Genomic DNA, 57,247 nt, shown 5'->3' on the forward strand with positions numbered 1-57,247 from the left:
GCATCCCGTTGTATTCGTCAAGTGTTTGTTTGAACTTAATTTCTGTTCTCTCAAATCCTTGTGACCGTGAGCGCTTGCCCGGTGTCAGTGGATGCGCATTATAGGGAGCGACAGATTTAGCGCAAGCGCTTTTATGATTTAAATCACCTTTTTAGCACTGACCGCTTAAATACTCAGCAAGCCCACATGATACCCACAAAGTTATACACAAATATTATTTACTTTGCGCTAAGTGCTGCCAAACAAATAATAAGAGCCATGCAGGATGGCTTAAATAAAGCGTTATTTAGGAGCTTCTTAGTCGCTAAATAGCTTTTTAGATCACAAATATAGCGCTTAACGCGAACAAGCATTACTCCCTAGCTCATTTGAAGCTATGCTGTTATCGGTAGCTAATATTAAGCTACCATTTTTGTGCGCTTATACATTCATCCACTTTGAGATTGGACTGCTGATGAAGTTATCCCATTATCCTGTTTATATTCAGTCTGCCCTTTACGCAATTATTTTAGCCATTATCGGCTATTTAGTTGTGGACTGGGCTGCGCCTGCGCTTTCTTCTGCTGCCTGTTTAGCTATTGGCCTGCTGATAGGAGGTTTTTTTGTTCCGTTATTAACCCGCTCTCCCGTACCGGCGGCGATTCCTACTACTACTCTATATGTCGGTAACCTGCCCTATCGGGCAAATGAAGCTTCTGTTCGCGCCTTGTTTGAAGAGTTTGGCCAAGTGCTATCGGTACGTTTAATGAAAGATAAACATACTGGTAAACGTCGTGGCTTTGGTTTTGTAGAAATGCCCAGCGATGCAGCACTGGCTGCTCAGCAAGGGTTAAACGATTCTGAGTTTCAACAACGTACTTTAAAAGTACGTGAAGCAAATGAGCGCAAAGATGAGGACGATAACGCCGAGCAAACGGCTTAGCTTATTGCTCCTTTAATAACTTATTTAGATTAGGCTCAAAACAGTTAAGCTCACTAAAGCCTTCTTTCTTAAAAGCCCTCGCTTGTTGCAGGGCTTTTTTTGTAAGTTCAGTACAAAATAATAAGCCCGCTTTACCTTCCGGAGCTAACTCTTGACTAAGTGTGCATGCCGGCTGCAACAATAAATAACTCACTCGTCGAGCGATGGCGGCTCCAGAATCTATAAGCTTAACTTGCGGCAAGCATTGATTGATCTCAGTTGCCAATAGTGGGAAATGGGTACAGCCCAAGACTAGGGTATCTGGACCCCGATTTCCCGACCAAGGCGCTAGTATCTGTTTCAGTCGCTTTATATCTACGGGTAGCCCCGCTAATTTGTCTTCCGCCATCTTCACTAACTCAGTCGTACCCAACATAGAAACTTGGATATCGGGGGCAAAGCTTTGCACGAGCTCAGCGGTATAGCGGCGAGATATTGTGCCCGGTGTCGCTAATAATCCAATATGAGCGGGCTTAGCTAACGTTTGATGTTGGCGACTGTATTCGGCGGCGGGTTTAATGGCCGGTACTACGCCGACGATAGGAATAGATAACTGCGCTCGCAGCGCCGGCAGCACATAAGTACTAGCGGTATTGCAAGCAATAACCGCAATATCTACCGAGTGCTGTTTAACAAAGGTGCTAAACAGCTCGACTACTCGTGCCACTAAACGTGGCTCACTTAATTCTCCATAGGGGAAGTAAGCATTATCAAATAAATAGAGATATTGCTGAGCTGGGATCCTTTTGCTGAGCTCGCGATAGACAGACAAGCCGCCCATACCAGAGTCGAAAATTAAAATGTTTGCCACCGGTTTTCCTTTCTCTGGTAAAGCCCTCATTGCGATATTGATATCATAACGCTAAAGCTGAGAATGAAAAAGCCGGCACTAGGCCGGCTTAGAGTCGATTTTTAATACTTAACTGTGTTTAAAAACGGTAATCGGCACCGACGTAGAACTCCATGTCGGGAGCGTCGTAGCCACTAACTACCTGATAGTCTTTATCGAACAGATTATTAATCTTGCCGTTTAGAGTTAGCTGCTGCGTTAACGGATACCGCGCCCCTATGTTCCATATGGTGTAGGAAGGAGAGTAGGTGCTTGCAAAGGAAATTGCATCAGGGGTTTCTCTATCACCTACATACAAAACCTGCGCAAAAAAATTGATATTCGCAACATCCATATCACCGGTCCAACTTGCTTTTCGCTTAGCGCGATTAGATAGCTGCTTAGCCGTTTTAACATCTTCGGCATCTGTGTATTCGTAGCTAGCAATATGGTGAATAGGCCCAGTACTCACCTTAACTACCAATTCAACACCTTTAATAATCACATCGGTATTATCTTTTTTAGTCGGTGTTTGGTTAAACAGTAATCCTTTAATATCATTACGATATAAGTTCAACTGCCAATCGAGTAATGGATAATTACCTAATAGCGATAACTCTAAACTTTCAGACTTTTCAGGCTCGGGGTTACCTGTCAAGTAGTGTAAATCAGTAAAGCTAGGAGCTTTAAACGCGGTTCCATAGCTTAACGTAGTCCTATGCTGCTCTGATAGCTCTAACGATAGCGCACTTTGCCAAATACCATGCGAGCCAAACTGCTCATTATCATCGACGCGCCCAGTCAACTCGAAAGATATAGGCTCCCAAGTATGAAAAATAGAAGTAAATATACCAGTGTTATCTCGATCTGGTAAGTCATATCCAACTAACTGGCCTGACATCCAATCTACAGTTTTAGACTTAGAAAGAAGCCTATCTTGCTGCCAATCTACACCAAATATCACATAGTTTTGCTTGGTGTAATTGTACTGTACTAAACCATCAAAACGAGTGGTTGCAGTACTAGTATTAGTTGCACTATTACGACTATTTTCTTTTTTCCAGCTTTCCAGTTCATGCTCACCATAGCTAGCATTTAACTGGCCAGTTAATTGCTGACCTTGATATCGTAATCCAGTATCGAATTGATAGGTTTCAGAATTACTAGTGTCGGGGAAACCGTCATAATCAACGTTATTTTCCCAACTATTAAAATTAGCATCCCAAGTCCAAGCCTGATTGAGCTTATGTTCAACACCAAAAGTAAGGTTTTTACTATCGAATCCATCACGATCGTTTTCAGTATTAGTAGAGGTCACGTCATAACCACGAGTTTCTCGGTATCCTGTAGCTAATTGTAAACGTGTGTCGTCCGTCACCCACTGATTGATGGAGATATCGGCGGCATAGTAGTCATTACTACCAGTGGTCACGCTGAGCTGACGGTCGTTAACTTCAGACGTAGTAATGATATTCACCACTCCGCCAATAGCTCCCGAACCATAGATAGCGGCGCGGGGGCCACGAATATATTCGATGCGCTCCACGTTATTGACGGGTAACTGACTGAAATCGACATTGGCTCCCACCATTTGCGCCATGGGGCGGCCATTCATCAGCACTAATATATGGTTAGAGTTGGTGCCACGAACAAACAAACTTGTTTGTTGGCCAATGCCGCCATTCTGACCTCCGAACTGTAAGCCAGGCAAGGTTTCGAGCAGATCCACTAACGAGCGCGGTTGGCGGCGTTCAATATCAGCTTTAGTAATGACTTCTACGGGAGTCAGTGCACTGGTCGCCGATTGCTTTACTTTGCTATAAATAGTGATTTCGGTGGCATCATCGTTTTGCGAGAGAGTAGAGCTTTGAGCAAGTGTCGCCCACGGCAACAGGGCCGCTGCTGCTAGCCATTGTTTAGACATATTATTATTCCTAGTACGCGTAGTGAACAGTAACGGGCCAATCCCGTTGCCTCTTTGGCAGGTTTTCGGACTTAAAGGCTCAAGCTAGTGCTTACCTAAACGACGGCTTCCCAACCTCATGGCAGTGCCTAATAGTGTCGTCTCGTTCCTTATTACCGCTGCGCGCCAGTTCCGGATTTACACCAGATTCCCGTTTATGCCATTTGGCACCAAAGCGCGGGCATTATAAGGAAAGGGCTGATCGCTGTATATGCATAAATAGTTAGTAAATATTCATATGCCTTCGGAGTGGTGAATATGAGCCAGCTCGCATCTTTAATTAATTTACATTTCTGCAACATTAGCTCTTCTGCTAGGCTATTTTAACTAAGCTTAAGTAGCAGCAAATTCGCTAAAGGAGCACAGCAATGGCACGACATCCAAAAAACGAGTCTAAAGTACAGACTAAAGGCTTGCATGAACTTTATGCAGAAGATCCTATCAAGGCGGATAAGTTAGTATGGGGTCGAGAAACCGACGCACACAGCCGACGGGGATTTCTTAGACGCGGGGGTTTATTTGCTATGGCTACGGCCATTGGTGCCAGTATCCCTTTTTCTAAACATATGCCTGCAGGGCTTATTCCTGCCGCCTTTGCCCAAACTGATGAGTCATTTTCTATCTCTGGTAAAGAAGGGCTCACCATTCTTAATGATCGACCATTAAATGCAGAAACACCTCCCCATTTGTTGGACGATAAAATTACGCCCGCTAAGCATATGTTTGTGCGCAATAACGGCCTACCCCCAGAGGCTAGCGCCTTAGACCCTGCAACTTGGACGTTAGAAATCGCCGGTGAGTCTTGTGAAAAGCCGACCACTTTCACACTGGATGAGCTTAAATCTCGTTTTAAGCATTACAGCTATCAACTAACTATAGAGTGTGGGGGAAATGGTCGCAGTGAATTTGCGCCTGCTGCCAGTGGTAACCAATGGTCTACGGGCGCCGTAGCTTGCCCTAAATTTACTGGCGCAAGGCTACGGGACGTATTAGAAGCGTGTGGCATAAAAGAAGATGCGGTTTACATCGGCTATTATGGCGCTGACCTTCACCCTAGTGGCGATGCCAGTAAAGAGGCTATTTCTCGAGGCGTGCCTATGTCTAAAGCGCTAGAAGATGAAACTCTCATTGCGTGGGCTATGAATGATGAAGACATACCGCTTCTTAACGGCCACCCTTTACGGTTAGTGTGTGGTGGCTGGCCTGCCTCCACTTCTGGAAAATGGCTTAAGAAAATAGTTATACGCGATAAAATTCACGATGGTAATAAGATGGCCGCACCGGCTTATCATGTACCGAAATATCCCGTCGCACCGGGTACCCAAGTACCTAATGAAGACATGGAAATTATTACTTCTATGCCCATAAAATCGCTGATCACTTTTCCTAAAAGCGGGATTAATCATACTTTAGGAGAGACGCTCGCGGTACGCGGTCATGCTTGGGCGGGTGATTTAGAAGTAAAAGAGTTTTATGTTTCTAGCGATTTTGGTGTGACCTGGCAGCAAGCGCAACTGGAACCCCCTGCCAATCGCTTAGCGTGGCAACATTGGCACAGTGAATTAACTTTTCCGGAAAAAGGTTATTACGAAATATGGGCGCGCGCCGTAGATAATGAAGGTAAATCGCAACCCATGGTGGTAGCCGGTTGGAATCCTAAAGGTTATTTAAATAATGCTTGCCATCGCATTGCAGTCCAAGTGGTGTAGGAGGCTTAATGACACAATCAATTATGGTGAGTTTAGTATTATTGAGCTTATCAGCCGCTCCTGCTTTAGCGGCTGAACAGGATCCTCAAACCGGTTTTATAATAGCGCCTGGCTGGGATACGGTGCGCAATAATTGCATTGCCTGCCACTCAGCCAATTTAGTCACACAAAATAGCGGCAGCCGTGAACATTGGCTTTCTCTGATCCGCTGGATGCAAGACACTCAAGGGCTGTGGTCATTTGATGATAAGACAGAAAATACTATTTTAAGCTACCTAAGCACACACTACGGCCCTAAAGAAGACGCTCGCCGCCCAGCCTTAAGAGCCGATCAACTACCCGAAAACCCCTATCGTAAGAAACAAACCTAGTGTTATCGTTATAAGTCACAAAGAGTGATTAACTGGCGTAGCGTTAATAACGCTGCGCTCTTTTTTCACTGGTTACAACTCGCACTAATGCTCTTTACCCATCTTTCAGAGGTCCGTGCTAGAATTTGCGCTTCGTTTTTAAGAGAGGCACATCATGAGCACAGTGGTTAATCCGAGCACCTATCAAGCCCAGTTGGACGCTAAAGTCGTGCAGCTGCAGCAGGCGTTTGCGCCTTTTAATCCACCAAGCTTGGATGTGTTTGCATCAGAACCGGAACATTACCGGATGCGCGCCGAGTTTCGGGTATGGCATGAAGATGAAGACTTGTATTACATCATGTTTGATCAAGAGACTAAACAGCGCTATCGAGTTGAACAATTTCCTGCCGCCTCACTATTAATTAACCAAGCAATGCCGCTATTACTTGCCGCTCTTAAACCAGATGCCGTGTTACGGCGCAGTTTATTTCAGGTGGATTTTTTATCCTCTTTAAGTGGCGAGCTAGTTATTAGCTTACTTTATCACCGCCAATTAGATGATGAGTGGCAGCAAGCGATGCAAAAAGTACGCGACCAACTGCAAGCTCAAAGGATAAATGCCAGTATTATTGGTCGGGCTCGCAAGCAAAAATTAGTACTGGGCCAAGATTATGTAGTGGAAAAATTACAGGTGGCCGGTAAAGAATTAATTTATCAGCAAGTAGAAAACAGCTTTACTCAACCTAATGGCCGCATGAATGAGCAGATGCTGAGCTGGGCAGTCGCTGCCACCCAAGGTGCGAGTGGCGATTTATTAGAGTTATATTGTGGTAATGGTAACTTTTCTCTGGCGTTAGCCGCTAATTTTAAGCGCGTATTAGCCACCGAAATTGCCAGCTCTTCAGTAAAATCAGCACAATTTAATATTGCCGCCAATAATATCGACAATGTCACTATATTACGGATGTCGGCAGAAGAATTTACTCAGGCGATGCGGGGAGTGCGCGAGTTTCGCCGGCTGCGCGGCATCGATTTAAGTGATTATGACTGCAATACGATTTTAGTGGATCCGCCCCGTGCTGGGCTAGATCAAGAAACGGTTAAACTGGTGCAAGAGTATGACAATATTCTCTATATCTCATGTAACCCAGAGACTTTGCAGCATAACTTAGTTAGTTTGAGCAACAGTCATACCATTGAGCACTTTGCACTCTTTGATCAGTTTCCTTATACCCATCACGTAGAAGCGGGGGTCTATCTAAAAAGACGGTGAGGAGTGAGGGGTAAAGGGTAAAAAACAAGATAAAACCGATTTTTCCACGAAACGCGATCAAAAAAGGGAGCTGACGCTCCCTTTTTTCTAGCATGCGAGAAGATTAATCCAGCATGTAATTTTCTGGTAATTCAGCACGCGCTACGCCAGACTCAACAGCAGCAATGGCTACGGCACGAGCAACACGTGGTAACAAACGTGGGTCCATTGGCTTAGGAATTACGTAGTCTGGACCAAACTCCAGTTTCTCGTAACCAGACGCGTCCAACACCTCTTGTGGCACAGCTTCTTTAGCCAAACCACGAATCGCTTCTACGGCGGCAACTTTCATTTCATCGTTAATCTGTGAAGCGCGAACATCTAATGCGCCACGGAAGATGAAAGGGAAGCACAGTACGTTATTAACTTGGTTAGGATAGTCAGAACGACCGGTACCCATAACTAAGTCTTGACGAGTCGCGTGCGCTAACTCAGGCTTGATTTCTGGATCTGGGTTAGAGCAGGCAAAGATAACTGGCTTATCGGCCATCATTGAAACAGCAGAAGCTGGCAATACGTCTGGGCCTGAAACGCCAACGAATACGTCTGCATCTTGCATCACGTCTTCTAGAGTGCGCTTGTCGGTGTTGTTAGCAAACAAAGACTTATACTCGTTCAAGTCTTCACGACGAGAATGAATCACACCGTTACGGTCTAACATATAGATGTTTTCGCGCAGTGCGCCACACTTGATCAGCAGTTGCATACAAGCAACGGCTGCCGCACCGGCACCCATACAGACGATTTGAGCGTCTTCGATGCTCTTGCCCTGCACTTCAAGGGAATTGATTAAACCCGCAGCAGTAACAATAGCAGTACCGTGTTGGTCATCATGGAACACAGGTACATTACAACGCTCAATCAGCGCTTTTTCGATCTCAAAGCACTCAGGTGCCTTGATATCTTCTAAGTTAATGCCACCAAAGGTGTCGGCAATAGCCGCGACTACTTGGATAAACTCTTCAGTAGTACGGTGCGTTACTTCGATATCCACAGAATCGATATTAGCGAAGCGCTTAAACAATAACGCTTTACCTTCCATAACGGGCTTAGAAGCCAATGGGCCTAAGTTACCCAGACCTAAGATAGCGGTACCGTTAGTAATAACGGCAACTAAGTTACCTTTACCGGTATATTTGTAAGCGTTCTCTGGATCAGCTGCAATTTCGCGCACTGGCTCAGCCACACCTGGGCTGTAAGCTAAGGCGAGATCCTGAGCGGTTTCTGCCGGCTTACTAATTTCAACAGAGATCTTTCCAGGAGTTGGGAAAGCATGATAATCGAGCGCTTTTTGACGGAAGTCGGACATTCTACGAGTACCCTGATGCGATTGAAGACAATTAAACGATTGATGTGTGAACAAGTTTATCACAATGTTTGTACAATGTGATAGTCATCACCTTATTGCACATCACTAAATAAAACTCATTATTTCATTAATACATACTGCCAGAGATGAAGTATCTAGAACAGAGAGCGCTTTTAGTGATTAACCTTATTTAACTTAACGCTTACGGATAAGCTGTCTATTTAAGGGCATCTTTATCGAAGGCGATTAATCTCTCTCTAAGCGTCAATATAATTATTACTATCCGCTATTAAAGCTCTACCCACGCTTATCTACGTCCGTTTTATTAGGACAGCTATAAGCGCGCTCCGACGAGCTTATCATTGTCCCTTTAACGATGAAAAACCAGTTTCGAATGAAACTCAGACATGTTTTTATGTTGTAGTCGCCGCTAATAAATAGTGGACTCAGTGCGACAATATTGAGCTAAACCTAAGTAAATAAAGGGCTGACTCAGAAAAACATAAGCAGTGATAAGGGGTGTTACCAGATATTAATCTTTATAACAAAACATTATGAGTTATAAGCTCTAATACTTAAGACTCGCAATAGCGTCTGAAATTTATTTAAATAAGGCAATAAAAAAGGCGCCCTTAGGCGCCCTCTTGTAGCAAGCCAATTGCTTACTTCTTGCTAGCCAACGCACCAAAGCGCTTGGTGAAACGATCCACACGACCGCCACTATCAACCATTTTCTGCTTACCAGTGTAGAATGGGTGGCAAGCACCGCAAACGTCCAAGTTCAGGCTTTTGCCTAGGGTCGAGCCTACTTTGATCTCGTTACCACAAGAACATTTAGCGACAATTTCTTTGTACTCTGGGTGAATACCTTGTTTCATGGAAAACCTCTGTTTTTTGAAGGCCGTGTCGCTATCTGATCCAATGCCAGACACCACACGAATGATTCACGTATTGTGAAGTGCGCGAATAATATAGTATCGCTTTTTTACAGGCAAGGATAAACGGAGGTTATTTCATCAATGTCGTTATTGAACGCACAAGCACTAGTGAGGGTTGCGCTACCCGTACCGCTGCGTCGCGAGTTTGATTATCTCTGCCCTTTGCCCTTACCTGCACCTGGTTGTCGGGTGGCTGTACCCTTTGGCAATCGCGCCATGACTGCCTTAGTCTTGTCTCATCCGACAGACTCCAGCATAGATACCGCTAAGCTTAAAGCCGTAAATAGCATCTTAGACTCGGTGCCGTTATTGGCAGCCGCTGAATTAAAATTTTTAGCGTGGGCGGCACAATATTATTTATATGCAACCGGTGAAGTTTATTTTCAAGCATTGCCGGCGTTATTACGAAAAGGCGAAGCAGCCACTTATCGACCCGCTACTGTTTGGCATATAGTAGACCAGAGCGCTGAGCTGCCTAAACATGCAATTAAGCAACAACAAGCTTTAACAGCGTTACACCAAGGTCCTTTGAGTCAAAGTGAGCTGCAAGTTCGAGGCGTTAGTTCAACCACCTTAAACGCACTTGCTAAAAAAAATCTAATAGAAAAACGCGAGCAAGTGCCTCACCTCAGTGATTGGCGCAATACACCATGGCAAGTAACTGAGCAAGACAAACATAGATTAACCACAGAGCAAGCGCTCGCGGTTAGCTTGATTCAAGGTACTCACGGCTTTAGTCCTTTTTTATTAGAAGGCATTACGGGCTCAGGTAAAACGGAAGTGTACTTGCAAGTAATGGAAGCGGTGTTAGCCGCCGGCCAGCAAGTATTAGTATTAGTGCCAGAAATTGGCTTAACACCGCAAACGATTACACGCTTTCAACAACGATTTAGCCTACCTATTTGCACGCTGCATTCGGGAATGAATGAACGAGAGCGATTAGATGCGTGGTTATCTTGTCGCGATGGCAGTAGTGCTATCGTTATTGGCACTCGCTCTGCCCTACTCACGCCTTTTGCCCGCTTAGGATTAATCATTATTGATGAAGAGCATGATACGTCTTTTAAACAACAAGAGGGCTTTCGCTATCATGCTCGCGATTTAGCACTGCTGCGCGCTCATCAGCTTGATATTCCCATTGTACTAGGCTCAGCTACGCCCTGTTTTGAAAGCTTACATAACGCAGCTCAAGGTAAATATCAGCACTTAACGCTAAGTCAGCGCCCAGGCAGCGCTACTGTCGCTGAACATTTATTGCTAGATAGTAAAAACGTACAAATGCACGCCGGTTTATCACCGCAACTAATTGAGCTAATGACCCATGAGCTCAGCCAAGGCAATCAAGTCATGTTATTTCTAAATCGCCGCGGCTATGCACCGGCGCTATTATGCCATGGCTGTGGCTGGCTGGCAGATTGCGAGCGCTGTGATGCGCACTTTACTTGGCATCAACACCCTTCACGGCTGCATTGTCATCATTGTGATCATCAAAGACCCTTGCCACCCGCTTGTCCTAATTGTGGCAGTACTCAGCTGATTGGCACCGGGCTTGGTACTGAACAAGTAGAACAAGCTATTAGCGGCTTGTTTCCCCAATACGCCACTATTCGCATCGATCGCGATAACACACGGCGCAAAGGCAGTTTTGAAAAACACCTTGAAGGTATACGCAATGGCCAATATCAAATTTTAATTGGCACCCAGATGCTGGCGAAAGGTCATCATTTTCCTGATGTGACTTTAGTCGCCATCTTAGACGCTGACGGCGCTCTATTCGCTAGCGACTTTCGCGCTACCGAACGCTTTGCTCAACTTTATATTCAAGTAGCAGGTCGCGCTGGGCGCGCCAGTAAGCCAGGCCGAGTAGTATTACAAACTCATCAACCTGATCATGCGCTATTACAAGATCTCACTCATCAGGGCTATCAACACTTTGCGCATAGCGCCTTAAAAGAGCGTCATTTTGCGCAGCTGCCGCCCTATAGCTTTCAAGCATTATTTCGCGCTCGCGCTAATAATGCATCTCTGGTGCAGCATTTTTTACAGCAATTAGCCACTCAGCTGCAGCCCCATTTATCTCCTCACGTCTTGTGTTTAGGCCCAATTAGCGCGCAAATGGAGCGCAGAGCGGGCGAATACCGTTATCAGTTATTATTACAATCAAGCCAGCGACGCGAGCTCGCTAGCGCCTGTCGATTAGCGCTAGCCATTATTGACACCCAAGCAGAGGCGCGCAAAGTACGCTGGTCGCTAGATATTGATCCCGTAGAGCTTTTTTAAGCCGCCCTCGCTTGCTAGCGCTCATATTGCAGGCCTCACTTGGCTGTGACGGTGGTTTTCTGTGTACGATGTGAGTAGAATTTCCCACCCAGGTTATCTGTGACCTTGTCTTTAAATTTGGTGAGTTGACGATGAAAGAACATATTCAAGCTTTACTTGAACAGACGGTATTAACGCTACAACAGCAAGGCAAACTGCCTAGTGAGCTAGCTCCGCGCATTCAAGTGGACAGAACTAAAGACAAGAGTCACGGAGATTTAGCCACTAACCTCGCCTTATTGCTCGCTAAACCCGCCGGTCAAAACCCTCGGGTATTAGCCCAGTTACTACAAGAAAACTTACCGGCGTCTGAGCTAGTGGCTAAAACCGAGCTGGCCGGACCTGGCTTTATTAACTTCTTTCTCGATAGCCAGTGGCTAGGCCGACAAATTGACGCCATGGTAGCGGACGATCGCGCGAACATCCCGGTAGCCGAGCACGCACAAACCATAGTGGTGGATTACTCAGCGCCCAATGTCGCGAAAGAAATGCATGTGGGCCATTTACGCTCCAGTGTGATTGGTGACGCTGTGGTGCGCACTTTAGAGTTTTTAGGGCATAAAGTGATCCGTGCCAATCACATTGGTGACTGGGGCACACAATTTGGCATGCTGATTGCGCATCTTGAGGAATTAGAAAAAGAAAATCCTGAAGTAGCCGACTCAGGTTTAGCTGACTTAGAGCAGTTTTACAGAGAGTCTAAGCAAAAATACGATGCTGACCCCGTATTTGCCGAGCGCGCCCGCCAGTATGTGGTTAAGTTACAAGGCGGCGATGATTACTGTCTGACGATGTGGCAGAAACTGGTCAACATCACCCTTAAACATAACCAAGAAATTTATGACAGATTAAATGTGTCGCTCACGCCTGAGCACGTTATGGGTGAAAGCATGTATAACCCCATACTGGCGGACATAGTGGCGGACTTACAAGCCAAAGGGCTAGCCGTGGAAGACCAAGGCGCCATTGTGGTGTACTTAGATGAGTACAAAAACAAAGATGGCGATCCTATGGGTGTAATCGTGCGCAAAAAAGATGGCGGTTTTCTTTATACCACTACCGACATTGCCTGCGCTAAGTACCGTTATGAGCAACTACACGCCGATCGAGTACTGTACTTTATTGACTCTCGCCAGCATCAGCATCTAATGCAAGCCTGGAGCATAGTGCACAAGGCCGGTTATGTGCCCGAAACAGTTAGCCTAGAGCATCACGCTTTTGGCATGATGCTCGGCAAAGACGGACGCCCCTTTAAAACTCGCTCTGGCGGCACCGTACGCTTAGTGGATTTGCTTGATGAAGCTCAAGAGAGAGCAGCGGCTTTATTAGCGACTAAAGATACGGACTTCAGTGAAGACGAAAAGACAGATATTGCTCGGCGCGTGGCGATGGCGGCAGTGAAATATGCCGACTTATCAAAAAGTCGCACCACAGATTACATCTTCGATTGGGACAATATGTTGTCTTTCGAAGGCAATACCGCACCGTATTTACAATATGCTTATACGCGTGTGCAGTCGATCTTTCGCCGCTCGGGTATTGTCAGTGATGCAAACCTGCAAGGTCAGGTGATATTAACCGCGCCTGCCGAAGAAGCGTTAGCGCAAAAACTAGTGCAATTTAATGACACTATTAAATCGGTAGCCGATAAAGGCTTACCGCATTTAATGTGTTTGTATCTTTATGAATTATCAGGAGCTTTTATGAGCTTCTACGAAGCCTGCCCCATCAATAAAGAAGGGGTTAGCGTGGCCGAGCGTGATAGCCGCCTACGTCTGTGTGCTGCCACTGCTAAGGTGCTTAACTTAGGTCTGTCCTTGTTAGGCATTGAAACTTTGGAGCGTATGTAGTCCATGGCTAAGGATTACGTAAGACGGGGCAAGCCTAAAACCAAAGCCAAGCCTAAAAAAGCGAGCAGCACGCGTGGGCGCGCAGCGCCCCCTCGACGCTTGCCTATTTTACCCGTGCTATTACTCATTATGGTGGCCGGTGCCTTAGGCTATTTGATCCATATAATTAAAGGGGCGGCAGAGCAAAAAACGCAAACGCCGGCCAGTGTCGTCACCACGCCCAATAAGGCGCCGGCGAAAGCGCCGGTAGTGGCGAATCCTATCGATCAAAAACCGGTAGAAAAATGGACGTATATTCAACAATTAGAAAATAAAGAAGTTGAAGTGCGCTTGCCCGAAGCACAACAGTCCGATCAGCGCTATTTAATGCAGTGTGGCTCCTTCCAATCCTCGGCACAGGCAGAGCAACTAAAAGCAAAAATTGCTTTTCAAGGGTTAAGCTCTCAGGTACGCCATGCCAGTGGCAGTGCTTGGTATCGCGTGGTGCTGGGGCCGTATGATAGCAAGCGGGTCGCTGAGCAAGACAAGCACAAGCTGATTAAGAATAAAGCCGTGAGTGATTGTGCTATCTGGTTCTGGGAGGGTTGATCTTAGCACTGTGCGTCCCCATTTCTGTGTAGATGACATTTTTGCCGTATTAAACGGCTACACAGTCAAGTGAGGTTCATAGTGACAACGATCGTTTCAGTTCGCCGCAATGGCAAAGTGGTTATAGGTGGCGATGGCCAAGTTTCTCTTGGTAATACCGTAATGAAAGGTAATGCCCGCAAAGTACACCGCCTACATAACGGCAAGGTATTAGCGGGTTTTGCCGGGGGCACCGCCGATGCCTTTACCCTACTGGAACGCTTTGAAGCCAAGTTACAGGCTCACCAAGGTAATCTTGAGCGGGCAGCAGTTGAGCTAGCTAAAGACTGGCGAACCGATCGTGCCCTGCGAAAACTCGAAGCCCTGTTGGCGGTCGCCGACGAAAAAAATTCCTTTATTATTACCGGTAACGGTGACGTGGTGCAGCCCGAGAACGACTTGATCGCTATCGGCTCCGGCGGCGCCTTTGCTCAGTCTGCAGCTCGCGCTTTATTAGATAATACGGAGCTAGAAGCGAAAGACATAGTTGAAAAAGCCTTAACTATCGCCGGCAGTATTTGCGTCTTTACCAATGGTAACCAAACCATAGAAGAGCTGGATTATACAACTAAATAAGGCTACTCATTTATTTAAGGGCTGCCACTGCCGTGCCCTAATTAAGGACTTAAATATGTCGAATATGACACCCAGAGAAATTGTACACGAGCTAGACCAACATATTGTGGGTCAAAGCGATGCTAAACGTGCGGTAGCGATTGCCCTGCGTAACCGCTGGCGGCGCATGCAACTGCCATTAGAATTACGCCAAGAAGTTACGCCCAAAAATATTTTAATGATAGGCCCAACTGGCGTGGGTAAAACGGAAATTGCACGCCGTCTCGCGAAACTGGCTAACGCCCCTTTTATTAAAGTAGAAGCCACTAAGTTTACCGAGGTGGGCTATGTGGGTAAGGAAGTAGATAGCATTATCCGCGATCTTACTGATATTGCGGTGAAAATGACTCGCGAACAACAAATGAAAAAATATCAGTATAAAGCAGAAGAAGCGGCGGAAGAGCGCGTACTAGATGCGTTATTACCTAACCCTCGCAATAATTTTGGCGAGCCAGAAAAAGCCGATAATAGTAACAGCCGACAAATTTTTCGTAAAAAACTGCGTGAAGGTCAGTTAGACGATAAAGAAATTGAGATAGATGTGGCCGCTCCACAAATGGGTGTGGAGATCATGGCGCCTCCTGGCATGGAAGAAATGACTAACCAGCTGCAAGGTATGTTTCAAAATCTAGCCGCCGGTCACACCAGCAAGCCGCGTAAGATGAAAATCAAAGAAGCGCTAAAGCTGTTAATAGAAGAAGAAGCTTCAAAACAGCTCAACCCAGAAGAGCTGAAAGAGCAAGCGATTCATGCGGTGGAAAACCATGGCATCGTCTTTATCGACGAGTTTGATAAAATCTGTAAGCGAGGCGAAAGCTCAGGTCCTGATGTGTCTCGTGAGGGGGTACAACGCGACCTGCTGCCCTTAATTGAAGGTTCTTCAATCAACACCAAGCATGGCATGGTGCGTACCGATCACATGCTGTTTATTGCTTCCGGCGCTTTCCAAGTGGCTAAACCCTCGGATCTCATTCCTGAGTTACAAGGCCGACTGCCTATTCGAGTTGAGCTTAGCTCGCTAAACACCGACGATTTTGAACGTATCCTCACTGAGCCTAACGCCTCGTTAACCGAGCAATATAAGGCGTTGTTGGCTACCGAAAACGTAACCGTAGACTTTACTAAAGCTGGTATTCGCCGCTTAGCAGAAGCTGCGTGGCGCGTAAATGAGCGCACCGAGAACATAGGCGCACGTCGCTTACATACCATTATGGAGCGCTTACTGGATGAGCTTTCCTTTGAGGCGTCAGATAAGTCAGGTGAAAGTATTGTTATCGATGAACACTATGTGGATCACTACTTAGAAGACTTAGTCGAAGATGAAGATCTAAGCCGTTATATTCTCTAATCTTCTGCCCTCGGTTTGCGACAATTTCCAAGCAGTAAGTCGCAATTGTCCTCGGCATTAAGCAAGGTGCGCGCGTACTAACACGATTATGATTGAAAAGTGCTCCCGCCCCTTTATACTTGATGCTATCTGGTTTCAAAATGTGGCTGACTTCATGGAATATAATACTTCAGAACTTTGTGATACCTATATCGATATGGTGGATGTGGTTGAACCCATGTTCTCCAGTTTTGGTGGGCGCAACTCTTTTGGCGGCTCTATCACTACCATCAAGTGCTTTGAGGCTAATGGCTTGATTAGCGATACCGTGAAAGAAGATGGCCAAGGCCGCGTCTTACTGATCGATGGTGGGGGTTCTTTACGTCGTGCCTTGATTGATGCCGACATTGCTGAAACCGCAACTGATAATGGTTGGGAAGGTATTATTTGCTACGGCTGTGTGCGTGAAGTCGATGCCCTTGAGGAGCTAGATATTGGCATTCAAGCGCTGGCTTCTATTCCTGTTGGCGCCGAGGAAAACGACATTGGTGAGCTACAGGTGCCGGTTAACTTCGGTGGCGTTACTTTCTTACCCGCAGATTATGTCTATGCCGACACCACAGGCGTTATCTTATCGCCAGAGCCGCTCGATATTGAAGATGAAGGCGACTACGACGGTGATTTTACTGAAGACGAGGCTAGCGATCAGTGATAGTGTCACTGAGCAAAATAGAAAAAGGCCAACCTCAGGGTTGGCCTTTTTGTATGTCATTATAAGGAAGTTGAGAGATAAGGATCTGCTAGGTGATAACGCCACTCACTTTACCCTTTACGCCTCATGACACAATTAAGCGTTTTCTTCAACTTGATCAATCTTACCCAGTAATACGCGTAATCTATCTTGCCACGCTTCATGCTGCTGCTTAAGCTGCTGATTGTCTTGCTCAAACTGAGCCTGATTTTGTTTTAATTGCTGGTTTTCTTCACCCAATTTTGTGTTGAGCTCTTTTAGCTCTTCCACTTCCATTTGCAACAAATCAATCGTGTCTACGGCCGACAGTATTTTGGCTTCCAGTTTCTCTAATACATCAAAAGACATGCATTCACCCCTAAAAATCACAGTTATCAGGCCAAGCGGCCGCTACTAGCAAAGAGGATACAGCGCCCCTTGCTTGACAACAAGTAGGCAGCACCTTTGCAACGCAGATAAGGTAAATTTAACCCCCATTGCGTCAATAAAAGTCTAAATATTTTGGTTCATATCAAAAGAGGGCATAGCTGAACACGGGCGTCCTACAACGCGTGCCGGTACGCCTGCCACTGTGGTATGAGGCGGTACCGACTCTAGCACCACACTGCCCGAGCCCACTTTAGCGCCGCACCCTACTTCAATATTACCTAAAATTTTCGCCCCCGCGCCTATCATAACGCCTTGGCGGATTTTAGGGTGGCGATCGCCACCCGTCTTACCGGTGCCACCTAAGGTGACACTTTGTAAAATAGAGACATCATCTTCAATCACCGCAGTTTCGCCCACTACGATGCCAGTGGCATGATCAAACATAATGCCCTTACCAATGCGCGCCGCTGGATGCACATCCACGCCAAACACTACCGAGATTTGGTTTTGCAAATAGGTAGCCAGCGCACGGCGGCCGTGGCGCCATAGCCAGTTAGCAATACGATACCCTTGCAGCGCATGAAAACCTTTCAGATAAAGTAGTGGCGTAGAAAATAAGTCTACGGCGGGGTCTCGCTCTTGTACTGCACAGATATCGGTGGCAACAATATCGAGAATGCAAGGTTCAGAGTCCACTACTGACTCTATCACTTCGCGCAGGCTAATAGCCGGCATCACTGAACTCTCAAGTTTATTGGCTAAAATGAAGCTTAGCGAGCACTTGAGTGTGTCGTGGTTAAGAATGGTCGAATAGTAAAAGCTACCTAACATGGGCTCTTCTGCAATCATCCAGCGAGCTTCTTCGCGGATGCGCAACCAAGTACTAGCTTGAATGCCGTCTTCCATGGGTTAAACCTTGTCTACTGTAAAAAAAGAAGTATTCATTACTCTGGAACCGAGGGCAGGACCGATAATGGGTCCATATGAATAATGATATCGGTATAAGCAAACAGCTGTTCCAGCTGCTCTTCTACCTGTAATGCAATGTGATGTGCCTGCACTAAGGGTAAATGATCATCTAGTTCAAGATGCAGTTGAATAAATCGCGTCGCGCCCGATTGCCGAGTGCGTAAATTATGTAAGCCCTGCACGCCAGCAACGCCTAGGCAAACTTCGATAATGCGCCTTTGTTCAGCATCGGGCAACTGATGATCTAACAACATCTGAATAGCATCATACCCAATTTTAAGTGCGCCTTTAAGGATATAGCCGCCAATTAATAGCGCAAATAACCCATCGGCCCAATGAAAGCCCTGCCAAGCTAACCCAATAGCCACTAAGACGCCGATATTTAATAAAATATCCGATCTGTAATGCAGTTGATCGGCGCGGATCGCCACTGAGTTGGTTTGTTTTATGACATAGCTTTGGTATAGCACCAATAACAAGGTGACCAATATCGAAAATAAGACCACCCCTATGCCCATGCCCGCATGGCTGACGGTTTGGGTATTAACCAGGCGAGAAATACCCGTGATCATTAAAAAAATGGCCGAGGCACTAATAAAGGCAGACTGAGCTAACCCCGCTAATGATTCGGCCTTACCGTGACCAAAGCTATGCTCTTTATCGGCGGGGACCAGCGCATAGCGAATCGCTATCAAGTTAATAAAAGAAGCGCTAATATCGAGTAAAGAGTCAGTTAACGAAGCCAGCATACTGGCGGAGTCGGTATAAAACCACGCTAGCAACTTAGTGAGGATCATCAAGCCCGCAGCCAGCATGGCGGCCTTGGCTGCACGGGTGACTAGTCGTTCATAGCGGGTTTGCTCGGTGCTTGACACCGTTATCTTGTTCACCGTCCACCTCTTATCTCGCACTATCGCTTAATAGCTATTGTCCGCCAGCAAAGTCCAATTGGCGCCACGCTTCGTAGCTGATAATGGCCACCGCATTCGATAAATTCAAGCTGCGGCTATCGGCTTGCATAGGAATGCGAATTCTAAACTCAGGCGCAATACCATTAAGTACGGTATCAGGCAAACCGCGAGTTTCAGGACCAAACAACAACACATCTTGTGCTTGAAAGTGTGCTTTATGATGGGCTTGGCTGCCTTTAGTAGTACAGGCAAAAAGACGCTTGCCCTTCACTGCCACTAAGAAGTCGTCATAGTTTTTATGAATGGAGATACGGCCAAAATCTGCATAGTCCAAGCCCGCACGGCGCAGGCGTTTTTCTTCTAACTGAAACCCCATGGGCTCAATTAAATGCAAATGACAGCCATTGTTGCGCGCTAAACGCATAATATTACCGGTATTGGGTGCAATTTCAGGTTCATAGAGCGCAATCTCGAACATGGTTTTCTCTTATTAAATAAGGCCGTAATGGCATAAATGGGGCAACAGCGCCAAGCAGAGACAGATTTTACGCCTCACCTTAACTAATTTATACCTTGCTTTGACAAGGAATAAACTGAGCGCTGCGCTCAAGATGCCACCACATACCGCCCAGCGTGATGCCGCGAGCCAACATAAAGCATACCATCGCCAGCCATAAACCATGATTACCAAGTGCTTGGCTTACATACCACACGGGGAAAAACACACCCGCAGTAGACACTAGCATCATGTCGCGCATTTGAGTGCCTCTAGTGGTGCCAATAAAAATACCATCTAAAATAAAGCACCAGCATGCAGCAATCGGCATTAGAACTAACCAAGGCAAATAACGCACCGCTTGCTCACGTACCGCTTCAATAGTGGTAATTAAACCAATGAGTGAGGTGCCAGCCAGCGCAAAAATTAGCATAAAAAGGAGTCCCACTAGGGCCCCCCAAAAGAGATTTAAGGCGCAGGCTAAGCGAAACTCTTGGCGGTTTCTCGCGCCTACCGCTTTGCCTACCATGGCCTCTACTGCATAGGCAAAGCCATCTAGGCCAAAGGAGATAAACATTAAAAAGTTCATTAATACCGCATTGGCTGCTAGTACGTCATCCCCTAATCGAGCGCCTTGAAACGTCATAAATGCGAAAGTCAGCTGCAAGCATAACGCGCGTAAAAAAATATCGCGATTAAGACCAATTAATTGCTTAAAAGCACCGCGCTTAAAACAGCTCGCCCAAAAGCCTATTGCTGGCCAAATATTGCGTTTTTTTAAAGTATGCCACACTAAGTAAGCGCCCAAGACTGTGGCCATATAATCCGCTAACACCGAGGCCGCTGCTGCGCCTTTTACTTGCCAACCCAGCCCCAATACAAACCAAATATCGAGCACTATATTAAGCGCATTCCCCAAGATCAGGAGCAGCATAGGCGCGCGTGCATTTTGATTACCCAACAACCAGCCTAATAACACTAAGTTAGTGAGCGCCGCCGGCGCACTCCAAATGCGCACTAAGACATAATCTCGAGCATAATGCTGCACTAAATCACTGCCCCCCATCAGCCAAAGCGCCAGCTCTGTGAGAGGATATTGTAACGCTAGGATCAGTAGCGCTAAACCCCAAGCAAGCGCGAGCGCGCGTGCTAACACCTGCAATAAAGCAAGGTTGTCTCCTGCACCATAAGCTTGTGCGGTAAGACCGGTGGTCGACATTCGCAAAAAGCCTAATAACCAAAAAATGAGGCTAATAATAGTGGCGCCCACCGCCACCCCACCTAAGTAATAGGCTTTATCTAAATGGCCAATTACCACTGTGTCTACCAAGCCTAATAATGGCACCGTAATATTGGACACTACCATGGGCAAGGCGAGCGCAAACACCTGACGGTGGCGAGCGAGATTAAAAAAAGAGGCAGGCATCATAAATTCTTAATCAAAGACATTGAGATAAAAAGAAAACGCAGCCCATCCAGTATTAAGATGAGCTGCGCTTGCTTGAGCTTTAAAAGAGGGAAGCCGGATTATGCTTAAGGCTTAACCGCGCCAGCGCGCTAAAATACTGGAGAAGTTTTTAACGAGCTCAGGCCCATTAACTAACGGCATTTCTGTTTTCTCATCAAAGTCGGGTCTAAAAGCGGCATGTAGCTCCCCTTTCGGGTTAACCAATGCGATCGAGGCAGAATGATCCACTAAGTAATTTTCTTCTTCTTTATCGAAAATGCCATAAATTAAGCCTAACTGCTGCACAACAGGCATTAGTTGCTCATGTTCGGCAGTCACCGCAATAAAGTTAGGATTAAAGTATTCGGTATAGACTTTTAAGCGCTCAGGCGTATCGCGCGCCGGATCTGCCGATACAAAAATCACTTGTACTTTATCGCTTAATTTAGCCAACTCGGGATAAACACGCGATAAGTCCGATAAGGTAGTAGGGCAAATATCGGGACAATAGGTGTAACCAACAAAGACTAAGCTCCAGTGATCACTAAAATTTTGCTCGGTGAAAGGCTCACCTTCACCATCGATTAAGTCTACTTGCGTTAAGGGCTCTCGCTCGGGGTAAACCACGACCGCATCGGTTAAGCTATTTTTTTTATCGGCATACCAAGCACCGCCCGCTAAGGTGCCTACCAGCAATAGCAACATTGCTAACAGCCATATCCATCGATTAGTTTTAGCCATAATTTATCCAATGATCCGCTAATTTCAGCACCCTGAGGTGGCTAATTGAAAAAGTTGCAACAGTGTAGTGCGCTTTATCTAGAAGGTCTAAACTTCAGCTGCCAGCCTAATGCAAAAGCTAACTAAGGTCGAGCGAGCATAGCAAGATAAACAAGTGGAAAAACAAGTCACTAGCAGAGATTAACAGTGCGCAAGCAAAATAGCCGGGCTGCAGATAACGGACATAAAAAAGCGCAAGCCAAGCTCACGCTAATTTATCTAACATCCGTTCTTTAAAAGTCTGAGTTGCGTATTACACCTACCGCTAGGCCTTCAATAATTAACTCTTGAGTACGCAGATCCACTTCAATAGGACTAAGCTCTTCGTTTTCAGGCAATAAGCTAACTTGAGTCCCTTTGCGCTGGAAGCGTTTTACCGTCACTTCATCACCTAGGCGCGCTACCACCACTTGACCATTACGCGCTTCTTGGGTTTTATGCACTGCTAATAAGTCGCCGTCCATAATACCGATGTTTTTCATACTCATGCCTTGCACGCGTAGTAAAAAATCAGCAGCGGGATGAAATAGCGACGGATCTAATTGGTAATGACTTTCAATATGTTGTTGCGCCAAGATGGGTTCACCGGCCGCTACTTGGCCAATTAAGGGTAAGCCCGTCTCTTCTGGCTCTTCTTCTACTAAGCGTATGCCACGAGAGGTGCCAGGCATCATAGTAATGGCGCCCTTTTTGGCCAGTGCTTTAAGGTGTTCTTCGGCGGCATTGGCCGATTTAAAGCCTAAAATAGTGGCGATTTCGGCACGCGTGGGCGGCATGCCGGTTTGTTGAATATTGTCTTTAATAATCTCCAGTACCTGAGACTGGCGAAGCGTGAGCGCTTTCATAAGGCACCTGTTTTTATATACAGTTAACTGTCAGTATATCCAGTAAATATAACAGCGCAAGCATAAAATCCGGTGACCACTTAAAGCAAGGTCAGCACGATGCCGACAAAAATCACCATGCCGACTGAATTATTATTTAAAAAGGCGCTAAAGCATAAATCTCGCTCACGATCTGCTATCTGTTTTTGCTGAAAGACAAATAAGGCCGCCGCGCCTAACAGACTCCAATAAAACCACGCGCCCAGCGCAAAGCTCTGCCCCGCTGCGACTAAAAGTACTAAGGTTAATAACTGTAAAACGCCCACAATAAGCTTGTCGTGTTTACCAAACAAAATGGCCGTGGACTTCACTCCTATCTTGAGGTCGTCATCTCTATCAACCATGGCATACATAGTGTCATAGGCGATAGTCCAGGTGAGATTAGCAGCAAATAATAACCAAAGGCCCAGTGGCAAACTGTTGCTTTGCGCCGCAAACGCCATGGGAATCGCCCAGGAAAAGGCAATCCCTAAAAATAACTGTGGCAAATGAGTATAGCGCTTCATAAAAGGATAAAGTGCAGCCCAACCAAGCCCCGCCACAGATAATAAAATAGTGAGCTTATTGGTGGTAAGCACTAATAGGAAAGACACCACCACTAGCAAGGCAAAACAGCCAAGCGCTTGGCGTTCACTAAGCTCACCGGTGACTAAGGGACGGCCCACGGTGCGTTTAACATGGCCATCAATATGACGATCCGCATAGTCGTTGATCACACAGCCTGCGGAGCGCATTGAAAACACGCCAATTACAAACACACACACTAACCACCATGAAGGGCGACCAGCGCCAGCAATCCACAGTGCCCATAAAGTAGGCCATAGCAGCAACAAGGTGCCAATAGGCTTATCAAGCCGAGCCAGTGCCATATAAGCACGCCATTGAGGACGATTAGTAGTTGTAGTCATTATTATTACTCTTGGTAAGCACACACAACAGGTAAAAAAAGTTCAGTCACTAGTACTTGTGCCTTAGGGATAGCAAGCACCGAGCGCCGAGCCCACAACAAGTCCTCTGGCATAGGCTGGGTTAAAGGAATGATGTGGCTATGGGATTGGATAAGGCTCTGGTATTCAGCCCTCGCAAGTGCTGCGTATTCAAAGGGGCTGCGCGTGAGTGTGGGATCATCAAACATAAGCTCGCCTAAGGCTTTATTACCTAAGCCACCGAGTGCTGGCACCGCATTAAGAGCGGCGGCTGAATATAAAGAACTGGCATAAATCCACGGTTTATTATCACACCATAATAGCACTTCTCGACAATAGCCGGCGGGGCTTCCTAGCCACTTTGCTTGGCTGCGAGTCAAAGTGATAGCGCGCGTCTTGAGCAGTTGTACTTTAAATTCATGGCAATGGGCTCGTAAACGCACCGTTAGCGAGCCGGCATCTTGTAACCAATCGATAAGAGCTGCGTTATCTACAGTGGCGTGAGCTTGCCAGTGCCAATGCGCATCATTACTGTGCTTCACGCGTTTTTCCTAGCTGTGATGTAGCAAGATGTCATGCTAAATGGCAGTTTTAGTTCTAAAAAACACGTATTCACTTGACCGACCCACACTTTGTTTAAACAATAGTCATCTTATTTTATAAAAAAGGCTCACGATGTTTCGCATACTAGCCCTGTGTCTCTTGTTCAGCGCAGCTTCGCTGCAGGCTCAAGAAGCCGTTCCAGAAGGCCCTTTATACTACACCATAGAGCCTGACATTATTACTAACTACCATAACTCGGGACAAACCTTAGGTTATATTCGGGTAACGGTAGATTTAATGTTAGAAAGTGCCGATAAAATGCCGTTAGTAGAGCAGCATATTCCTTTGCTACGAGATGCATTAAACAGTTTATTAGCAGAGCAAGATCAACAAGAAATTCGCTCCCTAGCCCTGCGCGAGCAACTCGCTGCTAAAGGCTTACAGCGACTTAATGACCTACTGCTTGCAGAAACTGGCGAAACGCCAATTCGTCGACTGTTATTTACCAAATTTTTATATCAATAGCGGTGTCGGAGCTGGCGATCTACTACGGCCTGCAATAAGCCAATCAGGCCGCCGCCTAAATGCGCAAGGTTGGCCACATTACCCAACACGCCAGCAAAGCCAAGGATGAGCCACACTAACATTAAAACGGCCATGCCATCGGGTAAGCTCATCCGCCCGCCAGGATTTAGACGCCCAGATAACCACACATAAGCCAGCAGCGCATAAACCACGCCCGATAAGCCGCCAAAGTAGGGACCACTGGCAAAAAATTGCATAAAATTAGGCAAGATGCCAGCCACTAGCAAGATTAAAATTAAGCGACCCGCGCCCCACTCGCGCTCTACCATGCTGGCTAAATACCACCACCAAAACAGATTAAATACTAAGTGCATCAAGCTAAAGTGCAATAATGCCGGTGTAAAAGCGCGCCAAAAATTCACTCCCACTAACTGACTTAACTGTGCAGGAAAAGACAACCAGGCCAACACCGGGGCGCCCAGCTGTGCCAAACCATAGATCAATACACAACTCAGCAGCACGATAAGATTAACGGGGCCCGTACGCTTGGCGAGTTGAGCCAAGTTTTGTTTACTCGCCGCTTGGCTAGCAAATTTAATATGAGTATCACCGTGTAACCAAGCAGCTTCTTGATAGCGAGGGTGAAACGGCTCTTTAAGAAAACGAGCCACTTCGGGTTCTGCATCTGCAAACCGATGTTCATCTATTAGCCAAATACTCACTCGATGAGCATCGTCTAGGGTTTGTTCGCAGGCTAAACCTTGCGCGGTTAAATAGTCCACAAACGCTTGTGCGCGCCGCGCATCCTCAACTACCAATAGCAATTTCATTAGGCGGCAACCACAGGCTGAGTACGGCGCCACGCCTCAAAGCCGCCATCTAAGCTATAAACTTGGTCAAAGCCTTGTTCAATTAAATATTGCGCTGCACCTTGGCTACTGACGCCGTGATAACACATCACAATAATCGGCGTTTCATAATCTACTTCATTCGTGAACGCCACTAAGGTGTCGTTTGTTAAATGGTAAGACTCAGGTACATGGGCTTGGGCAAAAGATTGGGGATCCCGCGTATCCACTAAGCGTGCTTCGCCTTGGGCAAGTAATTGCTGCGCCTGTTCTACCGATATATGAGCAAATTGCTCCATGACTAACTCCTCTTAATAAATTTCTTCCAGTTTACCCAATCTCCTCTTTCTTAGCATTAGTCACAGTACTCTTGCAGTCTTAGCCGCCTAGATATGCTTGGCGTACTTGCTCATTCACTAATAAAGCGCGCCCAGAGTCAGCTAAAATAATGCGGCCGTTTTCTAATACATAGCCACGATCTGCTAGTTGCAGCGCTTGATTGGCGTTTTGTTCTACTAAGAAAATGGTCATACCTTTTTCTGCACGCAGCTGCGCTATGGTGGCAAATATTTGATTAATAATTATCGGCGCTAAGCCCAGTGAAGGTTCATCTAACAATAATAAGCGCGGTTTACTCATGAGTGCGCGGCTAATAGCGAGCATTTGTTGCTCGCCGCCAGACAAGGTGCCGGCTCTTTGTTGCATGCGCTCTTTAAGGCGTGGGAATAAATCATAGACTTCTTTTAACAGGGCACTATGTTCATGTTTATCCACAAAAAAAGCGCCCATATAAAGATTTTCCTCTACCGTTAAGCGGGCAAATATACGCCGCCCTTCTGGCACAATCGCAATATCTTTGCGCATAATACTGGCGGTGTCTAAGTCAGTTAAGTCTTGGCCCTCAAATACCACGCGCCCTTGACTGGGTTTAGGATCACCGCAAATGGTCATCATTAAGCTGGTTTTACCAGCGCCATTGGCACCAATTAAGGTCACTATTTCGCCCTGATCTATATGCACAGTCACATCGTGTAGCGCCTGGATTTTGCCATAGCCCGCATTTATATTATCCACATGCAGCATACTGCGCCCTCTCCCTAACAGCGTTATTCTGACCTAAAGTTAGTGGTGCTCAACATCGCCAAGATAGGCATTAATGACGTCTTTATTACTGCGCACTTGCTCAGACGTGCCTTGGGCTAAAGGGCGGCCCTGATTCACCACATAAATATAATCAGAAATGCCCATCACTAGTTTCATATCATGCTCAATCAATAAAATGCTCACCCCTTCGTTATCCCGTAGGTCACAAATTAAATGATTAAGCTCATGGGTTTCATTAGGATTCAAACCCGCCGCTGGCTCATCGAGCATAAGTAATTGTGGGCGCGTCGCCATACAGCGAGCAATTTCTAAGCGGCGCTGTTGGCCATAGGATAAATTATCTGCGCTGCGATTCGCTACGCAGGTAAGCTGTACTTTTTCTAACCAATAATGAGCCAGCTCTAGGCCTTGGCGCTCGGCGCGACGAAAAGCAGGAGTTTTAAATAGCCCTGCGAGAAAGTGAGTATTTAAATGGCGATGCTGGGCGACTAAGAGATTTTCTAGCACCGTCATTTCTTTAAATAACCGCACATGCTGAAAAGTGCGCACCATCCCTAAGCGAGCAATTTTAAAGCCCGGCATGCCAGAAATAAGCTGCTCTTTAAACCTCACTTGTCCGCCACTGGCTCGATAAAAACCAGACAAACAATTAAAAATAGTGGTTTTCCCAGCTCCATTGGGCCCAATAATAGACACCACCTGCTGTGGTTTAACCGTCAATGCAACGTTATCTACGGCCACTAAACCACCAAAGCGCATGCTTAAATCAGATACCTGCAATAAGGCGCTCATGATTTTAGCTCCAGATGAGGGCGGTGCATCGGCAATAAGCCTTGGGGGCGCCAAATCATCATTAACACCATCAGCAAGCCAAATAATAACATTCGGTATTCATTAAACTCTCGGGTGAGCTCCGGCAATATGGTCATCACAATAGCGGCTAATACCACGCCCACTTGGGAGCCCATGCCACCTAATACCACAATGGCTAAAATAATCGCCGACTCAATGAACACAAACGACTCGGGGCTAATAAAACCTTGGCGCGCGGCAAAAAAACTGCCAGCAAAACCGGCAAAGGCCGCGCCTATGGTAAAAGCACTCAGTTTAATTAAAGTGGGATTTAAGCCTAATGAACGACAGGCAATTTCATCTTCACGCAGGGCTTCCCACGCCCGACCAATTGGCATACGCAATAGGCGATTAATAACAAATAAGGTCAGGAGCACTAATAACAGCGCCAGCAAATATAAGAAAATTACTTTATGGTTAGAGTTATAGGCAATATTAAAAAACTCATGAAAAGTATTATCGCCTCGGCGATCAAACTGTAAACCAAATAAAGTCGGTTTAGGAATGCCTGCAATACCGTTTGGCCCACCGGTAATTTCCGTCATATTATTCAGTAAAATTCGAATAATCTCGCCAAAGCCTAAGGTAACAATGGCCAAATAATCGCCCCGTAGGCGCAGCACGGGAAAGCCTAATAAAAAGCCAAACAAGGCGGCCATCGCGCCTGAGATAAATAAACAGCTCCAAAAATCTAAGCCAAAATAAGCATTTAATAAGGCGTAGCTGTAGGCACCTACCGCATAAAAGGCCACATAACCTAAGTCCAATAAGCCCGCCAGCCCTACTACCACGTTTAAACCAAGACCTAACATCACATAAATAAGGGTTAAGGTGGCTAAATCTACGGCACCGCGTGAGCCCATAAATGGCCAAATTAATAACGTCGCTAACACTAAGGCACTCAGCAGCCGATAGGCGCCAGGTTTCTCTTCGGGTGCCGGCAGCGCAAACTGACCTTTTCGATCTAATAACAGGCGTAGCCAATGGCGTAACTTAGTGTGAAATAACTGCGCGACAAACACTAAGGCCATGCCCAGCGCCAGCCATTGCCAAGTGGCATCTAGACGGTTCGTGACCACCAACTGGGTACCGGCCGTTTCAAGACGAAAGCCCAGTAGCCAGCCGGCTAATAATAAAAATAAGCCACTGGCTAGCACCGCAGATTTAAGGCTATTCATACTTTTTCTACCTCCGGCTTACCCAAAATACCGGTCGGCATAAATAATAGCACCGCAATCAATAAGCCAAATGACACCACGTCTTTATATTCGGTACTAAAATACGCGCCTGTCATGGCTTCTGTTACGCCTAATAACACGCCACCTAATACAGCACCCGGAATGCTACCAATGCCGCCTAATACTGCAGCGGTAAAGGCTTTTAAGCCGGCCATAAAGCCAATATAAGGATTAATCACCCCGTAATAAGAGCTAAGTAAGACGCCCGCAATTGCGGCTAAGGCGGCGCCGATCACAAAGGTGAGGGAAATAACCGTATTGCTATTAATGCCCAGTAGGTTGGCCATCTGTAAGTCTTCAGCACAGGCACGACAGGCGCGCCCCATACGAGAGCGAGAAATAAACCACGATAACAACACCATAGTGACTAAGGTGACCGCAAAGATAATCAACTGCATATAAGATAAGGAGGCTTGAAAATTACCTTGGCCAAAATTCCAACCGCCCGTAATTAAGCGCGGCATGGCAATATCGCGAGAGCCTTGAAAGAGGCGCATCATATTTTGTAAAAAAATCGACATGCCAATAGCAGAAATTAAGGCAATTAAGCGTTTACTGTCGCGTAGCGGGCGATAAGCCACCCGTTCAATGGAATAGCCATAAACACTGGTTAATATAATACTGGCTAAGAAGGCGCTGGTTAAGAGCAAAAAGGTGCTATCTATGCCAAACATCAGTAAGGCGGTCATTACCATAAATGAGGCGTAGCCGCCTATCATATAGACCTCGCCATGAGCGAAGTTAATCATGCCAATAATGCCATAGACCATGGTGTAGCCAATGGCGATCAACGCATAGGTGCTGCCGATGGTGAGGCCATTAAGCAGTTGTTGTATAAAATACAGCACAGGCTCAGACATATCTGGTTTCCTTACCTTAGGAACGAGCCGTCATAGCAAAGAGCTCATTGCTAAACCAACACAGCGCGTTCGCCTTAAGCAATAAAGCCCGCCTAAGCGAGCTTTATGTTTTACATCTGAGTAGAAGTGCCGTCTTTATGCCACTCAAAAACGCCAAACTCAAAGCCAACTAAGTCACCTTTATCATCCCACGATAAAGGCCCCATCACGGTATTAACCGGCTTAGTACGCAGAGCTTGTGCCACCGCATCTGGGTCTGGACCGGCACGTTTTATGCCCTCAGCAATCACTTGTACTGCCGCGTAGGTAGTCCACACAAAAGGCCCGCTGGCATCTAAGCCTTTAGCTTCAATGGCGCTGACAATCTCGGCGTTTTCTGGCTCGAGATCGTATTTTTTAGGTAAGGTAACTAATAAGCCTTCTGAAGCATCCCCAGCAATAGAGGTAATATCTTTATGACCCACACCCTCTGGCCCCATAAAGCGCGCCTTAAAACCACGTTCTGCCGATTGGCGTAAAATTAGCCCCAACTCCGGGTGATAACCGCCGTAATAGACAAAATCCACCTTATCTCTTTGTAACTTAGCCACTAACGTGGAGAAGTCTTTATCTCCTGCAGTCACGCCTTCATAAGCCACCACATTGGCGCCCGCTTCTTTTAGTGCATCGCGCACGCTAGAAGCTAAGCCTTCGCCATATTGTTTTTTATCGTGAATAATACCGATCCGCTCTGGCTTAGCTTGCTCCACAATATATTTAGCGGCCGTGGGTCCTTGATCACTATCTAGGCCAATGGTGCGCATGACCAGTGGCTGGCCTCGTTCGGTGATCACCGGGTTTGTGGCAGCCGGGGTGATCATCAAGATACCTTCATCGTCATAAACATCTGAAGCAGGCAAGGTACTATCCGAGCACAAATGTCCTACTACAAACTGAATACCGTCATTTACCACTTTATTCGCTACCGCTACGGCCTGCTTTGGGTCACAGGCATCGTCGTACTCCGCGGCTTCAAGTTGATAATCCCCTAAAGTGCCAGACTTGTTTAATAGCTCTACAGCCATGCGCCCACCGGTAAACTCCATATCACCGTATTGCGCCACCGGTCCGGTAACGGGTCCTGCAATGGCAATTTTCACTGTCTCTGCAACCGCTGACCAAGCGGGGGTTAAAGTTAATGCCGCCGTTAATGCCGTAGTAACGGCCATTGATACGCCAGACATTTTTTTATTCCTTGTACTCATCTCGCTTTCCTCTATCCATTGAGTGATTGCGCCGGAATGAGTCCGGACTGTTCTTTTTCTAACCCGAGGCTGGAGGTTTAACAAGCGAAATGTGTAAAGCGAGACTGCGCTTTGCTGACAAATGCAAAAATTGTGAAGCTAGGCGCTTTTTAGCAGACAAATTAAAGCAAGCAGCTAAACAAGCGGGCGCATAACCGCCAGGCATAAAAAAACCAAGACCGATATTTTTAGCCTTGGTTTAAACAAACAGATAAAGGAAGGAATTAGCTTACGTCCAATCGAGGATAACTTTACCTGACTGGCCAGAGCGCATGGCATCAAAGCCTTGTTGAAAATCATCCACTTTAAAGTGATGGGTGATCATGGGGCTTAAATCTAAGCCAGACTGAATAAGGCTGGCCATCTTATACCAAGTCTCAAACATCTCTCGGCCATACACGCCCTTTAGCACTAAGCCCTTAAAAATCACCTTGGTCCAATCGATAGCCATTTCGTTAGGAGGGATCCCTAGCATGGCAACTTTGCCACCATGATTCATCTTATCGAGCATATCGCAAAAGGCGGCTGGCACGCCGGACATTTCTAAACCCACATCAAAACCTTCAGTCATACCCAGTTCAGCCATTACCTCAGCTAACTGTTCATTGGCTACATTTACGGCGCGGGATACGCCCATTTGGCGCGCCAAATTAAGACGATAATCATTGATATCGGTAATAACGACATGTCGTGCACCGGCGTGGCGAGCAACTGCCGCCGCCATAATGCCAATGGGACCCGCGCCCGTAATCAACACATCCTCGCCTACTAAATCAAAGGATAAAGCGGTATGCACTGCATTACCAAAGGGATCAAAAATGGCCGCTAAATCATCCGTTACTTCATCGGGTAATTTAAAGGCATTAAAAGCAGGAATGACTAAATACTCGGCGAATGCCCCTTGGCGATTAACCCCCACCCCTACTGTATTTCGGCATAAATGAGTGCGACCTGCACGACAATTTCGACAATGCCCGCACGTTATATGCCCTTCACCGGAGACGCGATCACCGACGCTAAAGCCGCGCACTTCTTGGCCCATGCCGACCACTTCGCCTACATATTCATGGCCCACCACCATGGGCACGGGTATAGTATTTTGTGACCACGTATCCCAATTATAAATATGAATATCGGTACCACAAATGGCGGTTTTGCGGATTTTTATTAGTAAGTCGTTATGACCTACCTCGGGCATCGGTACCTCTGTCATCCACATGCCGGGCTCAGTTTTCAACTTGGCTAAGGCTTTCATGCTGACTCCTTAAATGACGTTTAACTCGCGACCCACTTTAATAAAAGCAGCAATGGCTTTATCCAGCTGTTCACGGCTATGTGCCGCCGACATTTGGGTACGAATACGCGCTTGGCCTTTAGGTACCACTGGGAAAGAAAAACCAATCACATAAATACCCAACGCCAAGAGCTTTTCAGACATCTTAGCTGCTAAAGCCGCATCACCTAGCATCACCGGAATAATGGCATGATCTTGGCCCGTCAAGGTAAATCCCGCCGCCGTCATCTGCTCCCGAAAATAAGCACTGTTTTCTCGAACCTTAGTGCGCAGCGCATCGCCGTCTTTCAGCATCTCCAACACCCTAATAGAAGCCGCAACGATGGCAGGAGCCACTGAATTGGAAAAGAGATAGGGCCTTGAGCGTTGGCGTAACCAGTCAATCACTTCTTTTTTACCTGAGGTATAACCCCCGAGGCCCCACCCAATGCCTTGCCTAGGGTGCCGGTAACTAAATGCACGCGATCCGCTACCCCGCAATATTCAGGGGTGCCCCGGCCATGCTCGCCAACAAAGCCCACCGCATGGGAGTCATCCACCATGACTATGGCGTTATATTGTTCTGCTAAATCACAAATGGCAGAAAGGTTGGCAATCACGCCATCCATGGAGAAAACGCCATCGGTGGCAATTAGGATAAAACGAGCGCCGGCGGCTTTCGCTTGCTTAAGCTGTGTTTCTAGCTCTGCCATATCGTTATTGGCATACCGATAGCGCTTAGCTTTGCACAACCGCACGCCATCAATAATAGAGGCGTGATTAAGCGCATCGGAAATAATGGCATCTTCAGGACCGAGTAAAGTTTCAAATAAGCCGGTATTAGCGTCAAAGCAGGAGGTATAAAGAATGGTGTCTTCCATGCCAAGGAAGTCGGAGAGACTGGCTTCTAATTGTTTATGTAAGTCTTGAGTGCCACAGATAAAGCGTACCGATGCCATCCCAAAGCCGTGGCTGTCTAGCCCATGTTTGGCAGCACTAATTAGCTCTGGGTGATTAGCTAGCCCCAAATAGTTGTTAGCGCAAAAGTTAATCACCTCTTGCTCCGCCACTTCAATGGCCGCACTTTGCGGTGAGCTTATTACCCGCTCTTCTTTAAATAATCCCTCAGCATGGCTTTGGGCAAGCTGGGTAGATAAGTGAGCATAAAACTCTGCTGGCATCACGAACTCCTACTATTAATCTGAGTGATTAGCGTTAGTCGCTTTACTTTACTCCTTAGCTTGGCATTTTCCACAGCATATCCCACCAATCTGCCTTACTTGTGAAAGGGATCACTGGGATCAGCGGACAGTGCCTGATAATGTGCCATTAAATTAGCTAGCTCTAGGCCAAACTGTGGGTGAAAATAGGGTTTTAATAGCAACAATACTCGGGATACGCCTTCATAAAGCACTGCTTGGCTAATATTAGGCACCAACGATTGCGCCGCTTGATAACTCACCCAAAAAGAAGCTAATAATTTTAACACGTCAGTTAAAGGAGCAATTTCAGCTTCGGGAATCATTAACACTTGTTGGCGATTAAGCGCGCTTAACAACGCTTGCAAATTAATGGTCAGTTCTTGTTGTGCCAATAAGTATTGCTTATGTAACTCAGGGTCACGCTGCAAAATATCATTCAAATTGGCATAGAAAAAACGAAACTCCCACATACCGTAGAAGGTGGCGTCTAAGTAGTGAAACCACATGGCGGGACTGGTAGGTTCGCTAACAGGAGCGAAGCTTTGGCGTAAATGGCCGCTATATTGCTGGAAAATAGCGGAAATTATGTGGTTTTTATTACGAAAGTGATAATAGAGATTGCCAGGGCTCATCCCTAAATGTGCCGCTATGTGATTGGTGGTCACGTTTGCCTCTCCTTGCTCATTAAATAGTTGCAAGGCAGCGGCAATAATCCGTTGTTTGGTGGTCATCCGTGGAACCAAATGTTGAAGGTTATTTGCTTCTAATATAACACAGCCAGAGGAGTTAGTTTTCTTAAGCTTAAGCGTGATAAACTTAAATGAATTTTATTAACCACCAATGCCGGACCTCCGGCCAATCAGGGGCAGACTGAATGATCATAGTAACTGGCGGCGCCGGCTTTATTGGCAGTAACTTAGTAAAATCACTGAATGAACAAGGCCGCAGCGATGTAGTGGTGGTTGATGACCTTACGGATGGTACTAAATTTGTAAACCTTGCAGACTTAACCATCGCCGACTATCTCGATAAAGACGAGTTTATTCAGCGCATTTTCTCTGGCGACGACTTTGAAGAATGGGGCGGCATCGAAGTGATTTTTCATGAAGGTGCTTGTTCTGCCACCACCGAGTGGGATGGCAAGTTCATGATGGAAAACAACTACCAATATTCCAAAGACTTGCTGCATTACTGCGTAGAACGCGAGATCCCCTTCATTTACGCCTCCTCTGCCGCTACCTACGGTGGCCGCAACGACAACTTCATCGAAGAGCCACAATACGAGCAGCCGTTGAATGTCTACGGCTACTCCAAGCAATTATTTGATCAATATGTGCGCCGTTTAATGCCCCATATTAGCTCACAAGTGGTGGGCTTAAAGTACTTTAACGTCTATGGCCCTCGCGAACAGCATAAATGCGGCATGTCGAGTGTGGCATTCCATCTTAATACTCAACTGCACAAAGGCGAAAATCCTAAGCTGTTTGCCGGCTGCGACGGCTTCCCTGACGGCGGCCAAATGCGCGACTTCATCTATGTAGAAGACGTGTGTAAGGTCAACCTGTGGTTTTGGCAAAATCCCCAAGTAAGCGGTATTTTTAACTGCGGCACTGGCCGAGCCGAGCCCTTTCAAAACGTGGCCGAGGCGGTAATTAAGCATCATAATAAAGGCGAGGTTGAATATATTCCCTTCCCTGATCAGCTAAAAGGTCGCTATCAAAGCTTTACTCAAGCCGACTTAACTAAACTGCGCGCCGCCGGTTACCCACATAACTTTAAAACCGTTGCCGAAGGCACAGCCGAATATATGGCGTGGCTAAATAAGTAATATCTTGCGGCCCGCGCTAAGCAGGCTGCGAGTAAGACATGGCGCTCGGCAAGGAGTAACAGCACAGCATGAATATCTTAATGGCCCTATCACAATTAGAAGTGACGGGAGCCGAAGTCTACGCGACCACGGTGGGCGATGAACTCACTAAGCGGGGTCACAGAGTATGCTATGTCTCCGATACTCTGACCAAGCCCCACCTTGGCGAATTTTTTAAGCTGCGCTTTAATAAGCGCAGTGTTCCAAGGCGTTTTTGGCATGTGGCCTATTTAGTCTATCTCATTAAAAAGCACCGTATTCAAGTAGTGCACGCTCATAGTCGTGCTTCAAGTTGGAGCTGCTATGTAGCCTGTAAAATTACAGGCACCGCCATGATCACCAGCGTTCATGGTCGCCAGCCAGTACATGCTTCACGTAAAAAATTTCATGCGCTAGGTGATAAAGCACTGGCAGTGTGTGAAGCGGTGCGCGAGCAGCTAATCACCAGCTTAGGTGTGGCACCAGAGCTCATTAACATTGGGCGCAATGGTATTAATACCGAGCACTATCAGCCCTGCCCTGCCCCACATAACACCAAACCGGTGATCAGTATTATTGGTCGATTAACGGGGCCTAAAGGCGAGCTTTGTTATCGCTTACTCGATGAATGTTTAGACTTAGATAACTATCAAGTACAAATCGCCTCTGGTTCTGTGGTGCCGGAACGCTTTGCGCGTTTTAAAACAAAAGTACAGTTTCTCGGCTATGTGCAAGATGTGCCGGCGTTAATTGCACAAGCTGATTTAGTAATCGGTGCCGGTCGGGTAGCAATGGAAGCCATACTAATGCAGCGCCCTATCTTTGCCATTGGTGAAGCTAATGCGATTGGCTTGGTCAATGAAGATAATCTTACTGGGGCTATGTCTAGCAACTTCGGCGATATAGGTCCTAAAGATCTAGATATCGACTTTTCACGTCTCGCTGCAGATATCGCCAGTGCGCTAATGCAACCCAGCCCCAGTGCCGGTTTAGTTGCGCAAGTGAAAGTTCAGTACGACTTACAAGCGGTAGTGGAACAGTTAGAACAAGAATACCAAAGTGTTTACGTGCATAAACAGCGCCGCGAAATGCCGATTATTATGTATCATCGCTTTATTAAAGATGACACTGAAAAAGGCGTACACGGCACCTATATGCACGTTGATATGCTGGAAAAACACTTTAAGCTGCTAAAGCGCCTAGGCTATGAAACGTTAATCTTTAGCGACCTTGCCAAACAGGGTGTCGCCGAACGTTTAAACCCCAATAAAAAATACATTATGCTGACCGTCGATGACGGTTATAAAGATAACTATGAACTGTTATTTCCGCTGTTAAAAAAATATAATTTTAAGGCCGTAATATACGCAGTAACCGGTGAAGAGTTTAATCGCTGGGACGTAGAGCAACCGGACAATCCAGAAAAACGCGTACCGCTCATGAGCCCCGCACAAATAAAAGAAATGGCTAATTCAGGTTTAGTGGAGTTTGGTGGTCATACCCTGACTCATCCACACTTAGATACCCTAGATAAAGAGACACAACGATTTGAAATTGCTGAAAATAAAGCACAACTCGAGCAACTCATCGGTAAGCCTTTATATTCTTTTGCTTATCCCTTCGGCAGTCATAACCAAGACAGCAAGGATCTTGCCAAAGAACTCGGTTATCCCTACGCCGTCGCCACCAATAGCGGCCCCCTTGCTATGCACGAAGACAAATATCAAATTCGACGCATCGCCATCTTCCCCCGCACCGATGTATTTGGCCTGTGGCGTAAGATCAGAGGGAATTATGTGTTTAGAAAAAGAAAATAATCTTCTTATTGGACTTCTTCGATGATAGAAAAATTAAAGATTAGGTTACTTAACTTAGTAAAAAGCAGAAATAATTATATTTCAATTAGCCCTAAATCTTATTTAATATGGAACAAAATAAAAATATCTGGAAAAAAAAATAATTTAATTATATCAGGAAATGGAAAATTACGTAGATGCAATATCAGCGTAAAAGGAAATAATAACTTAATAAAAGTAGAAGATGGCGCTAATATTAGTTATAGCAATTTAGAAGTGGTAGGGGATAACTGCTTAATACAGATAGGTAAAAGAACCGACATTGGCGGTGCATATCTATCGGCAAAAGGTAATGCTACAAAGCTAACAATAGGCGATGACTGTATGCTCTCTAGAAACATAAACATAATGACCTATGATGGCCATCCTATTTTCGACATAAACACTAATGAAGAATTGAACTTACCCCAAAATATTTATATAGGAAATAAAGTCTGGATTGCAGCTAATGCTTCCATATTGAAAGGGGTAAAAATTAATGATGGAAGTATCATTGGGTTCGGCTCTATCGTTACAAAAGATATAGAAGCCCACTCTATCGCGGTCGGTATCCCGGCTACAGTTACCAAAAAAAATATTTATTGGAATCATTGATTATGAGCAAGATAATCATAAATTTCAGATACCTATTAGGGCTTCCTAAAAGTATCTATGTTTGTTTACGATTATGTTCTTTTATAGATGCTGTACGTCTGCCTATTATAGTGTCTCATAAAACTAAACTACAAAATTTAAGTGGAAAAGTAACCTTAGACAAAGTTAAGACAGGAATTGTAAGAATAGGCTTTGGCAGTGTAGAGACTTATGACTTTTCTTACCAAAGAACGATATTAAGTATAACAGGGCATGTTCATTTTAATGGCAAAGCTAAAATAGGATTTGGCTCTCGACTTTCTATTAATGGCTTACTTACTTTAGGTGAGAACTTCCAAATATCTGCTGCAAGCACTATAATTTCTCGCCACAATATATCAATTGGTAAAGACTCTTTAATAGCTTGGGAGTGCTTATTAACTGATGCAGATCATCATCATATACTCGATAAAGAGGGCAATATAATAAATCAGCCAAAAGGTATAATAATTGGTGAACACGTTTGGGTTTGTGCAAGATCTACTATTCTAAAAGGTAGTGAAATAGCAGCTAACTGTATAATAGGAGCACAAAGCTTAGTTTCCGGGAAATTTAAAGAGGAGGGCAGTTTGATTGCCGGAAATCCAGCAAGTAAAATTAAAGAAAAAATAATTTGGAAAGAATAACTTTAAAACTATTAACTTAATAAAAACTTATTCTTAATATTTGATATTTGTTGCTGCTTTTTATTTAAGAATCTTAAAGCTTTATATTTAAAATTAGACAAAAATGCATTTTCAAGTGTTTTAAGAGATGCTATATAAAATTCTAGGCTTGGGTTCTTATCATTAACAACTCTATTAATATTTTCTAATAGAAACACTTCCTCTAGACTATCTTCGTAGTTATAGATAAAAAAAACTTTATTATTACTCCTTACTAACTCCATTAACCTAGCAGCTCTTGTATTATATTTAACACTAACTTCATCATAACTCTCTTTACTATTTATTGGAAAATCATGAGGGAAGGTCATACTGTATTTTTCACAATGCCCACTAATTACAATTTTATCCATTTCTACTATATGCTTGTTTTCACCTTCGAAATAAGCAGCTAAGTGAGGCTGTGAAAAGCTAAAATTCTTAATATTAACAAAATCATCAAATTCATTTTCAAAGAGACTTATTACCGTGGCCGCTGGCGTGAGGCACCAATCAAAAGGATAAGCTGCTTTTCTAATACCGTTATATCTTAAAAAATAAGCCACATCACAATTGTGTCCGAGAGATACAAAGTCACATTCGTTATTAAATATTAAATTTTTAAGTACTTTAGCATCTGTAACAAGTGCCATTTCACTTTACCTAACATTTTGTAAACTACGGTTTATGGTACTATACAAACACTAGCTCGGATAGATAAGAGATTATGAAAATTTTAGTAATAGGCCCGTCTTGGGTGGGCGACATGGTGATGTCGCAAAGCCTTTACATCACTCTTAAGCGCGAGTATCCCAATCTTGAGTTACATGTGATGGCTCCCGCTTGGTGTTGTGCTCTGTTGGAGCGTATGCCTGAAGTCGATAAGACTATCGTTATGCCACTCGGCCATGGGGACTTTAAACTAGTCGAGCGTTTTCGTCTGGGCCGTGCACTCGCTAAAGACAACTATGACTGGGCTATAATCCAACCTAACTCATTAAAATCTGCGCTAATACCACTTTTTGCTGGCATTGAAAAACGCACCGGTTGGAAAGGCGAGTCACGCTATGGCCTGCTGAATGATTTGCGTAGCAATAAGGTGGCTTTTCCACTGATGGTAGAGCGGTATGTTGCTTTAGCCTATCCTAAACTGGAGATGGCAGATGCTCATTGCTTACCCACAGTGCCATGGCCAAAACTCACTATAGATAAAAGTAACCAACAAGCAGCATTACAAGAATTTTCACTGAGCTGTACTAAGCAGATACTGAGTTTATGTCCAGGCGCCGAGTTTGGCCCTTCTAAACGTTGGCCAGAGCACCATTATGCTGAGGTGGCAAAGCAACAAATCGAACAAGGTAAACAGGTATGGATTTTTGGCTCGGCTAAAGATGTTCCCGTAGCAGAAACAATACGCACTACTTTACCTAGTGAGCTACAAGCGCATTGTCATATACTCGCGGGGAAAACCTCTTTGCATCAGGCGATCGATTTAATGGCCCTAAGTAGCATGGTGGTATCGAATGACTCAGGTTTAATGCATATTGCTGCCGCCCTGCAACGCCCCTTAGTGGCCGTGTATGGTTCTACTTCCCCTAAGTACACCCCTCCATTAGCAGAAAAAGTGGCGATTGTGCATACCGATATTGAATGTCGACCCTGCTTTCAACGAGAATGCCCACTGGGACACTTAAAGTGCCTAAAAGAGCTCTACCCTCAGCAAGTACTTACTGCTATCGATAGTCTTGAAACGGCACACTACATTAGAGAAAAACAATGAATTTACTCATCATTTTCAATAACCGCCTATGTAAGTTTTTAGGCATATTCGTAAAAGCTTTAAGCTATCCTTTTCATTGGCTATTTCCTAAAAAAAGATTTTCGATCCCTTCATTAAGTCCCGCGATATTAAAAAATAACAAAGAAAAATTAATACCAAAAATAGTTTGGCAAACTAATTTCACAAATAAAGTTAGTTTACCGGTTTATACTAATTACTTATATAATCGGCTAATGTCTCTAGATTGGGAATACCGTTACGTCAGTACAGAAGAAAGGTTAGAGTTTATCCAAAAATATGGTACTCAACGGCAAGCTTTAGCTTTTAGTCGCTTAACTGTGGGCGCTGCTCAAGCAGATTTTTGGCGTGTTTTTGTTCTTAATCAACTTGGCGGTGTATATATGGATATAGATGGCCATGCTGTTTGGCCACTATCAAATATTATTAAGAAAGATGATCAGCAACTTATTCTTAGTCGAAAACACGATTATACCAACTACTTTATTGCTAGTGCTCCTAACAACCCTCTTTTAATAGCTGTACTAGAAAAAATGGTAAATAACATTGAAAACAATAATGCTAATAATGAAAGTGTATATGGATTAACGGGACCTGGTGTACTAAATGAAGTGATTGGAAATAAAATAGTTAATAGTAGAAACTATAAAACAACCTGCATTCAAGGAAGTTTCACTAATGAGCACTTTCAGTATCTCGACAAGCCTAGAGGCAAATGGACATATGTTAATAGTAACGATTTGCTGAAATAATTATATGTATTTATTTTTATATAACATAATTATCCATCTTTTTAGCCCAATAATTTTAGGCATGCTTTATTGGCCTAAAAAGGGGAAGCCTACCTTTGGCAAGCGCTGGGTCGAGCTTCTTGGCTTTGTACCACGCACTTTACAACCCCGCCCGCTCTGGATACATGCGGTCAGCGTGGGCGAGATGGTCGCCGCTACGCCCTTAATTAAAGCCATAAAAGCGCAATATCCGGAACTGCCTATTATAGTTACCACTACCACGCGCACCGGAGCCGATGTAGCCGAGAAACTAGGCACTTTAGTTGAACATCGCTACGCGCCCTTAGACTTTCCGTGGGCGGTGGCGTTATTCCTACGTCAAATTAAGCCACAAGCTCTGCTTATTATGGAAACTGAGCTTTGGCCTAATTGGCTTCGCGCTTGTGCTAAACGTGACTTACCGGTGATGATATTAAATGCCCGCTTATCAGCCCGTTCAGCTAGGCGATATCAACGCTTTCATACTCTATTCCGACTGCTTGCAAATAATATTAGCCATATTGCCTGCCAATATAATGCGGATGCCCAGCGTTTTAAGGATTTAGGAGTAGCGCCAGAAAAGTTAAGTGTTACTGGCTCTATAAAATTTGATATTAACTACGGCTCTGAAGTGCACGAAAAGGGCCAGCAACTGCGCACCGAATTAGGTGTTGAGCGCCCAGTTTGGATAGCAGCCTCGACTCATGATGGTGAAGATCAGCAGATCTTAGCCGCTCATCAACAACTGCTTTCTCATTTACCTAATGCACTGCTAATTCTTGTTCCCCGTCATCCGCAACGCTTTGCTCAAGTAGCTGAGTTAATTACCCAGTTTGAGCTAGTGCTTAGTCGACGTACTCAACATGACCTCTTCCCTGAAACTCAAGTTTACCTCGGTGATACTATGGGTGAGTTACCGTCGATGTTAGCGGCTGCAGATATCGCTTTTGTAGGCGGCAGCTTAATTCCTCGTGGCGGCCATAATCTATTAGAGCCTGCAGCGCTTGGAAAACCAGTATTAACTGGCCCTTCTATATTTAATTTTACTGATGTTTATCAGCTACTTAATGACGGAAATGCTATTATAACGATTAAAAACAGTGAGGCACTTAGTCATGACCTACTGAAACTGTTTAAAGATGAACATTATAGAAAAATAATGGCATCTAACGCCTTAAAAGTTGTCAACGACAACAAAGGTGCAATAGCTAAGTCGATATGCCACCTTAGTAGGTTACTTAATATATAGGCATAAAGCTATTTATCTAGAAAGTTAAATATAGAGTATCCCTTGTGTTCTTTAAACTCATGAAATAACACTCTGCTTCCTTTCATATTAAGGTGATCATTATCTTTATACAAAGGAACGTCATTTATTTCACTTTTGCAAATTTGACCATTACAAATAATAGCGTTAACTCGCACTACTAGTAAATTCGCATATTTATTTTCTATTTCTCTGATTACTTTATTAGCATACTCTTGACGCTGCATTACTTCTTTTTCACTAATGTTGCAGCTTTCTTCTTTTAACCAAGAGTAAGTGGCTTTTTTGACTAAGCAATTGCTAGGCGAATAAGAATAAGAAGGTACTTGCTCAAATAACACCGGCTTTTTACCGTTAGCTATGAGCTCACTGACAGTCATTTCTAAACCTTTTTTAAAAGCCCGACGACTATTTTCTCTAGACTCACTATAATCGCTACTATCGCCTAAAAATACTATACTGCCTTTTTCACCAGGTGAACGTGTAGTTTCCGTATACATAGCCCAGCGCCCTGCTAAAAATACCACCTCAGAACTTGAGCGTTTAATAGTTTCAAGCAGCTGATTATTACGTAGAGTACATTCACTTTCAGGTTTTCCATGTTTAATTAAATCTACGCCAATAAAGGGAGGACAGCCCCCTAAGCCCCCGTAAAGGCTATAAAAGTCTTTAGCTAGACCTAGCTCTTCTATAAAACCTCTGAAATGTCCGCCATGGGAGTCGCCCCATAAGAGAGCAAGGGGTGGCTGCGAGACTAAACTTTCTTTACCAATAGGTAATAGCTCGAAAGGAAGATAAGCATTATCTGCTCTCTCTTTTTTAGTTAGCTGACTAAAATCAGAGATAGAAGTTTGGTATATATTTTTCGCTACTTGTGGAAGGCGAATTTCATAACCTGAATTTTTCTTAATGTCTTTAGAAATCGTTATTAGAAAAGCTATTGGTATAAGCAAGTAAAATAAGAAAACCCATTTGCTTTTAATATTAAGATAACGTAAAGGCTTTTCAAAAAACTGCCAAGAGCAAAAAGACAATAAAAAAGTGATAGCTGCGCATGCTATATAACCAACAATAGTAAATTTATTAAAATAATATTTATAAAAAACTAATACCGGCCAATGCCAAAGATAAAGTGAGAATGATAGTCGGCCAATAAAAGCCAAAACATGGATACTTAAAAAATTATAAATCTTTCCTCTTCGTAACTCACCATTTAAAATAACCATAGCAGTAGCAGCTGCAACCACTAAAGCATTAATTCCTGGAAAAGTATAGCTTTCATTAAATAAAAAGAAGAAACCTACCAGCACTGCTGCGCCAACAAGTCCACAACTGGCAATTAAACCTTCATTCAACGCGATTTTTTTTATATTGTTGTTATGTAACCAAATACTTAATAATGCCCCTACTAGCAGTTCTGCACTTCTATTCTGTATAAGATAATAGGCAGCAGCCGTTCCAGATCGAGCGGCCCACTCAGAAATGATACCTAATGTAATAAGTAAAAAGATAAAAAATATCATTCGAGGAGCTTTAGAAAAAAGCTTGATGGAAAGCAATAAAATACATGGCCAAACAAAGTAGTACTGCTCTTCTACGGAAAGAGACCACATATGTAACAAAGGCATAGTGTCAGCAGCAGCAGCAAAATAACCGGTATTTTTTTCAAAATATATGTTGGCTATAAATACACTAGCGTATCGTACGCTATCTGCTAGCCCTACAAAGTCGTCAGGCATTAATATAAGCCATGCCATCGCTAATGTAGTTAACGCTACTAGGTAAAAAAGAGGCAGGATTCTTTTTATTCTTTTTATATAAAAATAAGTAAAAGAAAAGCTGTTACTTAGCATTTGTGAGTAAATAATGCGAGTAATGATATAACCCGATATAACAAAAAATATATCAACCCCTATAAACCCACCAGGAAGCCATTGGTTGTTAAAATGAAAAATAATAACAGTTAAAACGGCTATCGCTCTTAAACCATCAATATCGGGTCTATAGTTTGTTAAACTCAAAATTATTCTCTTTAAATAAAAAGCCAACTTAATGGCTTTACTATAAGTAATAGTTTACTTTACTATCATTTAGTCTTATAACTATTCAATAAGACTCGCCAATCTGACTCTTGCCAATGAAATTCTGGATGTAGGTCTTTTTCTTTACGAAATGAGCGTAATAACCGGTCCATATTTTCACGAGTCCAGGTATTGGGTTGGCGAAAATGGCATTTATCAAAATCGATTAGCCATACTTTGCCATCACTATCGAGTAATATATTATGGCTATTTAAATCGGCATGATATAAGCCAGCATCGTGAAAACGGCGTATCGTTTTACCTACATGCTGCCATTCTTCTTTGCTTAAAGAGCGCTCTTTTAGTACCGCTACTAAATCGGCCGAATTTTCTATTAAGCTAAGAATAATGTCGGCGCGATAAACTAGATTAGAGCGCACCATACGTGCGGCACAAGGGCGAGGAACGGGTAAACCACGGCGGTATAATTTAGCTAATACTGTAAACTCGCTCATGGCTCGGCTTTTAGACTCGGCAACGTGTAGGAAAGTATCTTCCATTACCCGCCCTATCATGCCGCCCCGGTAGTAATGGCGCAGCACCTTATTGCACACCGCATCATTAACAAACCAAGTGGTGTTACGACCCACCGCTTTGCCGCAAATGGCCTCTTTTTCTCGCCAATAGTCTATTTCGAAGAAATCTCGCTTAAATGAGTCAAAACACTCTGGGTCATACCAGATGATCTCTGAACCGTGCTCGATGCGCTCCACTGTCATTTCCCCTTTAAGCCGAAAACACAGATTTTACATGCAGAGCGCACCTTTGCATAATGCCTGACTCAAATTCTGGAGATTTATCTATGGCCTTGTTTAACTCACCCCCAAATAGCCTGTGTTTATTACGCTTATCGGCCATAGGTGACTGCTGCCATGCCATCGCTTTAGTGCAAGCCATACAAAATCAGTGGCCAGAAACTCATATCACTTGGGTTACCGGCAAACTTGAAGCCAGCTTATTGTGCCTGCTGCCTAATGTAGAAATTATCGTTTTTGATAAAACGGGAGGGCTCGGCGCTTATCAACGACTTTGGCAAGTGCTTAAAGGGCGAAAATTTGATGCACTGTTGCATATGCAAGCTGCGCTAAGGGCCAGTATTGCCAGCCTCGGTATTCGCGCTAAATACCGTTTAGGTTTTGATAAAGCCCGCGCTAAAGACGGACAATGGTTATTTACTAATTATAAAGTTCAGCCCAGTGGTGAGCACGTCGTCGATGGCTTTATGGCATTTGGCCAAGCATTAGGCTTACATAATATTACGCCTAGCTGGACAATAGATTTGCCTAGCGAGGCCATACACTGGGCAAGCTCATATCAGCATTTACAACCGTTACTACTTATTTGCCCCGGTGCCAGTAAAGCTTATAAAAATTGGACGGTAGCAGGCTACGCTAAGCTTGCCGACTATGCTCATCGTCAAGGATTTAAAGTGGTACTCGTCGGTAGCCCTGCCCCACAAGAGCGAGCACTAGCACACAGCATCTGCGCTTTAACGCCTCACATTAGCGAAAATTTAGTGGGCAAGACCAGTTTAGTGCAACTACTGGCCTTAATTAAGCAAGCGCGGTTAGTGATCGCCCCCGATACGGGCCCCACTCATATGGCCACCTTAGTCGGCACACCCGTGCTTGGCCTTTATGCGCATCATAATCCGGCGCGCACCGGCCCCTATTATTGTCGGGGCTATGTGGTCAGTGCCTATGAGCAAGCACTATTAGCTGAAACTGGCAAAACAACAAATGAAGTAGCATGGCGCACCCGAGTTAAAGATGCTAATGCCATGGAATTAATTACCCTAGATGCCGTCATTACTCAGCTAGAGCGTATGATGAGTGATTTTAATCTGTTGCAGGAGCTTAATGCATGAATGCTCGACCCACCTTGGCTGCGGTATTAATCGTAAAAAATGAAGCCGATAATCTCGCCGCTTGCTTAGCGACCCTAGATTGGGTGGATGAGGTAGTCATCCTAGACTCCGGCAGCACCGATGCCACAGCAACCATCGCCCAAGCTTCGGGGGCGCGCTTTTTTGTAAATAGCGATTGGCCAGGCTTTGGCAAACAGCGCCAAATTGCACAAAGTTATGTGCAATCCGACTGGGTGTTATGGGTAGATGCGGATGAGCGCGTCACGCCCGAGTTAAAAACGAGCATTGAGACAGTACTAGCGAAACCTAGAGTAAACACTGTGTATTCAGTGCCGCGTTTATCTTGGGTGTTTGGCCGCTTTATCCGCCATTGTGGTTGGTACCCAGATCGTGTACTACGCCTTTATCCTAAAACTTTAACGGGTTATAACGATGCGTTAGTGCATGAAAAAGTACATTTAAATAAAGGCGTGAAAGTTAAAAAGCTCAAGGGCGATTTATTGCATTATACCTATCGCGACCTAGAGCATTATCTGGTTAAGTCGGCCGGCTACGCCAGTGCCTGGGCTGAACAAAGGCAGGCGAAAGGTAAGAGCTCCTCAATTAGCCAAGGCATTACTCATGCGCTTGGCTGCTTTATAAAAATGTATTTTGTTAAGGCGGGCTTTCTTGATGGCAAACAAGGCTTTTTATTAAGCGTATTATCTGCTCATTCTACTTTTGTAAAATACGCCGACTTATGGATCAAGACCAAAACGCAGCCGCCCACGGCGTAACGGCTGCCACTACTTCAGGAATGTCGACTTGGCTCATGTCTTCTGCCTCGGCGTTGGCGGGCGGATGAAAAGCCAAATGGCGGCCTTCACTATTTAAAGGGCGCCAGCGCAGCGGAGTAGCAGAGCGGCGCAGCGGGAAAAAACCGACCGTGGGTACATCTAGGGCGCCCGCAATGTGCAGCGGTCCGGTACTGCCTGCTATAAACAGGCTGCCACAGGCTAATAAGCGGCAAAAGTCCGGCAAAGATAAGTCGTGAGCCAGCACCGCACCTTTACCCATTAAATCTATTACTTGTTGTGCCAGCGCTTGCTCGCCAGGACCGGCGGTTAATACCACTTGCAGCTGAGGGTGCTGGGTTTGCAGCGAGCGAGTTAACTGTGCATATTGCACTACCGATAAGTTATTAGCCGAGCCGCCGCTGCCCGCATGCACTAACAGCCAGGGCCTATCAGCGGCAATACCTAACTGTAGAGCTTGAGTCGCTTTAAATGTTGTAAGCTCATCGGCCTCAAAGTGTAAATAGGGGGCGCTAGGCTCAATAACAGCAAACTGGTTATGCGCTAAGAAGGCGCGCACTAAGTCTGAATTATACTCATACTCAGGCTTAGCGGATTGAGAGCGCCGTTGTTTCACTTTGTGGTTATAAAAGAATTGTGCCAGCTTAGTGGCCGGCGCCCAGCGCTGCTTAATGCCCGCTTGCCACATTAACTTGGCGTTGCGAAAATTTGAGAATAAGCAGATAACGGCGTCGAAATGTCCCGCTTTAATGATGTTCATTAAATTTTTTTGCTCGGGGCTAGCCGCGTCTTTACCCGGGTCGATAATCACTTCGTCTATGTTGGGGCATAGCTTGGCCAGCGCTTGGGTATAATGGGGCACTAATGCGGTGACGTGACAGCCAGTAGACGCTTTCAACATAGCAAACGCCGGCCAAGCCAACATAAAATCGCCAATTTTATCGTTTCTTACCACCAATACTCGTTTTATCACGCCTGTCTCCCACTGGCTCGAATGCTGGGTTATTCTACCCTAAACTAGCCAGTGATAGCGCTACTACAAGGAAACTGTATGACTACCCGAGTTATTTACCCCGGCACATTCGATCCCATTACTAATGGTCATTTAGATTTAATTCAACGCGCGGCAAGCATGTTTAATGAAGTGATTGTGGGCGTGGCTTTTAGCTCAAGTAAGCAGCCCATGTTTACCTTAGAAGAGCGGGTGGAGCTAATAAAGCACACCACTCAGGCACTAGCTAATGTACAAGTGGTCGGCTTTTCCGGCCTATTAGTAGATTTTGCTCAGCAATATCAAGCCAATGTCTTGGTGCGAGGCTTGCGTACCGTGTCGGATTTTGAGTATGAGTTTCAGCTCTCAAATATGAACCGTCATTTAATGCCCGAATTAGAAACAGTGTTTCTCACTCCAGCACCGAGCAATTCTTTTATTTCTTCTAGTCTCATTAAAGACGTCGTTAGACATGGCGGCGATATTAGTCCATTTGTGCCCGCCGCCGTCGCTCAAGCCATTACTTTGAAGATAGCGCCTAGCGCCCAGTAACAAGCTCCAAGCTGATAAAAAAACAATCCAAGACTATTTTTTATAGCGCTGCTTTGCTGCAAGAGTCACGGCGCTCAGTTTATGATAAGCACGAAATTTTGCGAGCGCAGTGCGCCAATCTAGCCCTAGATTGGCGTATCGTTGCACTCCTCACAATGAGCAATGTTTATTTAAGCCGTCATCCTGCTGAAAATCAGGATCTCGGTTTAAGTTTTAGTCCCTAAGAGCGAGATATCGGCTCTACGTTATGCCAGATCCGGTAAAACGGCATAAAAAAAGACGAGCTGCTTGCAGAGTTTTGACTCTTGCCATCTTGGCGAGCGTGTGCGGTAATTCTGCATTGTTGTTAGCCTTGGTCAATCTTATCTCGCCTGTTCACCTATTACCCCTTCACGACGTTAATCTCGGCTGGCACAAGGGGCAAAAGACGGTGCTGCGCCCACCCATGCGTACCTCTTGCAGCAACACCCCACAAGTAGTGCAAGGCTGCTCGGCGCGGCCATAAACTTGTAGCTCTTGCACGAAATAGCCGGGCTTACCATCACTGCCGGTAAAGTCTTTTAGCGTAGTGCCACCTTGGGTAATGGCACGCGCTAGCACCTGTTTGATCTCCGCCGTTAGCGCCGTGTATTGCTCGGCGCTGACCGCATTGGCAGGCAGCTCGGGATGAATACCCGCACTAAATAACGCCTCATTAGCGTAAATATTACCCACGCCCACCACCACATGGTTATCCATAATAAACTGCTTAACGGCTATTTTTCGTTTGCGGCTGCGCTCGTAAAGATGGGTGTCACTAAAGGCGGCGGTGAGCGGTTCAGGCCCCAGCTTGATTAATAATGCATGCTGCTCAGCAGGCTCGCGGGTCCATAACACACAGCCAAAGCGGCGCGGATCGTTTAAGCGCAGTAATTTGCCATTGCTCAGTTCAATATCTACGTGGTCGTGCTTAGTGGGCGCCGTGCCATGAGGTAACACTTTTAAATTACCCGACATGCCTAAGTGCAAGATGGCAGTACCCCAGTCTGTTTCAAGCAAGAGATACTTAGCGCGCCGGCGAATCGCAGTAATCGTCAGTCCAACCATTTGTTGGATTTCACTCGGCACCGGCCAGCGCAAGCTGGGATTGCGCACTACCACTCGCATTACGGTCTCATTAAGCATATAGGGCGTGATCCCTTGGCGACTCACTTCTACTTCGGGTAATTCAGGCATAAAGGCTCCTTAAACGATGTCCAGTATACCTAAAAGCCAGTGAGTGAGGAGGAAGTGTGAAGCGAAAGCTTGTACTTGTAACGCTATCTATAACACCTCACTCCTTGCGGCTCGCGATTTACATGGCTTTAAAATAAAAAAACCCAGCCGAAGCTGGGTTTTTTTTAAAGAGAGCAAAATCTATTTGATTTTGCCTTCTTTGTAGATCACATGCTGGCGAACAACGGGATCAAATTTCTTGATTTCCATTTTCTCAGGCATGTTGCGCTTGTTCTTAGTCGTGGTGTAGAAATGACCAGTACCAGCACTTGAGTTCAGGCGGATCTTCTCGCGAATACCTTTAGCCATTGGTTAACTCCTTAAACTTTTACGCCATTGGCACGCAGGTCAACTAAGACGCTATCGATACCTTTTTTGTCGATAATACGCATACCTTTGGTGCTAATGCGCAGTTTTACAAAACGCTTCTCGCTCTCAACCCAAAAGCGGTGGCTTTGCAGGTTAGGCAGGAAACGACGCTTGGTAGCGTTATTGGCGTGCGAGCGGTTGTTACCAACAGCTGGTCGCTTACCAGTTACTTGGCATACTTTAGACATGTCAGTCTTCTCCAAATCTTACTATTTGCTCGAGCAATTAATCACCCCGTTGGCCGTCTATCGGGGCAAAATAAGGCGGCAATTTATACAGTATACCGAGCCCAAGATCAACAAAAAGGCAAAAAACGCAGCAATTTATAGCCAACCGCGCTCGGCAAACGAGACAGTTTCGCCGTCTCCCACCACTAAATGATCTAATACGCGAATATCCAATAACCCTAAGGCGGCTTGGATACGCTCAGTAATTAAACGATCGGCATGACTGGGCTCGGCGACTCCGGACGGATGATTATGCACCAAAATCACCGCCGCGGCACCCCGTTTCAGTACCAAAGCGACGATTTCTCGTGGATAAACCGCTGCCGCATCCAAAGTACCGAAGAACAACTCATTAAATTCGATGACTCTGTGCTGATTATCGAGTAATAACAGCGCAAATACTTCGCGGGCCTGATCACGCAATCGCGACTGTAAAAATAAACGCGTCAGCTCAGGGTTAGTAAGTGCATTGGCACGCATTAGCTTTTCATCTAAAAAGCGGCGCATGAGCTCTTGGCTAGCTTGCAGTTGCACGTATTTTGCGAGCCCTAAACCTGGCCCTTGGCAAAAGGTATGCTGATCGGCGAGTAACAATTGTCGAAGCGAGCCAAATTGCTCTAACAGTGCCCGCGCTAAGCTCACTGCATCCATGCCTTTGGTACCGGTGCGTAAAAAAATCGCTAACAGCTCTGCATCCGATAAACTGTGTGGCCCACGACTTAGCAGCTTTTCTCGCGGGCGCTCACCCAGCGGCCAGTTTTTAATGCTCATCACCACCTCCTTGTCGTAATGAAACTCACTACTTTACTCAGTATGCTTAATTAACATTAAGCCTAGTCGAAAGCCTGAGCGAGACCGCCAACGGCTCATTTTTATGATAATCTTAGCGCTCGAATAAAGAAGGAATGCGGGATGTCATTAGCCGGAAAACGTATTTTAATTGGCATAAGCGGTGGCATTGCCGCTTATAAGAGTGCAGATTTGGTACGACGCTTAAAAGAGCGCCACGCTCAAGTGCGAGTGGTGATGACCGACTCGGCAAAGGCATTTATTACGCCTCTCACCCTACAAGCCGTCTCTGGCGAGCCCGTATCAGATGCGTTATTGGATGCCAGTGCTGAAGCCGGCATGGGCCATATTGAGCTGGCTAAGTGGGCAGACTTAATTCTTATTGCTCCGGCTACCGCTAATATGCTCGCTAAGCTGGCTGCAGGCTTGGCTGATGACTTACTAAGCACCTTGTGCTTGGCCACGCCGGCGCTAGTAGCGATTGCACCCGCGATGAATCAGCAAATGTATGCTCATGCCGCAACCCAACATAACCTTAAGGTGTTAGCCGAGCGTGGAGTACAGATCTGGGGACCAGGCCAAGGTGCCCAAGCCTGTGGCGATATGGGTTCAGGGCGCATGCTAGAGCCCCTAGAATTAGTAGCCTTAGTAGAAAAACTCAGCTTAAGCTCGAACCAAACAAGTGTAGTGGGCAACCTTAAGCCACTGGCGGGCTTAAAGTTAATGCTTACCGCTGGCCCCACCCGAGAAGCACTGGATCCGGTGCGCTTTTTATCCAATCACAGCTCCGGCAAGATGGGCTTTGCGCTGGCAGAAGCGGCGGTGCAGCTAGGAGCCAGCGTGACCTTAGTCAGTGGGCCGGTAGCGTTAAGTACCCCCTCTGGCGTTAAGCGCATTGATGTTGAAAGTGCTACGCAAATGCAAGCGGCGGTGATGGAGGATATTGATGAGCAACATATTTTTATTGCCTGCGCCGCCGTTGCCGACTACGCCCCCAAGGTGATAGCTGAACATAAAATAAAAAAAACCAGTAGCGATACCTTGATCATAGAACTGGTAAAAAATCCCGATATAGTAGCGGGGGTAGCGGCACTGGAAAATAAACCGTTTACCGTCGGTTTTGCCGCTGAAACGCAAGATCTAGAAATCTATGCTCGCGATAAACTCAGCCGCAAAAATTTAGACATGATAGCCGCCAATAATGTGGCGCTCGCAGGTCAGGGATTTAATAGTGATAATAATGCACTGAGCGTATTTTGGCCCAACGGTCAGCAAGCGCTAACGCTGGCACCTAAACATGAACTGGCACACCATCTTCTTACTTTAATAGCAGACCGATATTATGACTCCCATTGAACTAAAAATTCTTGACTCTAGAGTAGGCGCTGAGTTTCCTTTGCCGCAATACGCTACTCCAGGCTCTGCCGGTTTAGACTTACGCGCCTGTTTAGATGCGCCGTTAACCTTAGCACCCGGTGAAACCCAACTGCTGCCCACCGGCATGGCCATTCATATTAAAGACCCTGCTTTATGCGCCACTATCTTGCCCCGCTCTGGGTTAGGTCATAAACACGGCATAGTGTTAGGAAATTTGGTGGGCTTAATTGACTCGGATTATCAAGGTCAGCTGATGGTGTCATGCTGGAATAGAGGCCACAGTACTTTCACTATTGAGCCTGGCGAGCGCATAGCACAACTGGTTATCTTACCGATAGTACAAGCTCAATTTACGGTAGTAGAAGAGTTTGCCCAAAGTGAACGCGGAGCAGGTGGCTTTGGCTCTTCTGGTCGTCAATAATCGAGTAACACAGCCATGACTACAGCTCAACCAAAAGTAAATCGTCGCGAACAAATCTTACAAGCGCTGGCCCATATGCTGGAAACGAGTCCAGGACAACGCATCACTACCGCTAAACTGGCTGGCGAAGTGGGCGTATCGGAAGCGGCCTTATATCGGCATTTTCCCAGCAAGGCTCGGATGTTTGAGGGATTAATCGACTTTATTGAAGACACCTTGTTTTCACGAATTAATTTAATTTTGCAAGATGAAAAAGATAGCACCTTAAGGCTACGCTATATATTGCAGTTAATTCTCGGCTTTTGTGAGCGCAATCCTGGCATCACGCGACTATTAAATGGCGATGCTTTACAGGGTGAACATGAGCGTTTACTGGCGCGCATTAATCAATTATTTGAGCGCTTAGATACCCAGTTTAAACAGATCATGCGTGAGCGTAAGCTATATGAAGGCGAAGGCTTTATTGAAGATGAAAAAGTGCTCGCCAATTTGCTACTCGCCTATATTGAAGGGCGGATTAATCAATATGTGCGCAGTCAGTTTCGCATTAAACCGACCCTGTACTTTGATAGTCAGTGGCAACTGTTGTTATTACAACTGGCTCCTACCACAAGCCTGACCCCCTAAAAAAACCAGGCCTTATCTCATCGCTCTTTTATAAGCGAAAGAAATGGCGGGTGAACACCATGCATTCGCTTTTTTAAAGCGAGAGAGAATATTCAAGTCCATCGCTCAGGCGAGGCGCTCAAGGTAAACAGTGACCAGACGGGTAGTGATGAAAAATAAACTCATGCTAGTGCGCCTCACACTTAGCTGTTAAATACTAAAATTACTCATAACGCATGGTGAAAAATGTAATACCGACCTTGCTCTGCGTGCACATTAATTTTTAGCATTGTTTAACTCGGGGTAGCTTTATCTTGATGGCGTACGCATCCGTTTCCCAAGAAATAAACGCCCATTTAAAGCCTTCGCCGCCGCGAGCGGCGCGCTGTGGATGGGCGTGATACCAATCAGACAGACGTGCTTGCTCTTGGTCTGTTAATTCTCCTAAGGAAGAGCTCGCCTTGGCTAAAAACTCAGCAAAACTCTTGGTGCCTGCTAATCGCCCACGCGCTTCTATATAATCCAGTCGAGGCTGGCGCCCCATCTGATAGAGAATATTTAAAATATAAATATAATCGGGTTGCGGATAGACCTTGCGCCCCAGCGCCGTTAAAAGCTCAGCACTCATAAAAGAGCCGCCCACTAAATTGGTTAAATAGACACGCTTTCTCGCCTTACTATCCAGTTTGTGTAGAGCATCGGCCATGTCCATTACTGCAGTGGAGCGTGAGGCCACCACCACATCACACATTGGAATATCTTGCCAATCCTCCTCCCAAGCACGCTCAATAGTGAGGACATTATCCAGTTGTCGAGCTTTTGCATTCGCCCTAAAGGCACTTAGCATGCCCGCACTATAATCTACCCCTATCACTTGCTCTAGCTGCGGGGCGAGCGCTAAGCCAATGGCGCCACTGCCACAGCCCATATCAAGTAGGCTGCGACATGCTGTTAAGTCCATGTTAGCGATAAATGCGCGGCTATAAGGGCTCTCTATAGGCTCATTGTGCAGATTAGCCGCTCTTTTATCCCACACCGAGGTCGGCTTTTCTCGCCCACCGGCAGCCTTCATCTGTAGCTGGTATAAATGACCAAAATTAATCGCATTAAGGGGCATAGTTAACCTTATATTTAGCAGAGGCAATAAAACGACTAATGTTCAATAATACGTAACAAGAAGCAAATTCCTTGCCGTTTTAGGTGCTCTATAGAGATCACAACTTAGCATACGCATCGCCTATACTGGATTGCTTACCCCGCTATTGCTTCATATAATCAAGCATACTGAGTATTGGCTTAGTGCTTATTTAGCCGCCCTCACTCTGCCCATCAAAAAGGCACGATATGCTATGAATACACAATCTAAGCAATTACAAAAACTACTCCTTTTTCAGCTTGCTGGTAGTCGGCTATTTGGTTTAGGCACCCTTAAAATCCGTGAAATAATGCCGCTGCCTCATCTTACTAAGCTTCCTAGTAGCCAAAGTACAGTGATCGGTACCGCCACCTTTAGAGGGGCGGCCGTGCCGGTAATCGATATGGCTGCAGCCATTGGCTATAAGCCATTAACGAAAGAAGAGCGCGCCACGGCTTCGGTAATTATTACCGATGTTAATCGCAAAGAGATTGGCTTTTTGGTGCGCAAGGTGCAGCGCATCGTTGAAACTGATTGGAAAGATGTGTCGCCCCCCCTAAAGCCTTAGGTAAAAATGCCTTTATTACGGGGCTAGTGACCATAGAGGATGAATTAATTCAATTACTCGACTTAGAGCTGCTCTTAGCTAAAGTTTATCCAGAGTCGTTGAACAGTAAAGATGTCCTACTCAATGATATGGAAGTAGAAACGCTACGGGGGCTGTCTATCTTATTAGTAGATGACTCTGTAGTGGCGCGCAAGCAACTCAGTGATGTATTAGATAGAAAGAATATTGAATACCAAGTTACTCACGATGGCAGTGACGCCATGGCACGTATTTTAAGCGCTCAAGAAAGTGGTAGGCCCATTGATATTTTAGTGAGCGATATTGAAATGCCAGGACTCGATGGCTATGAGCTCGCCTTTAAAATTCGCAATCACCCGGGGCTTCATCAGCCTTGGATTATTCTGCACTCTTCACTAAGCAGTGAAATGAGTGTTAGCTATGCCGAGCAAGTAGGAGCAAATCGCGCGCTTACCAAGTTTGATGCTCATGAGTTGCTGCATACTATGCTGGCAGCGGCGGCAGGCCGCGCACTAGACTCATAATAAGATAAAAAAAGTGAACAGCCATAAAGCACTGTTCACTTTTTAACAAGCACAGTATTTATGGCGACTTAAATACCGTATTGCTGGCGATAAGCTTGCACTTTCGCTAAGTGCTGTGCCATAGCGGGTTGCTCGCTTAAATACGCCACTAAATCGGCAAGCGTAATAATAGCGGTTACCTGTGCACTATAATCTCGCTCTACCTCTTGAATAGCCGATAACTCACCTTTGCCCTTTTCTTGACGATCCAGTGCAATTAACACACCCGCCAACTGAGCGCCATTTGCATCAATAATATCCATGGACTCGCGGATCGCGGTGCCGGCAGTGATCACATCATCCACTAACATAATGCGTCCTTGCAGCGGACTGCCCACTAAATTGCCTCCTTCGCCGTGATCTTTTGCTTCTTTGCGGTTAAAGCAATAAGGAACATCTTGACCATGTAGTTCTGCTAATTGCACAGCTGTCGCACTGGCAATAGGAATACCTTTGTAAGCGGGGCCAAATAACACATCGTACTGAATTTTTGAGTCCACTAAGGCAGCGGCATAAAAGCGACCTAAGCGGGCTAGATCACGCCCGCTATTAAATAAACCGGCATTAAAAAAATAGGGGCTAATACGGCCGGACTTTAAGGTGAACTCACCAAACTTAAGCACCTCTTTGCTCATAGCAAATTCAATAAACTCACGTTGATACGCTTTCATCAATGTTCTCTCTTAGTGGAGTATTTAGTGGGTGAACAACATGCTTATCACCCACATTACAGAATATTTTTCTCGCCAAGTCCGAGTGAAAGCTGAGGGGTAAGGAGAGAGCAGTAAACACACAGCCTATAACGCGCTCTTATGGTGTAACTCCTCACACTTCACCCTTACGGTTTTTAGCCCGCTATCGCTTGGCGCTGAATTGCCACTAGCTCATCAATCGATTTTCGTGCCAAAGCCAGCATGGCTAATAATTGTTCATGAGTGAACGGCGCCCCTTCGGCTGTGCCCTGCACTTCTATCATATTGCCTTCAGCCGTCATCACCACATTCATATCGGTTTGAGCACTCACGTCTTCGGTATATTCCAAGTCAGAGACGGCTTGGCCCTCTACCATCCCCACTGAAATAGCCGCGACCAGCGTTTTCATAGGATCATCTTTGATCATACCTTGGCTTTTCATCCAAGTGAGCGCTTGAGCGAGCGCCACACAAGCGCCGGTAATGGCTGCGGTGCGCGTGCCGCCATCGGCTTGGATGACATCACAATCTACTACTATGGTGTATTCGCCCAGCTTATTTAAGTCTATGGCGGCGCGCAATGAGCGAGCAATTAAGCGCTGAATTTCCATAGTACGGCCGCCTTGCTTACCACTGGCGGCCTCGCGATTCATGCGACTATGAGTTGAGCGCGGCAGCATGCCATATTCTGCCGTCACCCAGCCTTGGCCTTTGCCGCGCAAAAAACGGGGCACGCCTTTTTCAACCGAGGCGGTACAT

At 45.5% G+C, this 57,247-nt stretch carries 59 protein-coding genes, 1 pseudogene and 1 riboswitch (1 of these 61 running past the window's edge); of the genes and pseudogenes, 26 read left to right on the forward strand and 34 right to left on the reverse strand.

The window, feature by feature from the left end; all coding sequences use genetic code 11:
• The first annotated feature begins 454 nt into the window (after positions 1–454).
• Positions 455–922: an RNA recognition motif domain-containing protein gene (locus CBP12_RS09205; protein ID WP_086964164.1), complete on the forward strand. Its 468-nt coding sequence runs from the start codon at positions 455–457 to the stop codon at positions 920–922.
• Between the two features lies 1 nt (position 923).
• On the opposite strand, the gene murI is transcribed toward CBP12_RS09205, so the two are convergent.
• Positions 924–1,772 carry a glutamate racemase gene (gene murI, locus CBP12_RS09210; RefSeq protein WP_086964165.1) on the reverse strand — a complete coding sequence of 283 codons (849 nt, stop codon included), beginning with the start codon at positions 1,770–1,772 and terminating at the stop codon, positions 924–926.
• A 118-nt stretch (positions 1,773–1,890) separates the two neighbouring features.
• Entirely contained in the window at positions 1,891–3,714 is a 1,824-nt protein-coding gene (locus CBP12_RS09215; RefSeq protein WP_086964166.1) for a TonB-dependent receptor domain-containing protein, read from the reverse strand.
• A gap of 39 nt (positions 3,715–3,753) precedes the next feature.
• Positions 3,754–3,943, reverse strand: a riboswitch (cobalamin riboswitch).
• A 178-nt stretch (positions 3,944–4,121) separates the two neighbouring features.
• On the opposite strand from CBP12_RS09215, the gene CBP12_RS09220 reads away from it, so the two are divergent.
• The 3 genes from CBP12_RS09220 to trmA all read left to right on the forward strand — a co-directional run bounded on the left by CBP12_RS09220 (position 4,122) and on the right by trmA (position 7,085).
• Positions 4,122–5,462: a sulfite oxidase gene (locus tag CBP12_RS09220; RefSeq protein ID WP_086964167.1), complete on the forward strand. Its 1,341-nt coding sequence runs from the start codon at positions 4,122–4,124 to the stop codon at positions 5,460–5,462.
• Positions 5,463–5,470: 8 nt separating this feature from the next.
• Complete coding sequence (locus CBP12_RS09225; RefSeq protein WP_086964168.1) at positions 5,471–5,833, forward strand: hypothetical protein; 363 nt, start codon at positions 5,471–5,473, stop codon at positions 5,831–5,833.
• Between the two features lie 154 nt (positions 5,834–5,987).
• Entirely contained in the window at positions 5,988–7,085 is a 1,098-nt protein-coding gene (gene trmA / locus CBP12_RS09230) for a tRNA (uridine(54)-C5)-methyltransferase TrmA (protein WP_086964169.1), read from the forward strand.
• 103 nt (positions 7,086–7,188) lie between these two features.
• Here the strand turns inward: trmA and CBP12_RS09235 are convergent, their stop codons facing one another.
• Together CBP12_RS09235 and rpmE are read right to left on the reverse strand one after the other, a co-directional pair.
• Complete coding sequence (locus CBP12_RS09235) at positions 7,189–8,433, reverse strand: malic enzyme-like NAD(P)-binding protein (RefSeq protein ID WP_086964170.1); 1,245 nt, start codon at positions 8,431–8,433, stop codon at positions 7,189–7,191.
• Between the two features lie 662 nt (positions 8,434–9,095).
• Positions 9,096–9,311: a 50S ribosomal protein L31 gene (gene rpmE, locus CBP12_RS09240; RefSeq protein WP_086964171.1), complete on the reverse strand. Its 216-nt coding sequence runs from the start codon at positions 9,309–9,311 to the stop codon at positions 9,096–9,098.
• Between the two features lie 141 nt (positions 9,312–9,452).
• Here rpmE and priA point away from each other — a divergent pair, with 141 nt between their 5' ends.
• From priA to rraA, 6 genes are all read left to right on the forward strand, one after another.
• Positions 9,453–11,651, forward strand: coding sequence for a primosomal protein N' (gene priA, locus CBP12_RS09245; protein WP_086964172.1), 2,199 nt, complete (start codon positions 9,453–9,455; stop codon positions 11,649–11,651).
• A gap of 131 nt (positions 11,652–11,782) precedes the next feature.
• The gene (argS, locus tag CBP12_RS09250) at positions 11,783–13,540 is read left to right on the forward strand and encodes an arginine--tRNA ligase (RefSeq protein WP_086964173.1); all 1,758 of its coding nucleotides are present in this window, start codon (positions 11,783–11,785) and stop codon (positions 13,538–13,540) included.
• Between the two features lie 3 nt (positions 13,541–13,543).
• The gene (locus CBP12_RS09255) at positions 13,544–14,128 is read left to right on the forward strand and encodes an SPOR domain-containing protein (RefSeq protein WP_086964174.1); all 585 of its coding nucleotides are present in this window, start codon (positions 13,544–13,546) and stop codon (positions 14,126–14,128) included.
• Positions 14,129–14,209: 81 nt separating this feature from the next.
• Positions 14,210–14,743, forward strand: a complete 534-nt coding sequence (gene hslV, locus CBP12_RS09260) for an ATP-dependent protease subunit HslV (RefSeq protein WP_086964175.1) — start codon at positions 14,210–14,212, stop codon at positions 14,741–14,743.
• Positions 14,744–14,798: 55 nt separating this feature from the next.
• Positions 14,799–16,130, forward strand: a complete 1,332-nt coding sequence (hslU, locus tag CBP12_RS09265; RefSeq protein WP_086964176.1) for an HslU--HslV peptidase ATPase subunit — start codon at positions 14,799–14,801, stop codon at positions 16,128–16,130.
• A gap of 154 nt (positions 16,131–16,284) precedes the next feature.
• Positions 16,285–16,821 carry a ribonuclease E activity regulator RraA gene (rraA, locus tag CBP12_RS09270; RefSeq protein ID WP_086965505.1) on the forward strand — a complete coding sequence of 179 codons (537 nt, stop codon included), beginning with the start codon at positions 16,285–16,287 and terminating at the stop codon, positions 16,819–16,821.
• Between the two features lie 135 nt (positions 16,822–16,956).
• On the opposite strand, the gene zapB is transcribed toward rraA, so the two are convergent.
• The 9 genes from zapB to CBP12_RS09315 form a co-directional block, all read right to left on the reverse strand.
• Positions 16,957–17,208, reverse strand: coding sequence for a cell division protein ZapB (zapB, locus tag CBP12_RS09275; RefSeq protein ID WP_086964177.1), 252 nt, complete (start codon positions 17,206–17,208; stop codon positions 16,957–16,959).
• A gap of 144 nt (positions 17,209–17,352) precedes the next feature.
• Positions 17,353–18,135, reverse strand: coding sequence for a serine O-acetyltransferase (cysE, locus tag CBP12_RS09280; RefSeq protein WP_086964178.1), 783 nt, complete (start codon positions 18,133–18,135; stop codon positions 17,353–17,355).
• A gap of 38 nt (positions 18,136–18,173) precedes the next feature.
• Entirely contained in the window at positions 18,174–19,013 is an 840-nt protein-coding gene (locus CBP12_RS09285; protein ID WP_086965508.1) for a cation diffusion facilitator family transporter, read from the reverse strand.
• A gap of 109 nt (positions 19,014–19,122) precedes the next feature.
• Positions 19,123–19,587, reverse strand: a complete 465-nt coding sequence (locus tag CBP12_RS09290; RefSeq protein ID WP_086964179.1) for a tRNA (cytidine(34)-2'-O)-methyltransferase — start codon at positions 19,585–19,587, stop codon at positions 19,123–19,125.
• Positions 19,588–19,675: 88 nt separating this feature from the next.
• Entirely contained in the window at positions 19,676–21,031 is a 1,356-nt protein-coding gene (gene dinF / locus CBP12_RS09295; RefSeq protein ID WP_086964180.1) for an MATE family efflux transporter DinF, read from the reverse strand.
• A 114-nt stretch (positions 21,032–21,145) separates the two neighbouring features.
• A complete protein-coding gene (locus CBP12_RS09300) occupies positions 21,146–21,793 on the reverse strand; it encodes an SCO family protein (protein WP_086964181.1) in 648 nt (215 codons plus the stop codon).
• A gap of 272 nt (positions 21,794–22,065) precedes the next feature.
• Complete coding sequence (gene lexA, locus CBP12_RS09305; RefSeq protein WP_086964182.1) at positions 22,066–22,677, reverse strand: transcriptional repressor LexA; 612 nt, start codon at positions 22,675–22,677, stop codon at positions 22,066–22,068.
• Positions 22,678–22,757: 80 nt separating this feature from the next.
• Positions 22,758–23,624 carry a 4-hydroxybenzoate octaprenyltransferase gene (gene ubiA, locus CBP12_RS09310; RefSeq protein ID WP_086964183.1) on the reverse strand — a complete coding sequence of 289 codons (867 nt, stop codon included), beginning with the start codon at positions 23,622–23,624 and terminating at the stop codon, positions 22,758–22,760.
• Positions 23,625–23,629: 5 nt separating this feature from the next.
• Entirely contained in the window at positions 23,630–24,184 is a 555-nt protein-coding gene (locus tag CBP12_RS09315; RefSeq protein ID WP_086964184.1) for a chorismate--pyruvate lyase family protein, read from the reverse strand.
• A 133-nt stretch (positions 24,185–24,317) separates the two neighbouring features.
• Between CBP12_RS09315 and CBP12_RS09320 the strand changes: the two genes are divergently transcribed.
• Entirely contained in the window at positions 24,318–24,710 is a 393-nt protein-coding gene (locus CBP12_RS09320) for a flagellar basal body-associated FliL family protein (RefSeq protein WP_086964185.1), read from the forward strand.
• On the opposite strand, the gene glpG is transcribed toward CBP12_RS09320, so the two are convergent.
• From glpG to CBP12_RS09370, 10 genes and pseudogenes are all read right to left on the reverse strand, one after another.
• Positions 24,704–25,540, reverse strand: a complete 837-nt coding sequence (glpG, locus tag CBP12_RS09325) for a rhomboid family intramembrane serine protease GlpG (protein ID WP_086964186.1) — start codon at positions 25,538–25,540, stop codon at positions 24,704–24,706. The two genes, CBP12_RS09320 and glpG, sit on opposite strands and share 7 nt — an antisense overlap.
• On the reverse strand, positions 25,540–25,857 hold the full coding sequence (gene glpE / locus CBP12_RS09330; RefSeq protein ID WP_086964187.1) for a thiosulfate sulfurtransferase GlpE: 318 nt from the start codon (positions 25,855–25,857) through the stop codon (positions 25,540–25,542). Before glpE ends, glpG begins: the two co-directional genes overlap by 1 nt.
• Positions 25,858–25,936: 79 nt before the next feature.
• A complete protein-coding gene (locus CBP12_RS09335; protein ID WP_086964188.1) occupies positions 25,937–26,641 on the reverse strand; it encodes an ABC transporter ATP-binding protein in 705 nt (234 codons plus the stop codon).
• A gap of 39 nt (positions 26,642–26,680) precedes the next feature.
• Positions 26,681–27,454: a high-affinity branched-chain amino acid ABC transporter ATP-binding protein LivG gene (gene livG, locus CBP12_RS09340; RefSeq protein WP_086964189.1), complete on the reverse strand. Its 774-nt coding sequence runs from the start codon at positions 27,452–27,454 to the stop codon at positions 26,681–26,683.
• Positions 27,451–28,692, reverse strand: a complete 1,242-nt coding sequence (locus tag CBP12_RS09345) for a high-affinity branched-chain amino acid ABC transporter permease LivM (protein WP_086964190.1) — start codon at positions 28,690–28,692, stop codon at positions 27,451–27,453. The genes livG and CBP12_RS09345 overlap by 4 nt, the downstream gene beginning before the upstream one ends.
• Complete coding sequence (gene livH, locus CBP12_RS09350; protein WP_086964191.1) at positions 28,689–29,612, reverse strand: high-affinity branched-chain amino acid ABC transporter permease LivH; 924 nt, start codon at positions 29,610–29,612, stop codon at positions 28,689–28,691. Before livH ends, CBP12_RS09345 begins: the two co-directional genes overlap by 4 nt.
• 110 nt (positions 29,613–29,722) lie before the next feature.
• Entirely contained in the window at positions 29,723–30,856 is a 1,134-nt protein-coding gene (locus CBP12_RS09355) for a branched-chain amino acid ABC transporter substrate-binding protein (RefSeq protein ID WP_408634957.1), read from the reverse strand.
• Positions 30,857–31,124: 268 nt separating this feature from the next.
• The gene (gene tdh, locus CBP12_RS09360) at positions 31,125–32,150 is read right to left on the reverse strand and encodes an L-threonine 3-dehydrogenase (protein ID WP_086964193.1); all 1,026 of its coding nucleotides are present in this window, start codon (positions 32,148–32,150) and stop codon (positions 31,125–31,127) included.
• Between the two features lie 9 nt (positions 32,151–32,159).
• A pseudogene (locus CBP12_RS09365) lies at positions 32,160–33,349 on the reverse strand (glycine C-acetyltransferase).
• A 95-nt stretch (positions 33,350–33,444) separates the two neighbouring features.
• Positions 33,445–34,101, reverse strand: a complete 657-nt coding sequence (locus CBP12_RS09370) for a TetR/AcrR family transcriptional regulator (protein ID WP_086964194.1) — start codon at positions 34,099–34,101, stop codon at positions 33,445–33,447.
• Positions 34,102–34,244: 143 nt separating this feature from the next.
• Between CBP12_RS09370 and rfaD the strand changes: the two genes are divergently transcribed.
• The 4 genes from rfaD to CBP12_RS09390 all read left to right on the forward strand — a co-directional run bounded on the left by rfaD (position 34,245) and on the right by CBP12_RS09390 (position 38,331).
• The gene (gene rfaD, locus CBP12_RS09375) at positions 34,245–35,198 is read left to right on the forward strand and encodes an ADP-glyceromanno-heptose 6-epimerase (RefSeq protein ID WP_086964195.1); all 954 of its coding nucleotides are present in this window, start codon (positions 34,245–34,247) and stop codon (positions 35,196–35,198) included.
• 68 nt (positions 35,199–35,266) lie between these two features.
• Positions 35,267–37,033, forward strand: coding sequence for a polysaccharide deacetylase family protein (locus CBP12_RS09380; RefSeq protein WP_086964196.1), 1,767 nt, complete (start codon positions 35,267–35,269; stop codon positions 37,031–37,033).
• A 21-nt stretch (positions 37,034–37,054) separates the two neighbouring features.
• Positions 37,055–37,666: an acyltransferase gene (locus CBP12_RS09385; RefSeq protein WP_086964197.1), complete on the forward strand. Its 612-nt coding sequence runs from the start codon at positions 37,055–37,057 to the stop codon at positions 37,664–37,666.
• Positions 37,667–37,668: 2 nt separating this feature from the next.
• Positions 37,669–38,331, forward strand: coding sequence for an acyltransferase (locus CBP12_RS09390; RefSeq protein WP_086964198.1), 663 nt, complete (start codon positions 37,669–37,671; stop codon positions 38,329–38,331).
• 11 nt (positions 38,332–38,342) lie between these two features.
• Here CBP12_RS09390 and CBP12_RS09395 read toward each other — a convergent pair whose 3' ends face one another.
• Complete coding sequence (locus CBP12_RS09395) at positions 38,343–39,002, reverse strand: DUF1796 family putative cysteine peptidase (RefSeq protein ID WP_086964199.1); 660 nt, start codon at positions 39,000–39,002, stop codon at positions 38,343–38,345.
• Positions 39,003–39,076: 74 nt separating this feature from the next.
• Between CBP12_RS09395 and waaF the strand changes: the two genes are divergently transcribed.
• The 3 genes from waaF to waaA are packed head-to-tail and all read left to right on the forward strand — an operon-like array spanning position 39,077 to position 42,166.
• A complete protein-coding gene (gene waaF, locus CBP12_RS09400; RefSeq protein ID WP_086964200.1) occupies positions 39,077–40,129 on the forward strand; it encodes a lipopolysaccharide heptosyltransferase II in 1,053 nt (350 codons plus the stop codon).
• Entirely contained in the window at positions 40,126–40,899 is a 774-nt protein-coding gene (locus CBP12_RS09405) for a glycosyltransferase family 32 protein (protein ID WP_086964201.1), read from the forward strand. The genes waaF and CBP12_RS09405 overlap by 4 nt, the downstream gene beginning before the upstream one ends.
• 4 nt (positions 40,900–40,903) lie before the next feature.
• Positions 40,904–42,166, forward strand: a complete 1,263-nt coding sequence (gene waaA / locus CBP12_RS09410; protein ID WP_086964202.1) for a lipid IV(A) 3-deoxy-D-manno-octulosonic acid transferase — start codon at positions 40,904–40,906, stop codon at positions 42,164–42,166.
• 8 nt (positions 42,167–42,174) lie between these two features.
• Here waaA and CBP12_RS09415 read toward each other — a convergent pair whose 3' ends face one another.
• Together CBP12_RS09415 and CBP12_RS09420 are read right to left on the reverse strand one after the other, a co-directional pair.
• Entirely contained in the window at positions 42,175–44,205 is a 2,031-nt protein-coding gene (locus tag CBP12_RS09415) for an acyltransferase family protein (protein WP_086964203.1), read from the reverse strand.
• Positions 44,206–44,270: 65 nt separating this feature from the next.
• Positions 44,271–44,978, reverse strand: coding sequence for a 3-deoxy-D-manno-octulosonic acid kinase (locus tag CBP12_RS09420; RefSeq protein ID WP_086964204.1), 708 nt, complete (start codon positions 44,976–44,978; stop codon positions 44,271–44,273).
• Between the two features lie 89 nt (positions 44,979–45,067).
• On the opposite strand from CBP12_RS09420, the gene CBP12_RS09425 reads away from it, so the two are divergent.
• On the forward strand, positions 45,068–46,132 hold the full coding sequence (locus CBP12_RS09425) for a glycosyltransferase family 9 protein (RefSeq protein WP_086964205.1): 1,065 nt from the start codon (positions 45,068–45,070) through the stop codon (positions 46,130–46,132).
• The gene (locus CBP12_RS09430) at positions 46,129–46,908 is read left to right on the forward strand and encodes a glycosyltransferase family 2 protein (protein WP_086964206.1); all 780 of its coding nucleotides are present in this window, start codon (positions 46,129–46,131) and stop codon (positions 46,906–46,908) included. The genes CBP12_RS09425 and CBP12_RS09430 overlap by 4 nt, the downstream gene beginning before the upstream one ends.
• Here CBP12_RS09430 and CBP12_RS09435 read toward each other — a convergent pair.
• Positions 46,877–47,896, reverse strand: coding sequence for a glycosyltransferase family 9 protein (locus tag CBP12_RS09435; protein ID WP_086965510.1), 1,020 nt, complete (start codon positions 47,894–47,896; stop codon positions 46,877–46,879). The two genes, CBP12_RS09430 and CBP12_RS09435, sit on opposite strands and share 32 nt — an antisense overlap.
• An 81-nt stretch (positions 47,897–47,977) precedes the next feature.
• Here CBP12_RS09435 and coaD point away from each other — a divergent pair, with 81 nt between their 5' ends.
• Entirely contained in the window at positions 47,978–48,469 is a 492-nt protein-coding gene (coaD, locus tag CBP12_RS09440; protein WP_086964207.1) for a pantetheine-phosphate adenylyltransferase, read from the forward strand.
• Between the two features lie 390 nt (positions 48,470–48,859).
• Here coaD and mutM read toward each other — a convergent pair whose 3' ends face one another.
• The 4 genes from mutM to radC form a co-directional block, all read right to left on the reverse strand.
• The gene (gene mutM, locus CBP12_RS09445) at positions 48,860–49,684 is read right to left on the reverse strand and encodes a bifunctional DNA-formamidopyrimidine glycosylase/DNA-(apurinic or apyrimidinic site) lyase (protein WP_086964208.1); all 825 of its coding nucleotides are present in this window, start codon (positions 49,682–49,684) and stop codon (positions 48,860–48,862) included.
• A 180-nt stretch (positions 49,685–49,864) separates the two neighbouring features.
• Positions 49,865–50,032 carry a 50S ribosomal protein L33 gene (rpmG, locus tag CBP12_RS09450; RefSeq protein WP_071472289.1) on the reverse strand — a complete coding sequence of 56 codons (168 nt, stop codon included), beginning with the start codon at positions 50,030–50,032 and terminating at the stop codon, positions 49,865–49,867.
• An 11-nt stretch (positions 50,033–50,043) separates the two neighbouring features.
• The gene (gene rpmB, locus CBP12_RS09455; protein ID WP_086964209.1) at positions 50,044–50,280 is read right to left on the reverse strand and encodes a 50S ribosomal protein L28; all 237 of its coding nucleotides are present in this window, start codon (positions 50,278–50,280) and stop codon (positions 50,044–50,046) included.
• A gap of 135 nt (positions 50,281–50,415) precedes the next feature.
• Positions 50,416–51,090 carry a RadC family protein gene (gene radC / locus CBP12_RS09460; protein WP_086964210.1) on the reverse strand — a complete coding sequence of 225 codons (675 nt, stop codon included), beginning with the start codon at positions 51,088–51,090 and terminating at the stop codon, positions 50,416–50,418.
• Positions 51,091–51,231: 141 nt separating this feature from the next.
• Here radC and coaBC point away from each other — a divergent pair, with 141 nt between their 5' ends.
• From coaBC to slmA, 3 genes are read left to right on the forward strand one after another with little or no spacing between them, the layout of a single operon-like run.
• Entirely contained in the window at positions 51,232–52,464 is a 1,233-nt protein-coding gene (gene coaBC / locus CBP12_RS09465; protein WP_086964211.1) for a bifunctional phosphopantothenoylcysteine decarboxylase/phosphopantothenate--cysteine ligase CoaBC, read from the forward strand.
• Positions 52,448–52,906 (forward strand): dUTP diphosphatase, encoded by a 459-nt coding sequence (dut, locus tag CBP12_RS09470; RefSeq protein ID WP_086964212.1) that lies wholly within the window; start codon positions 52,448–52,450, stop codon positions 52,904–52,906. The genes coaBC and dut overlap by 17 nt, the downstream gene beginning before the upstream one ends.
• Before the next feature lie 15 nt (positions 52,907–52,921).
• Positions 52,922–53,533 (forward strand): nucleoid occlusion factor SlmA, encoded by a 612-nt coding sequence (gene slmA / locus CBP12_RS09475; RefSeq protein ID WP_086964213.1) that lies wholly within the window; start codon positions 52,922–52,924, stop codon positions 53,531–53,533.
• Between the two features lie 262 nt (positions 53,534–53,795).
• On the opposite strand, the gene CBP12_RS09480 is transcribed toward slmA, so the two are convergent.
• Entirely contained in the window at positions 53,796–54,629 is an 834-nt protein-coding gene (locus tag CBP12_RS09480) for a methyltransferase domain-containing protein (protein ID WP_086964214.1), read from the reverse strand.
• 232 nt (positions 54,630–54,861) lie between these two features.
• Between CBP12_RS09480 and CBP12_RS13850 the strand changes: the two genes are divergently transcribed.
• Positions 54,862–55,215 (forward strand): chemotaxis protein CheW, encoded by a 354-nt coding sequence (locus CBP12_RS13850; protein WP_332454885.1) that lies wholly within the window; start codon positions 54,862–54,864, stop codon positions 55,213–55,215.
• Positions 55,182–55,757: a response regulator gene (locus CBP12_RS13855; RefSeq protein ID WP_332454886.1), complete on the forward strand. Its 576-nt coding sequence runs from the start codon at positions 55,182–55,184 to the stop codon at positions 55,755–55,757. Before CBP12_RS13850 ends, CBP12_RS13855 begins: the two co-directional genes overlap by 34 nt.
• A 68-nt stretch (positions 55,758–55,825) precedes the next feature.
• Here CBP12_RS13855 and pyrE read toward each other — a convergent pair whose 3' ends face one another.
• Positions 55,826–56,467, reverse strand: coding sequence for an orotate phosphoribosyltransferase (gene pyrE, locus CBP12_RS09490; RefSeq protein ID WP_086964215.1), 642 nt, complete (start codon positions 56,465–56,467; stop codon positions 55,826–55,828).
• 176 nt (positions 56,468–56,643) lie between these two features.
• A protein-coding gene (gene rph, locus CBP12_RS09495; RefSeq protein WP_086964216.1) for a ribonuclease PH crosses the window boundary here: on the reverse strand, positions 56,644–57,247 show its 3' portion. The gene runs 119 nt beyond the window's last position; only the last 604 of its 723 coding nucleotides appear in the window; the start codon falls outside the window, past its right edge — the gene reads right to left on this strand; its stop codon occupies positions 56,644–56,646.

The organism is Oceanisphaera avium (genome assembly GCF_002157875.1).
Taxonomy (GTDB): domain Bacteria; phylum Pseudomonadota; class Gammaproteobacteria; order Enterobacterales; family Aeromonadaceae; genus Oceanimonas; species Oceanimonas avium.

Bases quoted from the DNA above. Each gene is read 5' to 3' on its own strand.
- CBP12_RS09255 (WP_086964174.1), top strand. From the start codon at position 13,544: ATGGCTAAGGATTACGTAAGACGGGGCAAGCCTAAAACCAAAGCCAAG.
- CBP12_RS13850 (WP_332454885.1), top strand. From the start codon at position 54,862: ATGAATACACAATCTAAGCAATTACAAAAACTACTCCTTTTTCAGCTT.
- CBP12_RS09405 (WP_086964201.1), top strand. From the start codon at position 40,126: ATGAATTTACTCATCATTTTCAATAACCGCCTATGTAAGTTTTTAGGC.
- ubiA (WP_086964183.1), bottom strand. From the start codon at position 23,624: ATGACTACAACTACTAATCGTCCTCAATGGCGTGCTTATATGGCACTG.
- livH (WP_086964191.1), bottom strand. From the start codon at position 29,612: ATGTCTGAGCCTGTGCTGTATTTTATACAACAACTGCTTAATGGCCTC.
- CBP12_RS09355 (WP_408634957.1), bottom strand. From the start codon at position 30,856: ATGAGTACAAGGAATAAAAAAATGTCTGGCGTATCAATGGCCGTTACT.
- CBP12_RS09430 (WP_086964206.1), top strand. From the start codon at position 46,129: ATGAATGCTCGACCCACCTTGGCTGCGGTATTAATCGTAAAAAATGAA.
- CBP12_RS09285 (WP_086965508.1), bottom strand. From the start codon at position 19,013: ATGCTGGCTGCGGGCTTGATGATCCTCACTAAGTTGCTAGCGTGGTTT.
- cysE (WP_086964178.1), bottom strand. From the start codon at position 18,135: ATGGAAGACGGCATTCAAGCTAGTACTTGGTTGCGCATCCGCGAAGAA.
- mutM (WP_086964208.1), bottom strand. From the start codon at position 49,684: ATGCCTGAATTACCCGAAGTAGAAGTGAGTCGCCAAGGGATCACGCCC.
- glpG (WP_086964186.1), bottom strand. From the start codon at position 25,540: ATGAAATTGCTATTGGTAGTTGAGGATGCGCGGCGCGCACAAGCGTTT.
- rpmE (WP_086964171.1), bottom strand. From the start codon at position 9,311: ATGAAACAAGGTATTCACCCAGAGTACAAAGAAATTGTCGCTAAATGT.
- priA (WP_086964172.1), top strand. From the start codon at position 9,453: ATGTCGTTATTGAACGCACAAGCACTAGTGAGGGTTGCGCTACCCGTA.
- CBP12_RS09205 (WP_086964164.1), top strand. From the start codon at position 455: ATGAAGTTATCCCATTATCCTGTTTATATTCAGTCTGCCCTTTACGCA.
- coaBC (WP_086964211.1), top strand. From the start codon at position 51,232: ATGTCATTAGCCGGAAAACGTATTTTAATTGGCATAAGCGGTGGCATT.
- hslU (WP_086964176.1), top strand. From the start codon at position 14,799: ATGTCGAATATGACACCCAGAGAAATTGTACACGAGCTAGACCAACAT.
- rraA (WP_086965505.1), top strand. From the start codon at position 16,285: ATGGAATATAATACTTCAGAACTTTGTGATACCTATATCGATATGGTG.
- waaA (WP_086964202.1), top strand. From the start codon at position 40,904: ATGTATTTATTTTTATATAACATAATTATCCATCTTTTTAGCCCAATA.
- CBP12_RS09235 (WP_086964170.1), bottom strand. From the start codon at position 8,433: ATGTCCGACTTCCGTCAAAAAGCGCTCGATTATCATGCTTTCCCAACT.
- CBP12_RS09335 (WP_086964188.1), bottom strand. From the start codon at position 26,641: ATGCTGCATGTGGATAATATAAATGCGGGCTATGGCAAAATCCAGGCG.
- zapB (WP_086964177.1), bottom strand. From the start codon at position 17,208: ATGTCTTTTGATGTATTAGAGAAACTGGAAGCCAAAATACTGTCGGCC.
- rfaD (WP_086964195.1), top strand. From the start codon at position 34,245: ATGATCATAGTAACTGGCGGCGCCGGCTTTATTGGCAGTAACTTAGTA.
- rpmB (WP_086964209.1), bottom strand. From the start codon at position 50,280: ATGTCTAAAGTATGCCAAGTAACTGGTAAGCGACCAGCTGTTGGTAAC.
- radC (WP_086964210.1), bottom strand. From the start codon at position 51,090: ATGAGCATTAAAAACTGGCCGCTGGGTGAGCGCCCGCGAGAAAAGCTG.
- CBP12_RS09345 (WP_086964190.1), bottom strand. From the start codon at position 28,692: ATGAATAGCCTTAAATCTGCGGTGCTAGCCAGTGGCTTATTTTTATTA.
- dinF (WP_086964180.1), bottom strand. From the start codon at position 21,031: ATGCCTGCCTCTTTTTTTAATCTCGCTCGCCACCGTCAGGTGTTTGCG.
- rpmG (WP_071472289.1), bottom strand. From the start codon at position 50,032: ATGGCTAAAGGTATTCGCGAGAAGATCCGCCTGAACTCAAGTGCTGGT.
- tdh (WP_086964193.1), bottom strand. From the start codon at position 32,150: ATGAAAGCCTTAGCCAAGTTGAAAACTGAGCCCGGCATGTGGATGACA.
- waaF (WP_086964200.1), top strand. From the start codon at position 39,077: ATGAAAATTTTAGTAATAGGCCCGTCTTGGGTGGGCGACATGGTGATG.
- CBP12_RS09390 (WP_086964198.1), top strand. From the start codon at position 37,669: ATGAGCAAGATAATCATAAATTTCAGATACCTATTAGGGCTTCCTAAA.
- pyrE (WP_086964215.1), bottom strand. From the start codon at position 56,467: ATGAAAGCGTATCAACGTGAGTTTATTGAATTTGCTATGAGCAAAGAG.
- CBP12_RS09300 (WP_086964181.1), bottom strand. From the start codon at position 21,793: ATGGCTAAAACTAATCGATGGATATGGCTGTTAGCAATGTTGCTATTG.
- CBP12_RS09425 (WP_086964205.1), top strand. From the start codon at position 45,068: ATGGCCTTGTTTAACTCACCCCCAAATAGCCTGTGTTTATTACGCTTA.
- glpE (WP_086964187.1), bottom strand. From the start codon at position 25,857: ATGGAGCAATTTGCTCATATATCGGTAGAACAGGCGCAGCAATTACTT.
- coaD (WP_086964207.1), top strand. From the start codon at position 47,978: ATGACTACCCGAGTTATTTACCCCGGCACATTCGATCCCATTACTAAT.
- slmA (WP_086964213.1), top strand. From the start codon at position 52,922: ATGACTACAGCTCAACCAAAAGTAAATCGTCGCGAACAAATCTTACAA.
- CBP12_RS09385 (WP_086964197.1), top strand. From the start codon at position 37,055: ATGATAGAAAAATTAAAGATTAGGTTACTTAACTTAGTAAAAAGCAGA.
- CBP12_RS09215 (WP_086964166.1), bottom strand. From the start codon at position 3,714: ATGTCTAAACAATGGCTAGCAGCAGCGGCCCTGTTGCCGTGGGCGACA.
- CBP12_RS09290 (WP_086964179.1), bottom strand. From the start codon at position 19,587: ATGTTCGAGATTGCGCTCTATGAACCTGAAATTGCACCCAATACCGGT.
- CBP12_RS09480 (WP_086964214.1), bottom strand. From the start codon at position 54,629: ATGCCCCTTAATGCGATTAATTTTGGTCATTTATACCAGCTACAGATG.
- CBP12_RS09225 (WP_086964168.1), top strand. From the start codon at position 5,471: ATGACACAATCAATTATGGTGAGTTTAGTATTATTGAGCTTATCAGCC.
- CBP12_RS09380 (WP_086964196.1), top strand. From the start codon at position 35,267: ATGAATATCTTAATGGCCCTATCACAATTAGAAGTGACGGGAGCCGAA.
- CBP12_RS09395 (WP_086964199.1), bottom strand. From the start codon at position 39,002: ATGGCACTTGTTACAGATGCTAAAGTACTTAAAAATTTAATATTTAAT.
- livG (WP_086964189.1), bottom strand. From the start codon at position 27,454: ATGAGCGCCTTATTGCAGGTATCTGATTTAAGCATGCGCTTTGGTGGT.
- CBP12_RS09370 (WP_086964194.1), bottom strand. From the start codon at position 34,101: ATGACCACCAAACAACGGATTATTGCCGCTGCCTTGCAACTATTTAAT.
- argS (WP_086964173.1), top strand. From the start codon at position 11,783: ATGAAAGAACATATTCAAGCTTTACTTGAACAGACGGTATTAACGCTA.
- trmA (WP_086964169.1), top strand. From the start codon at position 5,988: ATGAGCACAGTGGTTAATCCGAGCACCTATCAAGCCCAGTTGGACGCT.
- CBP12_RS09320 (WP_086964185.1), top strand. From the start codon at position 24,318: ATGTTTCGCATACTAGCCCTGTGTCTCTTGTTCAGCGCAGCTTCGCTG.
- CBP12_RS09220 (WP_086964167.1), top strand. From the start codon at position 4,122: ATGGCACGACATCCAAAAAACGAGTCTAAAGTACAGACTAAAGGCTTG.
- lexA (WP_086964182.1), bottom strand. From the start codon at position 22,677: ATGAAAGCGCTCACGCTTCGCCAGTCTCAGGTACTGGAGATTATTAAA.